At 66.9% G+C, this 57,049-nt stretch carries 46 protein-coding genes (2 of these 46 running past the window's edge); 24 read left to right on the plus strand and 22 right to left on the minus strand.

What is annotated here, in order from left to right:
* On the minus strand, positions 1-616 hold the 5' portion of the coding sequence (locus AC07VS_RS10430; protein WP_494750909.1) for an aminoglycoside phosphotransferase family protein. 500 nt of this gene lie to the left of the window's left edge; only the first 616 of its 1,116 coding nucleotides appear in the window; the start codon lies at positions 614-616; its stop codon lies off the left edge, out of view.
* Positions 617-721: 105 nt separating this feature from the next.
* On the opposite strand from AC07VS_RS10430, the gene AC07VS_RS10435 reads away from it, so the two are divergent.
* Genes AC07VS_RS10435 through rsmA form a run of 3 tightly spaced genes read left to right on the plus strand, consistent with a single transcriptional unit; the run spans position 722 to position 5,255 of the window.
* Positions 722-3,091 carry an LPS-assembly protein LptD gene (locus AC07VS_RS10435; protein ID WP_494750910.1) on the plus strand — a complete coding sequence of 790 codons (2,370 nt, stop codon included), beginning with the start codon at positions 722-724 and terminating at the stop codon, positions 3,089-3,091.
* 25 nt (positions 3,092-3,116) lie between these two features.
* Positions 3,117-4,493 carry a peptidylprolyl isomerase gene (locus AC07VS_RS10440; RefSeq protein WP_494750911.1) on the plus strand — a complete coding sequence of 459 codons (1,377 nt, stop codon included), beginning with the start codon at positions 3,117-3,119 and terminating at the stop codon, positions 4,491-4,493.
* A 3-nt stretch (positions 4,494-4,496) separates the two neighbouring features.
* Positions 4,497-5,255 carry a 16S rRNA (adenine(1518)-N(6)/adenine(1519)-N(6))-dimethyltransferase RsmA gene (gene rsmA / locus AC07VS_RS10445; RefSeq protein WP_494750912.1) on the plus strand — a complete coding sequence of 253 codons (759 nt, stop codon included), beginning with the start codon at positions 4,497-4,499 and terminating at the stop codon, positions 5,253-5,255.
* A gap of 78 nt (positions 5,256-5,333) precedes the next feature.
* Here rsmA and AC07VS_RS10450 read toward each other — a convergent pair whose 3' ends face one another.
* The 5 genes from AC07VS_RS10450 to AC07VS_RS10470 all read right to left on the minus strand — a co-directional run bounded on the left by AC07VS_RS10450 (position 5,334) and on the right by AC07VS_RS10470 (position 12,386).
* Positions 5,334-7,127 carry a methyl-accepting chemotaxis protein gene (locus AC07VS_RS10450; RefSeq protein ID WP_494750913.1) on the minus strand — a complete coding sequence of 598 codons (1,794 nt, stop codon included), beginning with the start codon at positions 7,125-7,127 and terminating at the stop codon, positions 5,334-5,336.
* A gap of 428 nt (positions 7,128-7,555) precedes the next feature.
* Complete coding sequence (locus AC07VS_RS10455; RefSeq protein ID WP_492348640.1) at positions 7,556-8,002, minus strand: barstar family protein; 447 nt, start codon at positions 8,000-8,002, stop codon at positions 7,556-7,558.
* A 56-nt stretch (positions 8,003-8,058) separates the two neighbouring features.
* Positions 8,059-8,466, minus strand: a complete 408-nt coding sequence (locus tag AC07VS_RS10460; RefSeq protein ID WP_492348525.1) for a guanyl-specific ribonuclease — start codon at positions 8,464-8,466, stop codon at positions 8,059-8,061.
* 157 nt (positions 8,467-8,623) lie between these two features.
* Positions 8,624-10,936 carry an NADP-dependent malic enzyme gene (locus AC07VS_RS10465; RefSeq protein ID WP_492348524.1) on the minus strand — a complete coding sequence of 771 codons (2,313 nt, stop codon included), beginning with the start codon at positions 10,934-10,936 and terminating at the stop codon, positions 8,624-8,626.
* 220 nt (positions 10,937-11,156) lie between these two features.
* Positions 11,157-12,386, minus strand: coding sequence for a helix-turn-helix domain-containing protein (locus AC07VS_RS10470; protein WP_494750914.1), 1,230 nt, complete (start codon positions 12,384-12,386; stop codon positions 11,157-11,159).
* A gap of 373 nt (positions 12,387-12,759) precedes the next feature.
* Here AC07VS_RS10470 and AC07VS_RS10475 point away from each other — a divergent pair, with 373 nt between their 5' ends.
* The 8 genes from AC07VS_RS10475 to AC07VS_RS10510 all read left to right on the plus strand — a co-directional run bounded on the left by AC07VS_RS10475 (position 12,760) and on the right by AC07VS_RS10510 (position 22,119).
* Positions 12,760-14,886 (plus strand): PQQ-dependent dehydrogenase, methanol/ethanol family, encoded by a 2,127-nt coding sequence (locus tag AC07VS_RS10475; protein WP_494750915.1) that lies wholly within the window; start codon positions 12,760-12,762, stop codon positions 14,884-14,886.
* A 94-nt stretch (positions 14,887-14,980) separates the two neighbouring features.
* Complete coding sequence (locus AC07VS_RS10480; protein WP_494750916.1) at positions 14,981-15,280, plus strand: flagellar basal body protein; 300 nt, start codon at positions 14,981-14,983, stop codon at positions 15,278-15,280.
* 78 nt (positions 15,281-15,358) lie between these two features.
* Positions 15,359-16,396, plus strand: a complete 1,038-nt coding sequence (locus tag AC07VS_RS10485) for an SPFH domain-containing protein (protein ID WP_492348520.1) — start codon at positions 15,359-15,361, stop codon at positions 16,394-16,396.
* A gap of 16 nt (positions 16,397-16,412) precedes the next feature.
* A complete protein-coding gene (locus AC07VS_RS10490) occupies positions 16,413-17,903 on the plus strand; it encodes a DUF4178 domain-containing protein (protein ID WP_494655793.1) in 1,491 nt (496 codons plus the stop codon).
* Positions 17,904-17,952: 49 nt separating this feature from the next.
* Positions 17,953-18,174 (plus strand): DUF350 domain-containing protein, encoded by a 222-nt coding sequence (locus AC07VS_RS10495; protein ID WP_019573848.1) that lies wholly within the window; start codon positions 17,953-17,955, stop codon positions 18,172-18,174.
* 137 nt (positions 18,175-18,311) lie between these two features.
* Positions 18,312-19,874, plus strand: coding sequence for a polyamine aminopropyltransferase (locus tag AC07VS_RS10500; RefSeq protein ID WP_494655962.1), 1,563 nt, complete (start codon positions 18,312-18,314; stop codon positions 19,872-19,874).
* 11 nt (positions 19,875-19,885) lie between these two features.
* On the plus strand, positions 19,886-21,610 hold the full coding sequence (locus AC07VS_RS10505; protein ID WP_494655792.1) for an NAD(P)-binding protein: 1,725 nt from the start codon (positions 19,886-19,888) through the stop codon (positions 21,608-21,610).
* The gene (locus AC07VS_RS10510) at positions 21,607-22,119 is read left to right on the plus strand and encodes a GNAT family N-acetyltransferase (RefSeq protein WP_492348516.1); all 513 of its coding nucleotides are present in this window, start codon (positions 21,607-21,609) and stop codon (positions 22,117-22,119) included. Before AC07VS_RS10505 ends, AC07VS_RS10510 begins: the two co-directional genes overlap by 4 nt.
* Positions 22,120-22,135: 16 nt before the next feature.
* Here AC07VS_RS10510 and AC07VS_RS10515 read toward each other — a convergent pair whose 3' ends face one another.
* The gene (locus AC07VS_RS10515; RefSeq protein ID WP_494750917.1) at positions 22,136-24,937 is read right to left on the minus strand and encodes a putative bifunctional diguanylate cyclase/phosphodiesterase; all 2,802 of its coding nucleotides are present in this window, start codon (positions 24,935-24,937) and stop codon (positions 22,136-22,138) included.
* A gap of 130 nt (positions 24,938-25,067) precedes the next feature.
* Between AC07VS_RS10515 and AC07VS_RS10520 the strand changes: the two genes are divergently transcribed.
* From AC07VS_RS10520 to AC07VS_RS10530, 3 genes are all read left to right on the plus strand, one after another.
* Entirely contained in the window at positions 25,068-26,447 is a 1,380-nt protein-coding gene (locus AC07VS_RS10520) for an esterase-like activity of phytase family protein (protein ID WP_494750918.1), read from the plus strand.
* Between the two features lie 168 nt (positions 26,448-26,615).
* Positions 26,616-27,272: a glutathione S-transferase N-terminal domain-containing protein gene (locus AC07VS_RS10525; protein ID WP_494750919.1), complete on the plus strand. Its 657-nt coding sequence runs from the start codon at positions 26,616-26,618 to the stop codon at positions 27,270-27,272.
* Between the two features lie 260 nt (positions 27,273-27,532).
* Positions 27,533-29,461: a DUF8451 domain-containing protein gene (locus AC07VS_RS10530; protein ID WP_494750920.1), complete on the plus strand. Its 1,929-nt coding sequence runs from the start codon at positions 27,533-27,535 to the stop codon at positions 29,459-29,461.
* 42 nt (positions 29,462-29,503) lie between these two features.
* On the opposite strand, the gene AC07VS_RS10535 is transcribed toward AC07VS_RS10530, so the two are convergent.
* The 5 genes from AC07VS_RS10535 to AC07VS_RS10555 are packed head-to-tail and all read right to left on the minus strand — an operon-like array spanning position 29,504 to position 36,020.
* Positions 29,504-30,079: an MOSC domain-containing protein gene (locus tag AC07VS_RS10535; RefSeq protein WP_494750921.1), complete on the minus strand. Its 576-nt coding sequence runs from the start codon at positions 30,077-30,079 to the stop codon at positions 29,504-29,506.
* Between the two features lies 1 nt (position 30,080).
* Positions 30,081-33,347, minus strand: a complete 3,267-nt coding sequence (locus tag AC07VS_RS10540) for a bifunctional diguanylate cyclase/phosphodiesterase (protein ID WP_494750922.1) — start codon at positions 33,345-33,347, stop codon at positions 30,081-30,083.
* Positions 33,348-33,370: 23 nt separating this feature from the next.
* The gene (locus tag AC07VS_RS10545; RefSeq protein ID WP_494750923.1) at positions 33,371-34,780 is read right to left on the minus strand and encodes an aminopeptidase P N-terminal domain-containing protein; all 1,410 of its coding nucleotides are present in this window, start codon (positions 34,778-34,780) and stop codon (positions 33,371-33,373) included.
* Between the two features lie 40 nt (positions 34,781-34,820).
* The gene (locus tag AC07VS_RS10550) at positions 34,821-35,615 is read right to left on the minus strand and encodes a nucleotidyltransferase family protein (protein WP_492348509.1); all 795 of its coding nucleotides are present in this window, start codon (positions 35,613-35,615) and stop codon (positions 34,821-34,823) included.
* Between the two features lie 3 nt (positions 35,616-35,618).
* Positions 35,619-36,020 carry an S-adenosylmethionine decarboxylase family protein gene (locus AC07VS_RS10555; protein WP_494750924.1) on the minus strand — a complete coding sequence of 134 codons (402 nt, stop codon included), beginning with the start codon at positions 36,018-36,020 and terminating at the stop codon, positions 35,619-35,621.
* A gap of 138 nt (positions 36,021-36,158) precedes the next feature.
* On the opposite strand from AC07VS_RS10555, the gene tkt reads away from it, so the two are divergent.
* From tkt to AC07VS_RS10580, 5 genes are all read left to right on the plus strand, one after another.
* On the plus strand, positions 36,159-38,222 hold the full coding sequence (gene tkt, locus AC07VS_RS10560) for a transketolase (RefSeq protein ID WP_494655784.1): 2,064 nt from the start codon (positions 36,159-36,161) through the stop codon (positions 38,220-38,222).
* A gap of 82 nt (positions 38,223-38,304) precedes the next feature.
* Positions 38,305-39,303, plus strand: a complete 999-nt coding sequence (gap, locus tag AC07VS_RS10565) for a type I glyceraldehyde-3-phosphate dehydrogenase (RefSeq protein ID WP_492348506.1) — start codon at positions 38,305-38,307, stop codon at positions 39,301-39,303.
* Between the two features lie 172 nt (positions 39,304-39,475).
* On the plus strand, positions 39,476-40,621 hold the full coding sequence (locus tag AC07VS_RS10570; protein ID WP_494655783.1) for a branched-chain amino acid ABC transporter substrate-binding protein: 1,146 nt from the start codon (positions 39,476-39,478) through the stop codon (positions 40,619-40,621).
* Positions 40,622-40,623: 2 nt separating this feature from the next.
* Positions 40,624-41,049, plus strand: a complete 426-nt coding sequence (locus AC07VS_RS10575; RefSeq protein ID WP_494750925.1) for a hypothetical protein — start codon at positions 40,624-40,626, stop codon at positions 41,047-41,049.
* Between the two features lie 134 nt (positions 41,050-41,183).
* Positions 41,184-42,353 (plus strand): GGDEF domain-containing protein, encoded by a 1,170-nt coding sequence (locus AC07VS_RS10580; protein ID WP_494750926.1) that lies wholly within the window; start codon positions 41,184-41,186, stop codon positions 42,351-42,353.
* Between the two features lie 25 nt (positions 42,354-42,378).
* Here AC07VS_RS10580 and AC07VS_RS10585 read toward each other — a convergent pair whose 3' ends face one another.
* The 4 genes from AC07VS_RS10585 to AC07VS_RS10600 all read right to left on the minus strand — a co-directional run bounded on the left by AC07VS_RS10585 (position 42,379) and on the right by AC07VS_RS10600 (position 44,734).
* On the minus strand, positions 42,379-42,603 hold the full coding sequence (locus tag AC07VS_RS10585; RefSeq protein ID WP_494655780.1) for a DUF3820 family protein: 225 nt from the start codon (positions 42,601-42,603) through the stop codon (positions 42,379-42,381).
* Positions 42,604-42,608: 5 nt separating this feature from the next.
* The gene (locus AC07VS_RS10590) at positions 42,609-43,010 is read right to left on the minus strand and encodes an SUI1 family translation initiation factor (RefSeq protein ID WP_492348501.1); all 402 of its coding nucleotides are present in this window, start codon (positions 43,008-43,010) and stop codon (positions 42,609-42,611) included.
* A gap of 13 nt (positions 43,011-43,023) precedes the next feature.
* Positions 43,024-43,500: an FKBP-type peptidyl-prolyl cis-trans isomerase gene (locus AC07VS_RS10595; RefSeq protein ID WP_492348500.1), complete on the minus strand. Its 477-nt coding sequence runs from the start codon at positions 43,498-43,500 to the stop codon at positions 43,024-43,026.
* A 91-nt stretch (positions 43,501-43,591) separates the two neighbouring features.
* Positions 43,592-44,734, minus strand: coding sequence for an MBL fold metallo-hydrolase (locus tag AC07VS_RS10600; RefSeq protein WP_494750927.1), 1,143 nt, complete (start codon positions 44,732-44,734; stop codon positions 43,592-43,594).
* A 105-nt stretch (positions 44,735-44,839) separates the two neighbouring features.
* On the opposite strand from AC07VS_RS10600, the gene AC07VS_RS10605 reads away from it, so the two are divergent.
* Entirely contained in the window at positions 44,840-45,541 is a 702-nt protein-coding gene (locus tag AC07VS_RS10605; RefSeq protein WP_492348638.1) for a class I SAM-dependent methyltransferase, read from the plus strand.
* A gap of 389 nt (positions 45,542-45,930) precedes the next feature.
* Here the strand turns inward: AC07VS_RS10605 and AC07VS_RS10610 are convergent, their stop codons facing one another.
* Together AC07VS_RS10610 and AC07VS_RS10615 are read right to left on the minus strand one after the other, a co-directional pair.
* Positions 45,931-46,875: a tripartite tricarboxylate transporter substrate binding protein gene (locus AC07VS_RS10610; RefSeq protein ID WP_494750961.1), complete on the minus strand. Its 945-nt coding sequence runs from the start codon at positions 46,873-46,875 to the stop codon at positions 45,931-45,933.
* 190 nt (positions 46,876-47,065) lie between these two features.
* Positions 47,066-48,703: an acyl-CoA dehydrogenase family protein gene (locus AC07VS_RS10615; RefSeq protein WP_492348498.1), complete on the minus strand. Its 1,638-nt coding sequence runs from the start codon at positions 48,701-48,703 to the stop codon at positions 47,066-47,068.
* Between the two features lie 111 nt (positions 48,704-48,814).
* On the opposite strand from AC07VS_RS10615, the gene AC07VS_RS10620 reads away from it, so the two are divergent.
* A complete protein-coding gene (locus AC07VS_RS10620; protein ID WP_494750928.1) occupies positions 48,815-49,465 on the plus strand; it encodes a TetR/AcrR family transcriptional regulator in 651 nt (216 codons plus the stop codon).
* 54 nt (positions 49,466-49,519) lie between these two features.
* Here AC07VS_RS10620 and AC07VS_RS10625 read toward each other — a convergent pair whose 3' ends face one another.
* Positions 49,520-52,444, minus strand: coding sequence for a DNA topoisomerase III (locus tag AC07VS_RS10625; RefSeq protein ID WP_494750929.1), 2,925 nt, complete (start codon positions 52,442-52,444; stop codon positions 49,520-49,522).
* A 143-nt stretch (positions 52,445-52,587) separates the two neighbouring features.
* Between AC07VS_RS10625 and AC07VS_RS10630 the strand changes: the two genes are divergently transcribed.
* Genes AC07VS_RS10630 through AC07VS_RS10640 form a run of 3 tightly spaced genes read left to right on the plus strand, consistent with a single transcriptional unit; the run spans position 52,588 to position 54,714 of the window.
* Positions 52,588-53,169, plus strand: coding sequence for an SET domain-containing protein (locus AC07VS_RS10630; RefSeq protein ID WP_494750930.1), 582 nt, complete (start codon positions 52,588-52,590; stop codon positions 53,167-53,169).
* Positions 53,170-53,179: 10 nt separating this feature from the next.
* Positions 53,180-54,019, plus strand: a complete 840-nt coding sequence (locus tag AC07VS_RS10635; protein WP_492348492.1) for a biotin--[acetyl-CoA-carboxylase] ligase — start codon at positions 53,180-53,182, stop codon at positions 54,017-54,019.
* 41 nt (positions 54,020-54,060) lie between these two features.
* A complete protein-coding gene (locus AC07VS_RS10640; RefSeq protein ID WP_494750931.1) occupies positions 54,061-54,714 on the plus strand; it encodes an SPOR domain-containing protein in 654 nt (217 codons plus the stop codon).
* Positions 54,715-54,732: 18 nt separating this feature from the next.
* Here the strand turns inward: AC07VS_RS10640 and AC07VS_RS10645 are convergent, their stop codons facing one another.
* The 3 genes from AC07VS_RS10645 to AC07VS_RS10655 form a co-directional block, all read right to left on the minus strand.
* On the minus strand, positions 54,733-56,187 hold the full coding sequence (locus AC07VS_RS10645) for a sensor histidine kinase (RefSeq protein ID WP_492348490.1): 1,455 nt from the start codon (positions 56,185-56,187) through the stop codon (positions 54,733-54,735).
* A 9-nt stretch (positions 56,188-56,196) separates the two neighbouring features.
* Positions 56,197-56,871: a response regulator gene (locus AC07VS_RS10650; protein WP_494750932.1), complete on the minus strand. Its 675-nt coding sequence runs from the start codon at positions 56,869-56,871 to the stop codon at positions 56,197-56,199.
* Between the two features lie 99 nt (positions 56,872-56,970).
* Positions 56,971-57,049, minus strand: the 3' portion of a protein-coding gene (locus AC07VS_RS10655; RefSeq protein ID WP_494750933.1) for a MarR family winged helix-turn-helix transcriptional regulator. It continues 401 nt past the right edge of the window; 79 of the gene's 480 nt are visible here — the last part of the coding sequence; its start codon lies beyond the right edge, outside the window; it ends in the stop codon at positions 56,971-56,973.

Consider the following 57,049-nt stretch of genomic DNA (forward strand, 5'->3'; position numbering starts at 1 on the left):
GGGCGGCCAGGTTGTGCCGCACGATGGTGTCGAAGGTCTTGCTCAGCATGGCGCGTTGGGTGTCGTCCAGGCCAAACTGACGGTGCTGAGCCAGGTACCAGTCGGGGAACAGCGACAACTCGCGCTGCAGCAGGGCTTCGTCGTAGGCGGGCAGCACATCGGGGCGCGAGGCCTGCTGCCAGCGCACCAGCAGGCTGGTGGCCTGGTCGTACAGCGGCGCGGCGGCCTGGGGCTGGGCGGCGTCCAGCACGCTCATCATGGTGTGCTGGCCCAGGTCGCTGAGCAGCATGAAGCCGTTGGACGGGTCCCATTCGAGCACCTGGGGCACGTTCAGGCCGGCTTCGGCCATCAGTGCGGCCACCTGCACGAAGGGTGCGCAGTTCTCCTTGTCGGGGGGCGCGTCCATCACGATGCGCGGGCCGGCGCTGCCCTGCACCCGCAGGTAGCGGCGGAAGCTGGCGTCGGCCGAGGCCAGGCTCAGGCTGGCCGGCATCAGGCCGTGGCGCGGGGCCACGGCACTCAGCCATGGGTGAAAGGCGGCTTCGCGGGCCGGGTCAGACCAGATCACCGGGGCAGGGGTGTTGGCGGCGGGGGAGTTGGGCACAGGCTGGGTCATGGATAATCGAATTCTACAAACCCGGCCCGGTCTGATTCGGGCTGACCCTGCCTGCCTCTCCCCCCGAGCCCGACCCCTGAATGCCTGCGATGGATGCACCGACCGATGCTTGAACCGAGAAACCACGCCCGGCGGCCCTTCCTTCTCAGCCCGGTGGCCCTGCTGGTGGCCCTGATGTGCCAGGGCGCCTGGGCGCAGTCGGCCGAGCCCGACGACACCCCCGGGCCCAGGCTGCGGACGTCGCCGCTGCTGCAGGAAAAGATTTCGCCCCTGGTGCGCCCCCAGATGCCGACCTTCATCACGGGCGACCAGATCTCCGGCCAGAGCGAGTTGCAGACGGTGGTGGAAGGCCATGGCGAGTTGCGCCGGGCTGACACCGTGATCCGCGGTGACCGACTGGAGTATTTCCAGCCCGACGATCAGGCCCGGGCACGCGGCAATGTGTTCATCAACCGGGCCGGCAACACCTACCAGGGCACCGAACTCGAGCTCAAGGTCGATGCCTTCGAGGGCTTCTTCACCCAGCCGCACTACGAATTTCTGGCCACCCAGGCCTATGGCGACGCGGCCCGCATCGACTTTGTGGGCGAGAACCACATGGTGGTGCGCAACGGCACGTACAGCACCTGCCGCCCCACCCCCGGGCCCGACTGGATGCCGGCCTGGCTGCTGCGCGCCGATGCCGTCAAACTGGACCAGGAGGACAGCATCGGCACGGCCCAGAACGGGGTGCTTGAGTTCTATGGCAAGCCGGTGCTGCACGCCAAGGAACTGAGCTTTCCGCTCAGCGATGCCCGCAAATCGGGCTGGTTGCCGCCCTCGGTGGGGGTGTCCTCGCGCGACGGCATCGAATACACCCAGCCCTATTACTGGAACATCGCGCCCAACCGCGACGCCACCTTCTACCCCACGCTGATGTCCAAGCGCGGGCTGGATCTGGCGGGTGACTTCCGCTACCTCGAAAACGGCTACCGGGGCCAGTTGTGGGGTGACTACATGCCCAGCGACAAGCTGCGCGACAGCTCGCGCTGGGGCTATGCGATCAACCACACCGGCCAGGTGGACACCGGCATCCCCGGCCTGGGTGGGGTGGGTCTGGGCGTGAACCTGAACCGGGTGAGCGACGACAACTACTGGCGCGATTTCAACCGCAGCATCCCCTCGCTGACCCAGCGCCTGCTGCCCAACGATGTCACCGTGACCTGGGCGCGCGAAGAGTACTTTGCGCAGTTTCGTCGCCTCAAGTGGCAGACGCTGCAGGACGTGACCTCGCCGATCACGCCGCCGTACGACCGGGCACCGCAGTTTCTGGGGCGCTACACCAAGAACAACCTGGCGGGTTTCGACCTGATGGTCGAGGGCGACCACACCCAGTTCCAGGCCGATCCGACGCTGACCAGCCAGCCCAACGCCCAGCGCAGCTATGCCCTGACCCAGATCAGCCGGCCCTGGCTGGCGCCGGGCTGGTTCTTCACGCCCAAGCTGCAGCTGTACACCAGCAACTACAGTTTCAGTGCGCCGCTGAGCGATGGCCGCACCTCGGCCGCCCTGTCGGCCCCGACCTTCAGCCTGGATGGGGGCATGTATTTCGAGCGTGACGCCAGCTACTTCGGGCGGGCCTACCGCCAGACGCTGGAGCCGCGGGCCATGTACGTGTACACGCCCTACCGCAACCAGAGCACGCTGCCGGTGTACGACACCGCGCTCAATGACTTCAACTTTGCCACCATCTACACCGAGAACGCCTTCGGTGGCCACGACCGCATCTCTGACAGCAACAAGCTCACCTTGGGTGTGACCAGCCGCCTGCTGGCGCCCGACAGCGGGGCCGAGATCGCCCGCTTCGGCATCGCGCAGCGCCTGTTGTTCCGTGATCAGCTGGTCACCATGCCGGGCGGCACGGCGGTGACCAACCGCGCCAGCGATCTGCTGCTGGGGGCCGCAGTCAATTGGACCCCGCAGTGGATGTTTGACACCACGGTGTCGGTCAACCCCGAGACCAAGGTCACCAACACATCGTCCGTGAGTGCCCGTTACAGCCCCAGCAACTACCGCGTGGTGAATGCCGCCTACCGCTTCCAGCGGGGCAGCAGCGAGCAGGTCGACATCGGCTGGCAATGGCCGCTGAACGACCTGTGGGGCGACAAAGGGGTGGACAAGGGGCCGGGCCGTGGCCTGGGCCCGGGCCGCTGGTACGGTGTGGGGCGCCTGAACTACGACATGATGAACGCCCGCATGGTCGACGCCATCGTGGGCTTTGAGTACGATGCCGACTGCTGGATCGGCCGCGTGGTGCTGGACCGCCTCAACACCACCCTGGTGACGGCCAACACCCGCATCCTGTTCCAGATCGAATTCGTGGGCTTCTCCCGCATCGGGGCCAGCCCCCTGCAGACCTTGCGGCAAAGCATCCCGCGCTACCAGTACCTGCGCGAGCAGGTCACGGCGCCAAGCCGTTTCAGCAACTATGACTAAGGCCCAGGCCAGAGCTTTTCCTTCCATGATGATCCAACGCCTCACCGTTCTGACGCTGGCCTGCCTGACTGCCTTGTCAGCCCAGGCCCAGGGCATCCGCATGCCTGGCAGCGCCTCGTCGTCTGCGTTTGCCCCGGCACCTGCCGTGCGCACCGCCGCCCCCAGCGGCCCGCAGCAGGCCGACTACATCGTGGCCGTGGTCAATTCAGAGCCCATCACCAACAACGAGGTGCGAGCCCGCGTGGCCCGCACGCTGCAGCAACTGGCGCAGCAGGGCACCACCCCGCCCGCCGCCGCTGAACTTGATCGCCTGGTGCTGGAGCGCATGATCGGCGAGAAGGCCCAGGCACAGCTGGCCACCGAGCAGGGCCTGAAGGTCGAGGAAGGCGCGATCGACCTGGCCGAGCAGAACATTGCCCGCCAGAACCAGCTCACCGTGGCCGAACTGCGCAAGCGCCTGAGCCAGGACGGCCTGGCCATCAAGCAGTTGCGCGACGACCTGCGCACCCAGCTGCTGCTGGCCCGCCTGCGTGAGCGCGAGGTGGAGCCCCGTGCCAAGGTCACCGACCTGGAAGTTGACCAGTTCCTGCAAGAGCAACTGGCCCGCCAGTCGCTGGCCCAGCAGGAGATCAACCTGGCCCAGGTGCTGGTGGCGGTGCCTGAAGGCGCCTCGGCCGAGGCGGTGGCCAACCTCAAGGCCCGTGCCGACCGCGTGGCCGCCCAGGCCCGTGCCGGGGTCGACTTTGCCACCCTGGCGCGCGACTATTCCGATGGCACCGACCGCACCCGTGGCGGCGAAATGGGCCTGCGCGCGGCCGAACGCTACCCCGAGATCTTCATCAATGCCGTCAAGGACGCCCCGGTGCAGTCCATCGTCGGCCCGGTCCGCAGCGGCGCCGGCTTCCACATCCTCAAGGTGATCGATCGCAACGATCCCAAGCCGGCGGTGGTGACCGTGCCGCAGTCGCGTGCCCGCCACATCCTGCTGCGCACCGGCCCCAAGCTCAGCGAGAGCGCCGCCGTGGCCCTGATCAAGGGCTACCGCCAGCGCATCGTCGAGGGCGGTGCCAATTTTGCCGACCTGGCGCGCGAACACTCGCAGGACGGCAGCGCCAAGCAAGGCGGTGACCTGGGTTGGGTCAACCCGGGTCAGTTCGTGCCCGAGTTCGAAGAGGTGATGAACCGCCTGGAGCCCGGCGAGGTCAGCGAGCCGGTGGTGTCGCGCTTCGGTGTGCACCTGATCCAGTTGATGGAGCGACGCGACGCGCCGATGTCCCAGCGCGACCAGCGCGAAGTGGCGCGCAACATGCTGCGCGAAAAGAAGATGGAAGAGGCTTACGCGACCTGGGCCCAGGAGGTGCGTGACCGCGCCTATGTGGAACTGCGTGACCCGCCGCAATAAGCCATGAAACACATCCCCCGCAAGCGCTTCGGCCAGCACTTTCTGTCCGACCGCGCCATCATCGACGGCATCGTCGACGAGATCGCGCCGCAAGCCGGCCAACCCATGGTCGAGATCGGCCCCGGCCTCGCCGCGCTGACCCAGCCGCTGGTCGAACGCGTTGGCCGCCTCACCGTGATCGAGCTGGACCGCGACCTGGCGCGCCGCCTGCGCGAGCACCCCCAGCTCAACGTGGTCGAATCAGACGTCTTGAAGGTCGATTTCACCGCCCTGGCCCAAAGCCTGGGCGTGCCGCGCCTGCGCGTGGTGGGCAACCTGCCCTACAACATCTCCACGCCTATCCTGTTTCACCTGCTGGAGCATGTGGCGGTGGTCGAAGACCAGCACTTCATGCTGCAAAAAGAGGTCATCGATCGCATGGTGGCCGGGCCCAGCACCTCGGACTACGGCCGCCTGAGCGTGATGCTGCAGTGGCGCTATGCCATGCAGAACGTGTTGTTTGTTCCGCCCGAGAGCTTTGATCCGCCCCCCCGGGTGGACAGCGCCGTGGTGCGCATGGTGCCGCGCGCCGAGCCGGCCCCCTTGAACCCCAAGCTGCTTGAAGAACTGGTGCAGGTGGCTTTCAGCCAGCGCCGCAAGCTGCTGCGCCACACGCTGGGCCGCTGGCTGGAGGCACGTGGCTTCGGCGGCGAGTTCAACACCCAGCGCCGGGCCGAAGAAGTGCCGGTGGCCGAGTACGTGGCGCTGGCGCAGTCGCTTTGATTCAGCCGGATTGATTCAGGCGCTCTGATCCCGTCGCGGCAAGGCGCCCCTGCTCAGGGCGCCCCGGGGCAGGCCGGCTCAGAAGGTTTCCCAATCGTCTTCCTGGCCCGCGGCCGCCTTGGCCTGTGGCTTGGCGGCGCTCTGGTGCGCCAGGGCCGCGGGCTTGGCCGCAGCCGGGGGCGAGGCCTTGGCTCGGTCCGGGCCAGCCACCTGTGCCGGTGCGGCCTGATTGCGTGGCAGCGGGGCTGGCGTGGCGCGGCTGATCGGCGCCGGCATGGGTTTGGACGTGGCGCGGCGCAGGGCGGCGGGCTCGCCGGCGCCCAGGCGGAACTTGCGCACCAATTGCTCCAGTTGCTCGGCCTGCGTCTGCATGGATTGGGCCGCGGCGGCTGATTCTTCCACCAGGGCGGCGTTCTGCTGGGTCACCTGGTCGAGCTGGGCCACGGCCGAGTTGACCTCGCTGAGGCCGCCGCTTTGCTCGCCGGTGGCCTGGGTGATGTCGGCCACGATGTGGGCCACACGCTGAACCGAGACCACCACCTCGCTCATGGTGCTGCCAGCTTGCTGCACCAGCTCCGAGCCCGACTCGACCTTGGCCTCCGAGGCTCCGATCAGGGTCTTGATTTCACGCGCGGCCTGGGCTGCACGCTGGGCCAGGCTGCGCACCTCGCCGGCCACCACGGCAAAGCCCCGGCCTTGTTCGCCCGCCCTGGCGGCTTCAACGGCCGCATTGAGGGCCAGGATGTTCGTCTGAAAGGCAATGCCGTCGATCACGCCCGTGATGTCACCGATCTTGCGCGAGGCGGTGCGAATCTCCTCCATCGTGCTCACCACCCGAGACACCACCTGCCCGCCCTGCTCGGCCACCTGGGAGGCCGAGCCGGCCAGCGCGCTGGCCTGGCGTGAGGACTCGGCTGATTGCTGCACGTTGTGCGTCAGGGCCTCCATCGAGGACGAGGTCTTTTGCAGATTGGCCGCGGTCTGTTCGGTGCGGTGCGACAGGTCGTTGTTGCCGCTGGCGATCTCGCTGCTGGCGGTGGCAATGTTCTCGGTGGCCTGCATCACCTGCTTGACCAGATCGCGCAGGGATTCCTGCATCTGACCCATGGCGCTGACGAGCTGGCCGATCTCGTCGTCCGAGTCGCTGCGCACTTCGTTGGACAGGTCACCCTCCGCAATGCGTTCAGCCAGATCACGTGCTTTGGTGATGGAGCGGGCCAGTCCGCGAACGCTGAACACGGTCAGCGGGATCAGCACCACCAGGGCCACCACCAGCAGGGCCACGATCAGCGAGCCCAGGCGGTAGATGTCGCGCTGCATGTCGGCTTCGGCGTTGTGCATGGCTTCGCTGGCCTGGTGGCTCAGTTGCGACAGGCCCTGGTCGGCGGCTTCCATGTGCTTCTTTAGCCGATCGGCATAGGCACCGGCCGCGGCCCCGTCGATCTGGGCCCGTTCCACTTGTTCGAGGATGGGGGTCAGGCCGGTCTCGTATTCCTTCAGGGCGGCCACCACTTGCTTGAGCGCCTCCGTCTGGGCGCTGTCACCGGTGTTCTGGCTTTGCAGGGTGCCGGTGGCGCTCAACAGGCTGCCCAACTGCTTTTTCCAGGCTTCGCGCAGGTTGGCCACTTCCACGCTGTTGTTGAAGTTGATGATGATGTCCTTCTCGCTGCGGCGGATGTCGGCGGCCTTGAGCCGCAGTTCGTCGAGCGAGGTGAGGGTTTGGACTTTTTGCTCCAGCAAGGTCTTCAGGGTGCCTTGGGTGCTGTGCAGGGCCCAGAAACCGGTCAGGCCGATGACGGTCAGCAGCAGCAGAGAGAAGCCGGTACCGAAGTAAAGGCGGGCCCGGATGGATAGTCGGTTCAGTAAGTTCATAGGCACCTTTTGGGTCGTGTTGTTATGGCTTGGGCGAGCGCGACACCAAGTGGGTATTTGGAGGGCTGCCCTGCGTCAGGAGCGCGAATGGTGCCTGCACGAGTCGTGCCATGCAAGCAGGGCTTGCCCGCAAACACCAGGGTTTTTTGAAGGCCTGATCGACAAGGCGAACCGAGGTGGCAAAAAAAAACCCGCAGTGCGCAACTGCGGGTTCTTTGACGAGGGGACTGGTGAGGCGTTTCAGGCCGCCGACAGCCAGTAGCCGGCATTGAAAGGGCTGCTCATGCGCAGCGCCTGGGGCGAGACGTCCACCAGTTTGTCGGTGGGCATGCGGTCGCCGTTGTCTGAGCTCAGAGCAATACCGGTCAGGGTCTTGCCGACTTCAGCCTCGTTGGCCCGTTCTGCTTGGCCAGCTTGTGCAGAACGGGCTACAGAAAAGAATAGAAACATCGGAAGGGAATCTTCCGGTCGCTCCAGTAGTCAGCGGCATCCCGGAAGATGTCCAGCAATTGCTCTCGGGCTTCCTTGTCGAACTTGGCGTGGGCCGGAATCTGTTCCAGCACCACGATGAAGCCTGGCTGCGGGCCCGATTTGTGCAAGGGATCGGTCATGCAGTCATACAAGGCGTCAAAGTTCTTGCCGAAGTGCGCCGGGAAGGTGAATTGCGCCGCAATCATGTCCAGCACGTCCTGTTTGGACTGTGCATTGGCCAGATTGGCGTATAGAAAGTGCTGGCCCAGGTCGCGCGCTGCTTCCTGAAGGTCTTGTACCCGAAAGGCCCGAATCGACTGAACGATGTTGGTTCGAACGGTACGAAGTGGCGTATCCATCTCCGCTTCTCTTTCTCTATGGTCAAAAAAAATGGGCCTGGCCATGCTGTCGGCCCCGGCACAGGCCTGAGGCGCCTTCACGGCGGCGGTGATCTCAAGGGTCATTCGACGATGCGGCGAAAGCTCGCATAGTGGTCTTGGCTGTAGTAGCAGGCTTCGGGCGCCCTGATCTGGCGGCCCCCGCAGACAATGCGCCGGGCACCCCGGTCACGCGAGCCTGGAGTCTGAACGGTGTATTCATGGTAGAAGCCGCGCGGCTGATGAGGCAGGATCCGCTCGCGGTTGCCAAAGACCACACCATCCTTCTCGAAGGGAAAAGGCCCCCCGGACAGGATCAATTGATAGGTCTGGCGCCCTTGCGCCGGCAATTCCGCCAGGGAGATCGTGGCCTGGCCACCGATCGCGGGCGCCTCTCGGGAATGCACCAGAGTGGTGCCCGAGAGCGCCGCTGCCAACATCAGACAAACCAGCAGGAATTGGCTTGTTCTTGCGGCAACTTTTCGCAGCATGAAATAACACCTTTCAGAAACTCCGGGTAAACCCCAAAATTTCAAGGTCGCAAGTTTGACGTATCTGGTCCTGAAAAGCAAGCGGCTGCCCAAAAAATGGGCAGCCGCGCTCGGGTTTACGTCGTCTAAAAGTTAGCGCTCGCTATGGAGCAGCCGCTTACCGGGATGCGTTGGCGTCGGCCACCGTCAGGGCTGTCATGTTCACGATCCGGCGCACCGTGGTGCTGGCCGTGAGGATGTGCACGGGCTGTGCCGCGCCCAGCAGCACCGGGCCGATGGCGATGTTGCCGCCGGCGGCGGTTTTCAGCAGGTTGTACGAGATGTTGGCCGCATCGATGTTGGGCAAGACCAGCAGGTTGGCGCTGCCCAAAAGGGTGCTGTGCGGCATCAGGGCCTCGCGGGCGGCACCATCAAGGGCCACGTCGCCGTGCATTTCGCCGTCCACTTCCAGCCACGGGGCCTGTTCGCGCAGCAGCTCCAGGGTGCGGCGCATCTTCACTGCGCTGGGCTGGCTGCTGCTGCCGAAGTTCGAGTGCGACAGCAGCGCGGCCTTGGGCTTGATGCCGAAGCGCATCATTTCCTCGGCGGCCATGATGGTGATTTCGGTCAATTGCTCGGCCGTCGGGTCGTAGTTGACGTGGGTGTCGACCAGGAACAACTGGCGGTCGGGCAGCAGCAGACCGTTCATGCAGGCGTAGGTGCTGACGCCCGGGCGCTTGCCGATCACCTGATCCAGGTAGTTCAGGTGCAGCGTGGTGTGGCCCCAGGTGCCGGCAATCAGGCCGTCGACCTCGCCCTTGTGCAGCAGCATGGCGCCGATCAGCGACAGGCGGCGACGCATCTCGATCTTGGCGATCGGTACCGTGATGCCCTTGCGCTCGGTCATGCGGTGGTAGGTCTGCCAGAAGTCGCGGTAGCGGTGGTCGTTCTCGACGTTGACCACGTCATAGTCGCGGCCTTCCTGCAGGCGCAGGCCGAACTTCTCGATGCGCTCGGCGATCACGGCCGGGCGGCCGATCAGGGTTGGGCGGGCCAGGCCCTCGTCAACCACGATCTGGGCGGCGCGCAGCACGCGCTCTTCTTCACCCTCGGCATACGCCACACGCTTCTTGGCGGCGGCCTTGGCGGCGGTGAAGATGGGCTTCATGGTGGTGCCCGAGGCGTAGACGAAGCTTTGCAGCTTGTCGCGGTAGGCATCCAGGTCCTTGACAGGGCGCAGGGCCACACCGCTGTCGGCGGCGGCCTGGGCCACGGCCGGCGCGATCTTCATCATCAGGCGCGGGTCGAAGGGCTTGGGAATCAGGTATTCAGGGCCAAACGCCAGGGGGTGGCCCACGTAGGCGGCGGCCACCACTTCGCTTTGCTCGGCCTGGGCCAGCTCGGCAATCGCGTGCACGGCCGCAATCTCCATCTCGACCGTGATGGTCGAGGCGCCCGCATCCAGGGCGCCACGGAAGATGTACGGGAAGCACAGGACGTTGTTGACCTGGTTGGGGTAATCGGTGCGGCCCGTGGCCATGATGGCGTCATCGCGCACCGACTTGACTTCTTCGGGCAGGATTTCGGGGGTGGGGTTGGCCAGCGCGAAGATCAGCGGGTTGGCAGCCATCTTGGCCACCATCTCGGGCTTGAGCACGCCACCGGCCGACAGACCCAGGAAGACGTCGGCGCCTTCGATGATCTGGCCCAGGGTGCGGGCATCGGTCTTCTGGGCGAACTGGATCTTGTCCTCGTCCATCAGTTCGGTGCGGCCTGCATAGACCACGCCGGCCAGATCGGTCACATAGATGTTTTCGCGCGGCAGACCCAGCTTGAGCAGCAGGCTCAGGCAGGCGAGCGCTGCGGCGCCAGCGCCCGAGGTGACGAGCTTGACCTGCTTGATGTCCTTGCCCACGACCTTCAGGCCGTTGAGCAGGGCCGCGCCCACCACGATGGCGGTGCCGTGCTGGTCGTCGTGGAAGACGGGGATCTTCATGCGTTCGCGCAGCTTGCGCTCGACGTAGAAGCAGTCGGGGGCCTTGATGTCTTCGAGGTTGATGCCGCCGAAGGTGGGCTCCAGCGAAGCAATGATGTCGACCAGCTTGTCCAGGTCTTTCTGCTCGTCGATCTCGATGTCGAACACATCGATGCCGGCAAACTTCTTGAACAGCACGCCCTTGCCTTCCATGACGGGCTTGGCGGCCAGCGGGCCGATGTTGCCCAGGCCCAGCACGGCGGTGCCGTTGGTGATCACGGCCACCAGGTTACCGCGGCTGGTGTACTTGAAGGCAGCGTTCGGATCCTTGACGATTTCCTCGCAGGGGGCTGCGACGCCGGGGGAGTAGGCCAGGGCCAGATCGTGCTGGTTGACCAGTTGCTTGGTGGCGGCAATGGCCACCTTGCCGGGGGTCGGCAGCTCGTGGTATTCCAGTGCGGCGCGCCGCAATTCAGCGCGCTGTTCTTCTTTGTTGGCCTGTGGGTTGATGGGCATCCAATGTCTCCTGCTGGCTTGCTGGGGCTGGGGTCGCGCACCGGTGGCGGCCTGTCCGGACTCGCAAGGGTTCGCGATTGTAGACCCACCTGGGGGGAAACCCTAGTCAGTAAATCTGCGTAAAAAGGTGAATGGGTTTTGACTATTTGGCAAAAGCCCGTGCCTTGAGCGGTGGGCTGTTGCTGGCCCCATTCTGAATGGGTTTTGGGTTGCTGCGAACTCAGACGGAGCCTGATGGCGGGATTCGGCTTTTCAAGCGCCGGTACAGCAGCCCTCTGGACACCCCCAGTGCCCGAGCGGCGCGCGTGATGTTGCCGCCGGCCTGGGCCAGCGCCGCTTCGATGTGCTGGCGGCTGTGTTCATGCAGCGGGGGCCGGGCCGCCACGGCCTGCGGGCTGTCGTCGGCGGGGGCGTCGGCAGGCGGCTCAGGGGGGCGGGCCGAGGCCGGTGCAGGTGGTCTGGCCAGCTCGCCGACCGCCTGCAGGCGGCGCAAGCCATCGGCGGCCTGCAGCCGCACACGCAGCCACACCGTCAGGCCGTTGCCCAGGCGCCTGGGCTGGGGCCGGGCGTGGTGGCTCAGGGCCAGCAGGTCGGCCAGATCCAGGCCCAGCATGGCGTCAAAGTCTTCGTGCGACGGCCGTTGGGCCAGGCCCAGCAGCCGGCGCCCCGCCGGGTTGACCCAGGCCAGCCGGCCTTGGTCGTCGATGCCGGCCAGGCCTTGTTGAACACTGTCGAGCAGATCCGGGTGGGCCTGGAACTGCAGCACCAGCTGTTCTCGGGCCTGGGTTTTGAGCAGGCGGTTTTCGATGGCGGTGGCGTAGGCGCCCACCAGGCTGGCGGCATCGAAGCCGAAAGGCCGGGTTTCGATGGACAGGTCCAGCACGCCGGCCAGGCGCCCGTGGATGTCCCGGATCGGGGCCGCTGCGCAGTGAAAACTCTGCAGGCAGTCGTAATAGTGTTCGGCACCCATCACGCTGCAGGCCTGGCCCGTGTGGGTGACCAGACCGGGGGCGGTGGTGCCCACGGCGGATTCCGACAGGTTCACCCCCAGGCGCGCGGCCACGCCCAGCAGGGGCTGATCGGCCAGCGGGTGGTGGGTGACGTGCACGATCACCCCGTCGCTGTCGGTCAGGATGACCCGGCAGTCGGTGCCGCTGAGGGCGTGTTCCAGGGATTGCAATTCTTCGCCCGAAGCGCTGAGCAGCGGGCGATTGCGGCTCAGGGCGCCGTGCAGGCGGCTGGGTGTGACCGGGTCGAAGCTCAGTGTGCGGCTGGTGCGGGGCTCCTGGCGCAGGCAGCGCAGCCACGATTGCAGCACCCCCTCGGGCACCAGGCCACTGGGGCGCTGCCCTTCTTCAAACAACTGCTGGCGTGCCAGGGTCACGCGCTGGCTGGGCGTGTTGAAGAACAAGGGGCGCGCCCAGGGGCGGCCAGGGTCTTGCCGGGGCATGGGGCCTCCATCAAGCGGTGGGTCGGTGTGCGGGTGAGCGCAGTATCGGCAGCACCGGGCCGGCCCGGTCTCAGGGTTAGCCCATGGAAACCGGGTGGACAAGTCGGAAATTCGCAAATTGAGACAGCCGCGCCCGCCGGTTGGGCTGAATTCCGAATGTTCCATCTTGGAACACTTTTGGCCTAGGGAAATCCCGGTGATGAAGGCGCCCGGGCAAAAGAAGATGCTCCGATCCGGGTGGCCCGCCAGCGCTCCGGCGTGCGCCAGCGAAGGTGCACACAGATTCCCGCCGTTCATGAGCCCCGAACGGGAAGCGAGAAGCGCCTGGTCCGAAGGCCACCCCCCCAAGCCTTTTCCGAGGAGACATCACTCTATGCAACAAGCCATTTCCACCACCCGCCCTGTTTCCGGGGCTCCGGCCTGGCGCCGCCTGGGCATCGGGCTCGCCTGGCTGGCCACGGCCGCCCTGGCCGCCCAGGCCCAGCCTGCCAGTCGTGTCGATCAGGTCGACGGGGCTTACATCCAGGCCAACGCGGCCAAGTCGACCGACTGGCCAAGCCATGGCCTGGATTACGCCGAAACCCGCTTCTCCCGCCTGCAGCAGATCAACACCGGCAACGTGGGCAAGCTGGGGCTGGTCTGGTCGTACAACCTGGAGTCCACCCGGGGCGTGGAGTCCACCCCATTGGTGGTCGATGGCGTGATGTATGTCACCGCCTCCTGGAGCGTGGTCCATGCAGTCGATGTGCGCACGGGCAAGCGGCTCTGGAGCTTTGACCCCCAAGTCGACAAGTCCAAGGGCTACAAGGGTTGCTGCGATGTGGTCAACCGCGGCGTGGCCCTTTACCAGGGCAAGGTTTTCGTGGCCGCCTACGATGGCCGCCTGATCGCCCTGAACGCCCGCACCGGCCAGAAGGTGTGGGAGCAGGACACCTTGATCGACCACACCCACAGCTACACCATCACCGGTGCGCCCCGCGTCATCAAAGGCAAGGTGGTGATCGGCAACGGTGGTGCCGAGTACGGCGTGCGCGGCTACGTCACGGCCTACGATGCGGGCACCGGCACCCAGGCCTGGCGCTGGTTCACCGTGCCGGGCGATCCGTCCAAGCCCTTCGAGAACGAGGCCATGGCCCGTGCGGCCAAGACCTGGGACGCCAGCGGCAAGTGGTGGGAGTCAGGCGGCGGCGGCACGGCCTGGGACACCATGACCTATGACCCCGAGCTGAACCTGATGTACATCGGCACCGGCAATGGCTCGCCCTGGGCGCGCAGCAAGCGCAGCCCGGGCGGTGGCGACAACCTGTACCTGGCCTCGATCGTGGCCCTCAACCCCGACACCGGCGAGTACGTCTGGCATTACCAGGAAACCCCGGGCGACAACTGGGACTACACGTCGACCCAGCCCATGATCCTGGCCGATCTGAAGATCGATGGCCGTGCGCGCAAGGTGATCCTGCATGCCCCCAAGAATGGCTTTTTCTTTGTCATCGACCGGACCAACGGGCGCTTCATCTCGGCCAAGAACTTTGTCGACGTGAACTGGGCCAAGGGCTACGACGCCAACGGCCGCCCCATCGAAAACCCCGAGGCACGCGCCACCGACAAGCCCTACGACGCCGTACCGGGGCCGTTCGGTGCGCACAACTGGCATTCGATGTCCTTCAACCCGCAGACCGGCCTGGTCTACCTGCCGGCGCAGAACGTGCCCATCAACCTGATGGACAACCAGAACTGGAAGTTCAACGGCAATCAGCCCGGTGAGCCCCATGGCGGCCTGGGTTGGAACCTGGCCATGTACGCCAACGTGCAGCCGCCCAAGAGCAAGCCCTTCGGTCGCCTGATCGCCTGGGACCCGGTGCAGCAGAAGGCCGCCTGGACACAGGAGCAGGTCTCGCCCTGGAACGGCGGCACCCTGAGCACCGCCGGTAACCTGGTGTTCCAGGGCACGGCCGATGGGCGCTTCATGGCCTACAACGCCAAGACTGGCGAGAAGCTCTGGGAGTCGCCCACCGGCACGGGCGTGGTCGCCGCGCCCATCACCTATGAGGTGGATGGGCGCCAGTACGTGTCGATCGCCGTGGGCTGGGGCGGGGTGTATGGCCTGGCCCAGCGCGCCACCGATCGCCAGGGCCCTGGCACCGTCTACACCTTTGCCGTGGGTGGCAAGGCGCCGTTGCCGGATTTCGTGGGCTACCGCCTGGGCGAGCTGGTGTCGGGCGTCAAATACGACCCGGCCCAGGTGCAGGCCGGCACCATGCTGTATGTCAGCAACTGCGTGTTCTGCCACGGCGTGCCGGGCGTGGACCGTGGCGGCAACATTCCCAACCTGGGCTACATGGATGCCGCGATGATCGAGCACCTGGACAAGTTCATCTTCAAGGGTCCGGCCATGGCGCGTGGCATGCCTGACTTCAGCGAGCGCCTCAGCCTCGATGATGTGCAGAAGATCAAGGCCTTCATCCAGGGCACGGCCGACGCGATCCGACCCAAGAAGTGAGCCCCCCTGCAGCCCGCCTTGTGGCGGGCTGCGGTTTGGCGAAATCACCGCTGCGGAAGATAATCGGGCCTTCTGTCTTCCTTGAGGCCCGCCCATGTCCAGCATCAGCTCGATCGCCCAGTCCGGCATGCAGGCCGCGCTGCAGCGTCAAAGTGCGGCGGCCAACAACATCGCCAACCAGAACACCGACGGTTATCGTCGCGAGCGGGTCGACCAGCAGGCTGACCCCAACGGCGGCACCACTGCCACCGTGTCGCGCATGCCCCAGCCCGGCAGTCAGCTGGAGCAAGACATGGTCGACCAGATTTCCTCCAGCTACAGCTTCCAGGCCAGCCTCAAGACCCTCAAGGTCAATGACCAGATGATGGGCTCGCTGCTGGACGTCAAGGCCTGAGAGGCTGCGCTGCCAGGCCCTTTTCGGCCTGGTACGCAGGTATCATCTGTGCCGTTCCCAACCGAGCAGGAGACGGCCATGGGCCTGATGGATTTCATCAAGAAGCAGTTCATCGACGTCCTTCAATGGACCGAAGAGGGCGACGGCACGCTGGCCTGGCGCTATCCCATGGCCGACATGGAAATCCAGAACGGCGCCACCCTGGTGGTGCGCGAGTCGCAGATGGCCCTGTTCGTCAACGAAGGGCGCATCGCCGACCTGTTCGGGCCCGGCACCTACCGCCTGGGCACCCAGACCCTGCCCCTGCTGACCAACCTGCAGAACTGGGACAAGTTGTTTGAGTCGCCCTTCAAGAGCGATGTCTATTTCTTCAGCACCCGCGAGCAGCTCGACCAGAAATGGGGCACGCCCCAGCCTGTCACCGTGCGTGACGCCGAGTTTGGTGCCGTGCGCCTGCGTGCCTTCGGCAATTACAGCTTCCGCATCGCGGACCCCAAGGTGTTCCATGCCGGCATTTCCGGCACCCGCGAGCGCTACGGCGTGGCCGACCTGGACGGTCAGTTGCGCGGCCTGGTGCTGCAGAACATCAGCCAGGCCATTGCGGCCAGCGGCATCCCCTTCCTGGACCTGGCGGCCAATCAGCAGCGCTTCGCCGAGGCCCTGACCCAGCAACTGGGCCCCGAGTTCGCCCGCCTGGGCCTGCAGTTGCAGACCTTCACGGTGCAGAACCTGTCCCTGCCCGAAGAGTTGCAGAAGGTGCTCGACCAGAAGATCGGCATGGGCATGGTGGGGCGCGACATGGGCCAGTTCATGCAGTACCAGACCGCCCAGGCCATTCCGCGCCTGGCCGAAGGGGCTGCGGGCGGCGGTGTGGCCGGTGACGCCATGGGGCTGGGGGCCGGCGTGGCCCTGGGCCAGGTGTTGGCGCAGAACCTGCAGGCCGGCCTGCAGGGGGGCGGCGCGGCGGCGGCTTCAGCCGCGGCCGTCGGCGCAGGCCTCAAGCCCGACGAGATCATGGCCACACTGGAGAAGTTGGCCGATCTCAAGACCAAAGGCATCCTGACCGCTGAAGAGTTCGACGCCAAGAAGGCCGAACTGCTCAAGAAGCTCGTCTGAACCGCACCGGCTGTTCGTGACAGAGCGTTTCTACCGCGCGCCCTGCCCGGGCTGCGGCGCCCCCGTTGAATTTCGCAGCGCCCAATCGACGCATGCGGTCTGCCCCTACTGCCAGAGCACGGTGCTGCGCCAGGGTGAGGTGCTGAGCCGCATCGGTCGCATGGCCGAGCTGTTTGACGACCACAGCCCGCTGCAGCTCATGGCCGGCGGCCGCTTCGACAACAAGCCCTTTGTACTGATCGGGCGGCTTCAGTACAAATCACCCGCCGGCGTGTGGACCGAGTGGATCGCGCTGTTCGAGGATGGCAGCCAGGCCAGCCTGAGCGAGGACAACGGTGCCTATGTCATGTCGCGCCCGCGCGAGCTGCAGCGCGAGATGCCTGCGGCCTCGGCCTTCCGCCCCGGGGCCAGCACGGCAGTCAACGGCCAGCCCTTCACCGTGGCCTTCAGCGACCAGGTGTGCCTGATCTCGGCCCAGGGCGAACTGCCGCGCCTGCCGCCGCTGGGCTTTGCCTTTGGCCTGGTCGAGCTGCGCAGCGACAGCGGCGAGGTGCTCAGCCTCGATTACAGCCGCACCCCGCCCGCCCTGTCGGCGGGCCGCTCGGTGCGGCTCGAAGACCTGGCCCTGAGCGGGCTCAAGGACGCGTCGGTCAAGAACGAAGTGGGGCGCCAGTTCAACTGCCCGCATTGCGGCGCGCCGGTCGAAATCACGCTGGCCAGCACCAAGACCCTCACCTGCCGCAGCTGCAACAGCCTGATCGATGTCTCGCAGGGCATCGGCGGCGAACTGCGCCACGCCCTGCAGGACGAGCCCGTGGCACCCTTGATCGCGCTGGGCAGCCTGGGCCGGCTCGAAGGGGTGGATTGGCAGGTGGTGGGCTTTCAGCACCGCATGGGGCGCGAGCCCGGCGACGACGAGCTGTTCGGCTGGGAGGAGTACCTGCTCTACAACCGCCAGCGTGGCTTCAGCTTCCTGGTCGACGCCACCGATGGCTGGAGCCTGGTGCGCCCGCTCACCGGCGCCCCCAAGCTCGATGCCTCGGGGCGGGCGGCCACCTACCTGGGCACCCGCTACGACTTGCAATACCGCTACGACGCCGAGACCAGCTATGCCTGCGGCGAGTTCTACTGGCCGGTGGCCCGGGGCCAGAAGACCAGCAACCGTGACTTCGCCAGCGCCAAGGGCCTGCTGTCCGAAGAAAGCACGCCCACCGAAATCACCTGGTCGGGCGGCAGCCGCCTGGACGCGGCCACGGTGGCCAAGGCCTTCAAGCTGGAAGCCCGCCAAGACCTGCTGCGACGGGCCGATGTGGCCCCCGCGGGCAGTTTCAGGGCCCTCGGCTGGGGCACCATCGTGGTCATCGCGGTACTGCTGATCGTGCTGGTGCTGTTGCTCAGCCGCTGCTCCCGCTGCGACCCGGCGGTGGAAAACTGCAGCAGCAGTGGCTACCGCAGCTCGGGGGGCTCCTATGGGGGCTATTCAGGCAGCGGTGGCAGCCACAAGTGATGATGAGGCACCGACTTGCTCAACCAACCACTCTTTGACGGAGGTTTCCATGGGACTTGAATGGCTGCGCCCCGGCGCCGTGCTCGGCTCCATCGTGTTCGCCCTGGTGGGCGTGCTGGTCTTCTGGCTGAGCTTTGTCGTCATCGACAAGCTCACGCCCTACGATCTGTGGCGCGAACTGGTGGAAAAGCAGAACGTGGCCCTTGGCCTGGTGGTGGCGGCCATGTCGCTGGGCATTTGCCTCATCGTGGCGGCCGCCATCCACGGCTGAGCCTGACGTGCACTATTTTTGGGGTTGCCGAGGGTTCGGCAACCTTGTTTTGAAGACTGTGGATTGTTTTGAGCCTTCGACCTGATTCCTCCGACCCCCTGTTGCCCGCGGCGGTCGTCTCCGATGTGCCCTGGCGACTGCCCGGGCGGCGTGGCGCGCGCTCGACTGAGCCGTCTGGCGGGGGCGGTGCCCCCCGGCCGGTCGAACTGGCCCTGCTGAGCAGCGTGTTCGTGGTGGCGGCCTGCGGCCTGCTGTACGAGCTGGCCGCCGGCACCCTGGCCTCGTACCTGCTGGGCGACTCGGTGTTGCAGTTCTCCACCGTGATCGGCGCCTATCTGTTCGCCATGGGCCTGGGCTCCTGGGCCTCACGGCATTTCGAGCGCCAGTTGCCAGCGCACTTCCTGCGCATCGAGCTCCTGGTGGCCCTGCTGGGCGGCGGCATGCCTGCCCTGTTGTTCTTGTGCAGCGCCTTTGTGCCCGGGGCCTTCCGGCTGGTGCTGTACACCCTGGTGGGGTCCGTCGGCGTGCTGGTCGGGCTGGAGATTCCGCTGGTGATGCGCATCCTCAAGCGCCACGTGCAGCTCAAGGAACTGGTCTCGCAGGTGCTCACCTTTGATTACCTGGGGGCGCTGGCGGTGTCGCTGGCCTTCCCCATCCTGCTGGTGCCGCACCTGGGCCTGGTGCGCACCGGACTGGTGTTCGGCCTGCTCAATGCCGCCGTGGCGGTGTGGGCGCTGTGGCTGTTCCGACATGAGCTGCGCCGCCTGCGCACCCATGTGCTGGCCTGTGCGGGCGTGCTGCTGACCCTGCTGGGCGCTCTGTTCGGCGCCGACGCCATCACCACCGTGGCCGAAGACCGCTTCTACCAGGACCGCGTGATCTTCACCGCCACCAGCCCTTACCAGCGCATTGTGGTCACCAGCGGGGCACAGGGGCACCGCTTGTTCCTCAATGGCAATCTGCAGTTTGCCGAGCGCGACGAGTACCGCTACCACGAGGCCCTGGTGCACCCGGTCATGGCGGCCCAGGGCAACCCGCGCCGGGTGGCCGTGCTGGGCGGGGGCGATGGCATGGCCGTGCGTGAAGTGCTCAAGTACCCCGGGGTGCAGCAGGTCACCCTGGTCGAACTCGACCCCGAGATGACGCGCCTGTTCAGCACCCAGCCCGCCCTCAAGCGGCTCAACGGCGGGGCTTTGTCCGATCCGAGGGTGCGCATCGTCAATGCCGATGCCTTCCAGTGGCTGCAGACCGAGGCCGACACCTTCGACGTCATCGTGGTCGACTTTCCCGACCCGACCAACTTTGCGCTGGGCAAGCTCTACAGCCAGTCGTTCTATGCCTTGCTGGACCAGCGCCTGTCGGCCAGCGGTTATGCCGTGGTGCAGACCACCTCGCCCCTGGTGGCGCGCCAGAGCTTCTGGACCGTGGTGCACACCATCGAGGCCGCCGGCCTGGGCGCCACGCCCTACCACGCCAACGTGCCCAGCTTTGGCGAGTGGGGCTTTGTGGTGGCCTCGCGCCGACCCTGGCGCCAGCCTGTGCGCCTGCCCGAGGGCCTGCGCTTTCTCAATCTGCAGACCTTGCCCCTGTTGTTCGATTTTCCGCAGGACATGGCAGCCGTGCCCACCGGGGTGAACCGTCTGTCCAACCAGATCCTGGTGCGCACCTATGAGCAGGAATGGGGCAAGGTGGCCCATTGACGCGGCCTGACATGCGTTTGAACGGTGCCTTCGTGTCGCCTTCAGCAGGCTTGCGCCGGCGCGAGTGGCTGGCCCTGGCCGGTGCCGGCCTGGGCCTGGCGGGTTGTGCGCCGGCTGCACCGGCCTTGCAAGGCGGGTTTGAGGGCGCTGCCTTTGAGCGGGGCCACCTGTTGCGCGAGAACCCGCGCCGCTGGCCGGCGCCGGCCGTGTCACGCCGGGTGGGGGTGGTGGTGGCGGGGGCGGGCATCGCAGGCCTGGCCGCGGCGCGCTCGCTGCGCCTGGGCGGGGTGGACGACCTGGCCATTCTGGAGCTCGACGAGCAAGCCGGCGGCAACAGCCGCGGCCGCCTGCTGGGCCAGCAACCCTGCCCCACCGGGGCGCATTACCTGCCCCTGCCCGGTGACGATGCGCCCGAGGTGCAGGCCTTGCTTGAGGAACTGGGCCTGCGCCAGCGCCAGGCGGGGCGTTGGGTCTACGACGAGCAGGCCCTGTGCCACAGCCCGCAAGAGCGCCTGTACCTGGACGGCGGCTGGCAGGAGGGCCTGTTGCCCGCACACGAGCTGAGCGCGGCCACCCGGACGCAATACCAGCGCTTTGCGGATCAGGTGGCGGCCCTGCAGCGCCAGGCCCGGTTTGCCATTCCGCTGGCCAGCCGGGGCCTGAGCCCGGTACAACTGGCGCTCGACAGCCAGACCTTTGCCCAGTGGCTGGCCCAGCAGGGCCTGGACGACGCCCGCCTGCGCTGGTACCTGGACTACTGCTGCCGCGACGATTACGGTGCCGGCCTGGCCGAGGTCTCGGCCTGGGCCGGCATCCACTACTTTGCCAGCCGCCACGGCTTTCATGCCCCGGGCAGCGATGAGGCCGCCGAAGCGGCCGACACCCCGGTGCTCACCTGGCCCGAGGGCAATGGCTGGCTGGTCGACCGGCTGGCCGCGCCCTGGCAGGGCGATGCCGGCCAGGGCCCGCTGTACACCGGCCGGGTGGTGCTGCGCATCGAAGACCAGCGCCAGGGCGTGGCCGTTGATGTGTGGGATGTGGCCCGGCAACGGGTCGAACGCTGGCTGGCCGCCCACTGCATCGTGGCCCTGCCGGTGCATGTGGCGGCCCGGGTGGTGGTCACCGCGCCCGATTGGCTGCAGTCCACGGCCTTGCGCTGGCAGCATGCGGCCTGGGTGGTGGGCAACCTGCTGCTCGACCAGCCGCTGGCAGACCGGCCTGGCGCCGCCCCGGCCTGGGACAACGTGATCTACGGCTCCAGCGGCCTGGGCTATGTCAACGCCGCCCACCAGCGCCTGGACCCGCGCCCCGGCCCCACGGTGCTCACCTTCTACCGCGCCCTGGGGGCCGCCAAACCGGCCCGCAAGACCTTGTTGGAGCAGCCGTGGACGCACTGGCGTGGCCAGCTGCTGGACGAATTCCTGGCCCCGCACCCCGATCTGCTGAGCCATGCCCGAGAGTTCTCGCTGAGCCGGCACGGCCATGCCATGGCCGTGCCCGTGCCCGGGGTACTGGCCCACCTGGCGCGCCTGCCGCTGGCCGCGGCCGCCCAGGCCGTGCCCAGCCTGCGCCAGCGCCGCACCGGCAGCGGTGTTCCGGCGGCACTGGCCCAAGGGCGGGTCAGCTACGCCCACAGCGACTGGTCGGGCTACTCGGTGTTCGAAGAGGCTTTCACGCGCGGGCACGATGCCGGGCTGCTGGCCGTGCAGCAACTGCGGGGGCGCACCCCCTCATGAGCCCGGGCCCGCACCACTTGCGCGGCCTGCAGAGGGCCGACCTGCCCGCCTTGATGGCGCTGCAGGCCCTGGCCTATGGTGCTGCCTTGGTTGAGCCCGCCCCTGCCATGGCCCAGCGCCTGGCCATCACGCCGCCAACGGTGTGGGGCTTGTTCGAGGCCTCTGGCGAGATGCGCGCCTACCTGCTGGCCTACCGCAGCGTGCCGGGGGCGGTGGCGCCGCTGCATCAACCTTTTGACCCGGCGCCCCAGCCCACGGCCCTGTACCTGCATGACCTGGCCGTGCACCCGGTGGCCAAGGGCCTGGGCCTGGGGCCACGCCTGGTGGCGGCGGCACTGGCCCTGGCACGGACCGAAAGCCTGGGCGGGCTGGGCCTGGTGGCGGTGCAGGGCTCGCAGCCTTTCTGGCGCCGTCAGGGCTTTCAGGACAGTCGGCCTGATGCGGCCTCTCAGGCCACCTTGGCCGGGTACGGCGAAGGGGCCGCCTACCTGTGGCGCGCGCTGCCCTGAGCGGCGGCCGGCGGCCCTAGCGGTGTTGCCCGGCGGCCTGGTGGCGTGCCGCCAGCAGCTTGCTCTGATGCGCGTGCCGCCAGTGCTCGAAGGCCGGCGCCATCAAGGGCTTGGCAAACAGATAGCCCTGGCCGACATCGCAATCCAGCGCCATCAGGGCCGCGGCGGTGGCGTCATCCTCCACCCCTTCGGCCACGGTGCGCAGGCCCAGCTTGCGGCCCAGGGCGATGGTCGACTCGGCCACGTGGCGGTCGCGCGGACTGCGCAGCAGCGCGCTCACAAAGCTGCGGTCGATCTTGATGCTGGTGAAGGGAAACTGGCTCACATACGAGAGGCTGGAGAAGCCGGTGCCGAAGTCGTCCAGCGCCAGCGCCATGCCGGCGGCCCGCAGCTCCTGCAGGCGGCGCAGCACCAGGTCGGGGTTGACGGCCAGGGCCGACTCGGTGACCTCCAGCTCCAGCCACTGGGCGGCCACCTTTTTCTGCACCAGCAGGGTTTTGATGTGGTCGGTGAAGTCGGGGTCCTGCAGGTTGTTGGCGCTGATGTTGACGGCGACCTTCAACGCCTGATCCCGGGCCTGCCAGCGGGCCATCTGGTCGAGTGCCGCGCTGATCACCCAGCGGGTCAGCGGGTAGATCAGTTCAGTGGATTCGGCCAGCGGAATGAACTCGGACGGCGGGATCCAGCCCAGGCGCGGGTGGTGCCAGCGCAGCAGGGCCTCCACCCCTTCCAGCTCTCGACTTTCCAGCCACAGCTTGGGTTGCCAGGCCAGTTGCAACTGGCCGCCGCGGATGGCGGCCGACAGTTCTGAGCGCATCTTCAGGTCGTGCCCGGGGGCGTGTTCGAAGCTGCGGCTGTAGCGCACCTGCGATCCCACCACGGTGCGCGCCCGGGCGGCCGCCACATCCGCGCAGCGAAGCAACTGCCCGGCATCAGGCGCGTCGGCAGGGTAGGCGGCGCTGCCCAGCTTCAGATGCAGCTCGACGGCGGTGTCGCCCAGCGTGATCGGTTCGCGGCTGACCCGCACCATCAGTTCGCACACGGCCTCGGTCGGCAGGACGGGCGTCGGGTCAGGCTTCGATTTCATCGCCGGGTCGAAAGCCGCGTTAAACGCAGCGTCATGGGCCGTGTCCTGGGACGTGTCGCGGGCCGTGTCATTTGCCGCGTCATGGGGCGCCGGAGGCACGGCCACGAAGTCGGTGCCGCCGGCCCGCGCCAGGCTCCAGCCATGGGCGAGCAGCTGGCGCTCCAGGCGCCGGGAGGTGATTTCCAGCACCATGTCGGCAGCCCGGTGGCCAAAGGCTTCGTTGATCTCCTTGAAGCGCGCCAGGTTCACGAACACCAGCTCGAAGCGATGGCCGGGCTGGCGCTCGATGCGCTCGTCCAGCTGGCGCAACAGGCTGTGCCGGTTGGGCAGGCCGGTCAGTGGGTCGTGGTTGGCCAGGTAGTCCTGCTGGCGGTTGAAGCGGCGCTCTTCGCTCAGGTCGCGCACCAGGCACAACAACTGGGGCGCGCCATCCAGCGTGAAGGCCGACAGGCGCATCTCGCAGTCCACACGCTGCTGCGTCTGCGGGGCGTCAAAACTGTATTCGAAGCGCAGGTGCTCTCCGGCCAGTGCGCGTTGCATGCGCTGGCGTGGCAGGGCGCTGGGCTGGCCGGTGGCCGGGTCAATGGGGTGGGGAAAGAACTCTGCCAGGGCGTGTCCCACCACCTCTTCGCCCTGCTGGCGCCCGGTCAGGCGCAATGCCGCCGGGTTCAGCGCCAGCACACGGCCTGCAGGGTCCAGCACCAGCACGCCATCGGCCACGTCCTCGAACAGGCGCCGATACACCGTCTCGCTGGTGGCCAGCACCTGCAGCATGCGCTGCAGTGCGCGGGTGCCCAGTCCGAGCGCCAGCAGCGCCAGGGCCAGCATCACCCCCTTGGTGGCGCTGCGTTGCCGCCAGGGGGCCAGCACCTGGGTCTCGGCTTGCAGGCTGGCCACCAACAGCGGATAGCGCCCGGAGCGCCTGAAGGTGCCCGACAGGTCCAGCCCCTGGCCGATCGAGGTCATGAACTCGCCGGCCGGTTGCTCGTGGGCCAGCCGGGCCAGCAGGGCCGATTCGGGGGCCCTGCGCCCGGCGCCCGGCATGAACCCACCGGTGCGCATCAGCACCTGGCCATCGGGCAGGTACACCGCCTGCTCAAGCAGGTTGAGCGGGGCCTGTGCATCGCTGTCCTGCGGCGGTGCGGGCGGGCGCAAGGCCGCCAGCGGAATCAGGGCGCCCAGCAGCCACTCGGGGCCCGATGCGCCACTGCTCAGGCGCATCAGCACCGGCAGCAACTCGTCTTGATCGCCCAGGCGGATCGGCGCCAGCAGCTGCAAGGGGCCCGCCACCTCGGGGGCCGGCAACTGGCGCAGCGGCTGCAACGCCTCGGGGGGCAGGTGCTGGTTCCGGTCGGCGGCCACCAGCTCGCCGCCGCGGCGCACAAACAGCAGCTGGGACACGCTGTCGAAGCGGATGGCGCCCTCCAGCAGGGCCTGCAAGGCGCGGGCATCGGGCGGGGTGTGCGGGCCGCGGGTGGGCATCAATTCCTGACCCAGACTGCTCAGGCTGAGTGAGGCCTGCTCCAGTGTCTGCTCGCTCAGGTGGCGCAGGCTTTCGGTCAGTTGCTGGCTGTTGTCATGGGCCAGGCGGCGGGTGCTGCGGTAATCCAGCGCGATCGACCACAGGCCCAGGCCGATCAAGCCCAGCCCCGCCGCCCACCCAGCCCAGTGCAACAGGCGCCGAAAACGGCGACCCAGCAGATAGCTTTCGGAGGCGGAGAGGAGCTGCACCAAACCATCCTAACCAACAAAGCAAAGTTGTAACCAATTGCCACCATCCTTCGCGGGAAATCCCTGTCATCAGCGCGTCATGGCGGGGCTCGACAGTGGCGGCTTGTTTTCTGTTGTGATGATTTTTCAGATGTCCCGCGCTCTCAATTCTGTTGCCGCTTCCATCCTGGCCGTGACGGCCTGCCTCTGGGCCTTGCCCGTGGCCGCCCAGTCCAACACTGCTGCACCCCAGGCTTTCGAGGCCCGTCTGGCAGGCCATGCCGTGTTGCCGGCGCAGAGCTTTGTGCCGGCGCCCAAGAACGCGCCGCAAGACCTGCAGACCAGCGGCAAGTACACCACCGGCGTGCGGGTCGAGAAGCTGGGCTCGGTGCCCGGCCTGTCGTTCGGCCGTCCGACCGGCGTATCGCTGCCCTTCAAGGGCCAGCCGCTGCAGGGCCATTCGGGCATCAAGCACATGGCCGACGGCACCTTCTGGATCATCACCGACAACGGCGCGGGTGCCAAAGCCAATTCGCCCGACTTCATGCTGTACCTGAACCACTACGCGGTGGATTTCAAGAGCGGCCACTTCAAGCGCCTGGGCACGGTCTTTCTGCATGATCCCGACAAGAAGGTCCCCTTCCGCATCGTTCACGAAGGCACGCCTGAGCGCTACCTGACTGGATCCGACTTCGATACCGAAAGCTTTCAGTTGGCCGGTGGTTCGATCTGGATCGGCGACGAACTGGGCCCCTTCCTGATCAAGGCCGACATGAAGGGCAAGGTGTTGGCGGTGTTCGACACCCTGGTGGATGGCAAGGCCGTGCGCTCGCCCGACCACCCGGCCTTGACCACGCCTGCCGCTCCGGGCGGCACGGTGGACTTCCAGGTGCGCCGCTCCAAGGGCTTCGAGGGCATGGCCTCGTCCAAGGACGGCAGCAAGCTTTACGCCCTGCTCGAAGGCGCCCTGTGGAACCCCGAGGCCAAGGCCTACGAATCGCTGGAGGGCAAGCCCTACCTGCGCGTGCTCGAATTCGACGTGAAGACCGAGCGGTGGACCGGGCGTCATTGGAAGTACGTGCTGGAAGCCGGCCACCATGCGATTGGCGACTTCAACATGATCGATGACAGCACCGGCATGATCATCGAGCGCGACAACGGTGAAGGCACGGCCGACAAGGCCTGTCCCGAAGGCCAGCAGCGCCCCGACTGCTTCCATGACCTGGCCAAGTTCAAGCGCGTCTACAAGATCGAGTTGAACGAGGCCAACGTGGGGGCTGCGGTGCGCAAGATCGGCTACATCGATCTGCTCAACATCGCCGACCCGGCCCACCTGGCACGCAAGCCGCTGAACCAGGGCGTGCTCACCTTCCCCTTCTTCACCATCGAGAACGTCGACGTGGTGGATGCCACCCACATCGTGGTGGGCAATGACAACAACCTGCCCTTCTCCAGCAGCCGCGAGCCCAACCAGGCCGATGACAACGAACTGGTGCTGCTCGACGTGGCCGAGTTCCTGAAGGCGCGCTGAGCCCACTGCGCAGTCTGCGCACCCGCGCATTTTTCAAAGTCGTCACTTTTTTCTTGCCGTCAGTCCTTGGTCGGCCCGGTGCGTTCATGCGCATCGGGCCGCTTTTTTGGGGACGGAGATGTGACACGGCAGAATCGGGCCTCTTGAATCCGCTTGTCGACTCGCGCCATGACTTCTTTGCCCGTGCTGTATTCGTTCCGGCGCTGCCCCTATGCCATGCGGGCCAGGCTGGCCTTGAAGGCCGCGGGCGTGCCGGTGGCCCTGCGCGAGGTGGTGCTGCGCGACAAGCCGGCCGAACTGCTCGCGGCCAGCCCCAAGGGCACGGTGCCGGTGCTGGTGCTGCCCACGGGTGAGGTGATCGATCAGAGCCTGGACATCATGCGTTGGGCGTTGGTGCTGCACGATCCCCAGGGCTGGCTGCCCCCCGACGGCAGCCGCGAAGCGGCGCTGACCCAGCATTGGCTGGCCAGCAACGATGGGATGTTCAAGGCCCTGCTGGACCGCTACAAGTACCCCGAACGCCACCCGGAACACCCGGCCAGCCACTGGTGTGAGCAGGCACTGGCCCAACATCTTCAGCCCCTGGAGGCCCTGTGGCAGGCGCAGGGCGGACCGCACTTGCTGGGCCCCCGGCCCGGCCTGCTCGATGCAGCCCTGATGCCCTTTGTGCGCCAGTTCGCCCAGGTGGATGCCGCCTGGTGGGCCCAGGCGCCCTTGCCTGGGCTTCAGCAGTGGCTGGCGCAATGGTTGGCCAGCCCTTTGCTCGACAGCGTGATGCTGCGCTGGCCGGTCTGGCGCACTGGCGACGCAGAGCCGCGCTTCTGACGGGGGCCGGACTCAGTTCCGGGGCTTGGTGCCGCGATAACGTCCCTGCTGCGCCAGCCGGCGCGCCATTCGTCCAATCCGCTGGACCTGCCGACGATCCCTGGGCGGAACCATGGGGCGCCGCCTCCTGTGTCCGGGCACGATTTGAATTCTCTGTTGACGCCCAGGATTCGCTGGGGGCAGCTCCCACCATTTCGTAGCCAAGGTGTTCGCATGCCTGATCAAGACAAGACGCTCATGGACCCCACTGGAGACGAGCCATGGTTTGGCTGAACAAGAGTCCCTTCATTCGCAGTGCTGCAGACCTGCTGGCTGAGCTCAATGCGGTGGATGAATCCACCCGCATTGAGGCCAAGCGAGCCAGTGAACTCGGTAAGTCGATCATGCAAACGGTGATTGCCTTCGCCAATGAGCCCGGACTCAACGGGGGATACCTGTTGTTGGGAGCAGACTGGTCCACCAACGACAAAGGCGACACGGTTTACCAGGCTGCAGGCTTGCCCGATCCGGACAAGGTCCAGAGCGATCTGGCGTCGCAATGCGCAAGCATGCTCAGCATCACGCTGCGGCCCGAGATGCAGTTGGAGATCCTGGACGGTAAGAGTGTGCTGGTGGTCTATGTGCCTGAGGCCGACGTCACCCACAAGCCGGTTTATTTCAAGGCAACAGGTTTGCCTCGTGGGGCTTATCGCCGTATCGGGAGCACCGACCAACACTGCGTTGACGAAGACCTCTGGGTGCTGCGCGGTGAAAGCCAGCCCAGCCATGGCCCCGATGCCAGCATCCTGTCGGATGCCCGACTGGATGACTACGATCCTGCAGCCATAGCGGCCTACCGGCGTGACCGCGCACGCATCAACCCACAGGCTGAAGAATTGGCCTACGGCGACGAAGACATGCTTGAGGCGTTGGGGGCTCTGCGCCGAACGGACGAAGGCTGTCAGCCTACTTTGGCTGGCATGGTGTTGTTCGGCAAGCCGTTGGCGTTGAGGCGCCTCTTGCCCATGGTCCGCATCGACTACATCCGGGTGCCGGGCACGGATTGGGTGGAGGATCCGGAGAACCGCTTTCAGTCCATTGATATTCGCAAGCCCCTGCTGTTGGCCCTGCCACAGGCCGAGGCGACCATCATCGATGAAATGCCCAAAGGCTTTCGATTGCCCGAGGGGCAACTGCAAAGCGTGCAAGAGCCCATATTGCCGCGCAAGGTCATCCGCGAGGCACTGGCCAATGCGGCCATGCACCGCAGTTACACCGTGCACAGTCCAACGCAGATCATTCGCTTTGGCAATCGCATTGAGGTGCGCAACGTGGGTCACTCGCTCAAGACCCCTGAGCAACTGGGGGCTCCAGGCTCACGCTTGCGCAACCCGGTCATTGCCGCGGTGTTGCACGATCTCCATCTGGCCGAAGCGAAGGGGACCGGGATTCGCGCCATGCGCCGCTTGGCCGAGGAGGCCGGGCTGACGGCACCGGAATTTCACTCCGACCGGCAGGCCAACGAGTTCAAACTCACCCTTTTCCTGCACAACCTGCTGACCGAGGACGACCATGCCTGGTTGCGCAACTTGGCTGGCGGTGCGGTCAGTGGCGATGAAGCCAAAGTGCTGATTTATGCCCGTGAAACAGGCGCGGTGGACAACAGCGCCTGTCGTGACTTTTGCGGCCTGGACACCTTGTCGGCCAGCCAGGTCCTGCGCCGTTTGCGAGACCGTGGCGTGCTGGAGAAGGAGGGCTCGGGCAGTCGCACGTATTACATACTGGCCCAGCAAGGCATCACCCCTGGCTTGGCACCGCCCCAACAGGCACAAGACACGCTGACAGAAACTCCCTATGAGTTATCGCAAGCATATGGAGATTCGTCGAATCCCCCTATGGTTGTGTCTCAATCCCCACCTGCTCTGCGCAACGATATCCCGCCTGTGTTGCAACAGCGCATCCTGGCCGCAGGAAAGAAACCACGTCAGGCCACGGTTCGCGAGTTGATCCTGGCCTTGTGCAGTTTGCGGCCTTGCGCTGCGGCTGACCTGGCCCGACTGCTGGGCAACCGTGACCCTGGCGAACTCAGACGACTGCACCTGAGGCCTATGCGTGAAGCTGGGCAGTTGACCTTGAAATACCCAGAAACCGAAAAACACCCCCATCAGGCCTATATTGCCGTTGGTGTCCAAGGTCAGAACCATCCATGAACAGGCTCTCTTGCTCCGGCAGACCGATTGGGATGGAGGCGCTCAGTTCCGATGCTTGGCCCACTTGGCGGCCAGGGCTTGCACAATGCCCAGGCCGCGTTGGCCGGGACGCAGCTCGAAGCGCTGGCCGGCGGTGAGCGTGCCTTCCTGCACCACCGAGAGGTAAAAGCCGCAACGGGCACTTTGGGCCATCAGGCGTGCGGCCTGGGCAAAGCCCATCACGGCGTTGAACTTGAAGCAAGGCTCGCGTGGGGCGGCCACGCGCAGCACGCAGTCGGGAAAGTGCAGCTCGTCCCCGACCCAGACCTGGGCTTCCAGCAGCCCTGTCAACGTCAGGTTCTCGCCCGCGAAACCCGGTGGCAAAGGCTCGTCGAACAGGCTGACACCCGCCTGCTGCCGTTGCTGCTGCCACCAGGGGTAATGCTCGGCGGGCCAGGCATAGACCGCCTTGGACAGGCCGCCATGCACGCTGGGATCCGCCTGTTCGTCACCGGCCAGGCCCAGCCGGGCCACGCCCACCGGCCCGTCGACCGGGGTCTTGCCAATGGCTGTCATGATGCGTCGCCCCTGGATCTGCAGGGGGCGCACGCGGCCGGTGTTCACGCTGAGCAGTTGCATCTCAAACCTTCCCGTTCAGGGGCAGTTCGGCGGCGCTGGCGGGGCGCCCGTACAGGTAGCCCTGGTAGGCATCGCAGCCATAGCTGGCCAGGCGGTCGCGTTGTTCGGTGGTTTCCACCCCTTCGGCGATCACTGCCAGGCCCAGGTTCTTGCCCAGGGCCACGATGGTGCGCGCGATGGTGGCGTCGTTGGCGTCCTCCAGCAGATCGCGCACAAAGGATTGGTCGATCTTCAGCTGGTCCAGCGGCAGTCGCTTGAGGTAGCTCAGGCTGGAGTAGCCGGTCCCGAAGTCATCCAGCGAGAAGCCCACGCCATGCGTCTGCAAGGCGCCCATCTTGGTGATGATGTCTTCCACGTCGTGCAGCAGCAGGCTTTCCGTCAGCTCCAGCTTGAGCCGCTGGGCTGGGGCACCGGTGGCGGACAGGGTGTCCAGCACCTGCTGCACGAAGTCGGCCTGCCGGTACTGGCGGGCGCTCACGTTGATGGCCAGGGTCAGGTGGGCATGGGGCGGGCTTTGGGCCCACTCGGCGAGTTGGCGGCAGCCCTCGGTCAACACCCACAGGCCCAGGGGCAGGATCAGCCCGGTTTCTTCAGCCATCGGGATGAAGTCGGCCGGTGACACCAGGCCCCGCTGCGGATGTTGCCAGCGCACCAGGGCCTCGGCCCCCAGAACCTGGCCGGCGGCGCTCACCTGGGCCTGGTAGGCCAGCAGCAACTGACCGTCGCGGATGCCCACGCGCAGGTCCGATTCCAGGGCGGCGCGTTCGGCCACCAGGGCCTGCATGGCGGGGTCGAAGAAGCGCAGTGTGTTGCGCCCGGCCGCCTTGGCCTGGTACATGGCCAGGTCGGCGCGCTGCAGCATGTCGTCCACCTGCGAATGCTGGTCGAACAGCGCCACACCCATGCTGGGCGAGCAGTGGTATTCGTTGCCGGCCAGGTCGTAAGGCTGGTTCAGGGCCAGTCGGATGTTCTCGCCCACCGTCTCGGCCTGGCGGGCAGCATCCACCGGGTTGCCGTCCAGTCCGTCGAGCATGACCACGAACTCGTCGCCGCCCAGGCGCGACACGGTGTCGGTTTCGCGCACGCTGTGCAGCAGGCGACGTGCCACCTGCTGCAGCAGCAGGTCGCCCTTGTCGTGCCCCAGGGTGTCGTTGAGGGTCTTGAAGTTGTCCAGGTCGATGAAGATCAGCGCGCCATTGCGTTGGCGCCGCACGCTGGCGGCCAGGGCCTGGCGCAGGCGATCCAGCAGCAGGCGGCGGTTGGGCAGGCTGGTCAGCGGGTCGAAGAAGGCCAGGTGCCGGATCTCGTTCTCGGCCGCCTTGCGTTGGGTGATGTCGGTCAGCGTGCTCACGTAGTGCGTCACCTCGCCACCTTCGCTCTTGACCGCAGTGATGGTCAGCCACTCGGGGAAGATGTCGCCGTTTTTGCGCCGGTTCCAGATCTCGCCTCGCCACTGGCCGGTTTCGAGCACCGATTTCCACAGGTTTTCGTAGAAGGTGCGGTCATGCCGGCCCGACTTGAGGATCTGGGGCGTCTGACCCACCACGTCCTGCGAGCTGTAGCCGGTGATCTCGGTGAAGGCCTGGTTGATCTTGAGGATCACGCCCTGGCTGTCGGCCACCATCATGCCCTCTTGCGTTTCGAAGGCGGTGGCTGCAATGCGCTGCTCGGCCTCGATGCGGCGCCGCTCGGTCACGTCCTCCAGGATGACCAGGTACTGCGTGATGTGGCCCTGGTCGTTGAGCACCGGCGACACCTGCACCTTGTGCCACAGCATGGCGCCGTTCTGGCATTGGATCGGCAGCTCGCCCTGCCAGGGCTGGCCTTTGCTCGCCACCTCCCAGATCTCTTCGTAACGGGCCTTGTCCTCGCCGGGGGCACGCAGGAGCTGCGGCAACTGGCCCAGCACCTCGGCCTGGGCGTAGCCGCTCATGCGTTCGAACTCGGGGTTCACATAGGTGATGCAGGCGCCGGTGTCGGTGATCATGATGGACACCGGGCTTTGCGCCATGGCGCGTGACAGGGTCTTGAGCTCGGCCGCCTGCTGGCGCAAGGCCTCCAGGTGGCGGGCGTTTTCACGGTGGTAGGCCAGGAACAGGCGGCGTGACCAGCGCGAGAACAGCAGCGAGGCGCCCAGCGCCACCCCCAGGGCGGCGAGCACGGCCAGGCCCAGGGTCAGCCAGCGCTGTGGGCTGCCGTCCTCATACAACTGGCGCTCGCGGGTGATCGACGACTCCAGTTCGTTGTCGAACACGGCCGCGGCAATCACCCAGCCCCAGGGCTCGATGACCTTGACCAGCGCGGTCTTGGGGCTCATCTGGCCGGTGTTGGGGTGGGGCCACTCATAGTGGATGAAGCCGCCGCCGTTCTGCCCGGCGTGGAAGATCTTTTCCACCGCGGCTGCTTCGGCCGGCGGCAGGCCGGAATAGTGCAACCCTTCCAGCGAGGCGTTGGAGGGGGACAGCAGTGAGCGGCCTTCGCGGTCGACCAGGCCGAAGTAGCCGCTGACGCCGAAGCGCAGCGAGCGCAGGTGGGCCAGCGCTTCCTGCTGCTGAAGCTCATCCCATTTCGAGGTGTAGTCGCCGGTGCCGATCAACCAGTCGTAGGGCGCAAAGTAGCGCACATAGGCCAGCTTGTCCGCCATTTTTTTGGGTTGATCCGGCAAGTACCAGCGGTACTGCGAGAAGCCTTGACCGCGGGGCTTGCGGGCGGCCTCGATCAGACCTTTCATGATGGGATGCCCGGTGTCGTCGCGGTTGTCCGGCGACAACTTGCCTTCGAGTTGGGGCGCGGTGGGCAACAGGATGAAGCGGCCCTCCATGTCATCGATGAAGTAGTAGCCCCGTCCGTCGTAGAAGCGCACCTGGCGCAGGGCTTCGACGATCAGTTGGCGAACTTCGGCCGGCGGCCGCCGCGTGGCTTCACGCTGGTAGATGGCGTCGGCCACCTGCATGGCGTTGTCGACCTGATTGACCAGGCTGCGGCGCAGCACATCGTGGGTGCGAGAGCGCACAAACTCGACGTAGCTCAGGGCCGAGTCCATCTCGGCGGACAGGCGTTGCTGCTGCTGCTGTTGCAACACCGCCTCCACCCGTTGCAGCGAGGCGCGTTGCTCGGCCAGGTTCTGCCACGAGAAAAACCCCACCAGGGCCAGCGTCAGGCTCAGCACCACCACCAGCGTGCCGACCAGGTGCAGGCGCGGCACGGTCTTTTCGTTGGCGATCAGGCGCAGGGCACGGCGCTCGGGGCGGGGTTCGGGCTGATTCATCAGGTCGTCTGCAACTCAGCGCCTCAGCGCATCAGCGCTTCGATCTCGTCGGCCTTCACCGGCACGTCGCGGGTGATCAGCTCGCAGCCCTGAGCCGTGACCACGGCATCGTCCTCGATGCGGATCCCGATGTGGTGGAAAGCCTCGGGCACGCCCGGGGCCGGCCGCACATACAGGCCGGGTTCGAGGGTCAACACCATGCCCGGGTGCAGGATTCGGCTGGGCCGGTTGGTGATGGTCTCGCCCGACAGCGGGTCACGCCGCTGGCTGCTGTGGCCCAGCTCGGTGGGCTCCACATAGCTGCCGCAATCGTGCACATCCATGCCCAGCCAGTGGCTGGTGCGGTGCATGTAGAACGGGAAGTAGCTGCGGTTTTCGATCACGTCCTGCACGCTGCCCACGGTGTTGCGGTCGAGCAGGCCCAGGTCGAGCAGGCCTTGCGCCAGCACCGCCACGGTGGCGTCGTGCGGGTCGTTGAAGCGCGCGCCGGCGTGGGTGGCGGCCACGGCCGCGTCCTGCGAGGCCAGCACCAGGTCGTACAGGGCCCGCTGTGGTCCGCTGAAGCGGCCGTTGGCCGGGAAGGTGCGGGTGATGTCGCTGGCGTAGCTGTCGAGCTCGCAGCCGGCATCGATCAGCACCAGCTCGCCGTCGCGCACCGGGGCGGCATCGGCCCGGTAATGCAGCACACAGGCATTGGCCCCGGCGGCCACGATGGAGCTGTAGGCCGGGTACTGTGATCCATGGCGCCGGAACTCGTGCAGCAGTTCGGCGTCCAGGTGGTACTCGCGCACGTCCTGGCCGGCGCGCAGGCGGCTGGCGCTGAGCTGCATGGCGCGCACATGGGCGCGGGCGCTGATCTGCGAGGCCCGGCGCATGATGGCCAGTTCATGCTCGTCCTTGATCAGGCGCATCTCGTCAAGAACCCCGCACAGGTCGCGTTGCATGGCCGGGCACAGGGCGCCGAAGCGCACCCGGGCGCGCACCTGGCTCAGCCAGCCGTCGACGCGGGATTCCAGGCCTTTGTGGGTGGCGAAAGGAAAGTGCACCACGTCGCGGTTTTCCAGCAGCTTGGGCAGGCGGGTGTCCAGTTCGGTCACCGGCCAGGCGGTGTCCACGCCGAGGGCGGCAGGGGCCGCATCGGGGCCCAGGCGGTAGCCATCCCAGATCTCGCGTTCCAGGTCCTTGGGGTTGCACCACAAGGTGCTGTGGCCGTCGCCGGTGATGACCAGCCAGGCGTTGGGTTCGGTGAAGCCGGTCAGGTAGTAGAAGTAGCTGTCGTGCCGGTACAGGAAATCGCTGTCCCGGTTGCGCTGGCGCTCGGGTGCGGTGGGCACGATGGCGATGCCGTTGGGCCCGATGGCCTGGGCCACGCGGGCGCGGCGTTCGGCATAGACGCTCAAAGGGGTGGGGGCAAGGACAGGGAGGTCGGACATGGCGGGCTTTCGGCGGCGGGGTGGGCTGTGGTGGGGCGGATCAGGCCGCGTTCAGGGGCTCGTTTTGGGGCTCGTTCAGGGGCTCGTTCAATTGGGCAAGGCGTTCGGGCGTGCCCACGTCGGTCCAGCGGCCGGTGTACAGGCTGGCGCTCACGCGGCCCGCGTCCATGGCGCGGCGCAGCAGCGGGGCCAGCGGCGCGGCCTGGCCTTGCGGGTTGCCGGGCGCGATGTCACACCAGGGGTGCTTGAAAAGGTCGGCACGGTACAGGCCGATGGTGCTGTAGGTGTGGCGGGGCCCAGGGTGGTCGGGCGGCAGGTTCAGGGCCAGGCCCTCGGGGCTCAGGCCGAAGTCGCCGCGTGGGTTGTGCGCCGGGTTGGGCACCAGCCACAGGTGAGCCAGGGCGTCGCTGGCGCGAAACCGGGCCAGGGCCTGTGGGTCGAACACGAAGTCGGGGGCAAAGACATCGCCGGCGGCCAGCCAGAACACCTCGCCCAGTTGGGGCAGCGCGCGGGCAATGCCGCCCGCGGTCTCCAGCGCACCCCCAAAGGCAGCGGCCTCGTCGGAGTAGCTCAGCGCCAGCGGGCCGTGCGCGGTCTGGCAGGTCGACCCGAAAAAATCCTGGATCTGCTGACCCAGCCAGGCGGTGTTGATCAGCACGCGGTGGCAGCCGTCCCGCGCCAGGGCCTCCAGCTGCCACTGCAGCAGCGGACGGCCCTGTACCGCGAGCAGCGGCTTGGGCTGCCGGTCGGTGAGCGGGCGCATGCGCTCACCGCGGCCCGCGGCCAGCAGCATGGCCGGGGTGTCTTGAAGAAGGGCGTCTAGCGTGGGGTTCATGGATCAGACCGGGGTGGGGTGGGCCGCGTCGACCAGGCTGCCACGCTGCAATTCCTGCAGCCGCTGGCGGCCGGGCTGGAACAGGCTCAGCAGCCGGGCCAGCAGGGCGCGGGCCTGGGGGCCGTGGTCGGCGCCCACATTGCACACATAGACATCAAGGCTCACCGCGCCCAGCTCGGGCCAGGTGTGCACGCACAGATGCGATTCCGCCAGCAGCACGGTGGCGGTCACGCCGCCGGGGCCCTTGGGGCCGGCCGGGAAGGGGTGCAACAGCTGGCTCACCGCCTGCAGGCCGGTGGCCGCCACGGCCTCCAGGCAGGCCTGGCCCAGGGCTGGCGCGTCCTGCAGCCAATGGGGCTCGCAGCGGCAGTCGTGCAAATCAGCGGTCAGATGAAGGCCAAGCATAAGAGGCTCCACTTTAGTGCAAGTCAGGGGTTGAATGAGGCGGAAGGTGGCCTTGAAAGCGGGCTTCGCGACCTGGGTCGGGCGGGCCCGGTAAAATGCGGGGTTTCCCCCAGACCCTCCAATCCGGAGCTTCTCCCGATGGCCAACACCCAGCAACAACAAGACATGGCAAACGCGATCCGCGCGCTGGCCATGGACGCCGTTCAACTCGCCAACTCCGGTCACCCCGGTGCCCCCATGGGCATGGCCGACATGGCCGTGGCCCTGTGGGGTCAGCACCTCAAGCACAACCCGAGTCAGCCGCAATGGCTGGACCGTGACCGCTTCGTGCTGTCCAACGGTCACGGCTCGATGCTGATCTACGCGCTGCTGCACCTCACCGGCTACCCGCTGCCGATCGAAGAGCTGAAGAACTTCCGCAAGCTGCACAGCAAGACCGCAGGCCACCCCGAAGTGGGCATCACCCCCGGCGTGGAAACCACCACCGGCCCTCTGGGCCAGGGCATCACCAATGCCGTGGGTTTTGCGCTGGCTGAGAAGCTGCTGGCCAAGGAGTTCAACCGCGACGGCCATGCCGTGGTCGACCACCACACCTATGTCTTCATGGGCGACGGCTGCCTGATGGAAGGCATCAGCCACGAAGCGGCCGCCCTGGCCGGCGCCTGGAAACTGGGCAAGCTGATCGCCCTGTACGACGACAACGGCATTTCCATCGACGGTCAGGTCGCCCCCTGGTTCATCGACAACACCGCGCAGCGCTTCCAGGCCTATGGCTGGAACGTGATCGGCCCGGTGGACGGCCATGACGTGGACGCCGTGTCGCAGGCCATCGCCCAAGCCAAGGGCCAGAACGCGGCCCCCACCCTGATCATCTGCAAGACCGCCATCGGCAAGGGCTCGCCCAACCGGGCCAACACCGCCAAGGCCCACGGCGAACCCCTGGGTGCCGAGGAAATCGCCCTGACCCGCGAAGCGCTGGGCTGGCCGCACGCCCCCTTCGAGATCCCGGCCGACGTCTACGCCGCCTGGGACGGCAAGGCCCGTGGCACCGCCGCTGAAGCCGAGTGGAACACCCGCTTTGCCGCCTACCAGGCCGCCCACCCCGAGCTGGCCGCCGAGCTGCTGCGCCGCATGGCCGGCGAGTTGCCGAAGAACTTCGCCCAGGTGGCGGTTGATGCCGCCATCGCCGCCCACACCAAGGCCGAGACCGTGGCCAGCCGCAAGGCCAGCCAGCTGGCCCTGGAAGCCTTCACCGCCGCGTTGCCCGAGCTGCTGGGTGGCTCGGCCGACCTGACCGGCTCCAACCTCACCAACACCAAGAGCACCCCCAACCTGCGCTTTGACGCCGCCGGTGAGGTGGTGCAGACCGCTGCGGCCGATGGCCAACTGGTCGGTGGTCGCCACATCAACTACGGTGTGCGCGAGTTCGGCATGGCCGCCGTCATGAACGGCGTGGCCCTGCACGGCGGTTTCATCCCCTACGGTGGCACTTTCCTGACCTTCAGCGACTACAGCCGCAATGCCATCCGCATGGCGGCGCTGATGAAGCAGCGCGTGATCCATGTGTTCACCCACGACTCCATCGGCCTGGGCGAAGACGGCCCGACCCACCAGTCGATCGAACACGCCGCCAGCCTGCGCCTGATCCCCAACCTCGATGTGTGGCGCCCGGCCGACACGGCTGAAACCACCATCGCCTGGGCCGTGGCCCTGGAAAACAAGAACCGCCCGACCGCCCTGCTGCTGTCGCGCCAGAACCTGCCCTACTCGCCCAAGAAAGACCTGGGCGAGATCAGCCGCGGTGCCTACATCCTGAGCGAGCCGGCCGACATCGGCATCAAGCGCAAGCCCCAGGGCGTGATCATCGCCACCGGCTCCGAAGTGCAGCTGGCGCTGGCCGCCCAGAAGCTGCTGGCCGAGAAGAAGGTTTATGTGCGCGTGGTCTCCATGCCCAGCACCACCACCTTCGATCGCCAGACCCTGGCCTACAAGAAGTCGGTGTTGCCGGCTGGCCTGCCGCGCGTGGCGGTCGAGATGGGCAGCACCGATGGCTGGTGGAAGTACGGCGTCGCCGCGGTGGTGGGCATCGACACCTATGGTGAGTCGGCCCCGGCCCCGGTGCTGTTCAAGCATTTCGGCTTCACCGCCGAAAACGTCACCGACACCGTGTTGGTGGCCTTGGGCAAAGCCAAGAAGAAGTAACCCACACGAAGCAAATCCAACGAGCCGGCGCCCGACGCCGGCCGCCCCTTGTTCATTTTTTAACTCCAGGAAAGAGACTGACATGGCTATCAAGGTTGGCATCAACGGCTTCGGCCGCATCGGCCGCATGGTGTTTCGCGCTGCGGTGCAGAACTTCTCCGACATCGAGATCGTCGGCATCAACGACCTGCTCGAGCCCGACTACCTGGCCTACATGCTGAAGTACGACAGCGTGCACGGCCGCTTCAAGGGTGAGATCGCCGTCGAAGGCAACACCCTGGTGGTGAACGGCAAGAAGATCCGCCTGACGGCAGAGCGCGATCCGGCCAACCTGAAGTGGAACGAAGTGGGCGCCGACGTGGTGATCGAATCCACCGGCCTGTTCCTGACCAAGGAAACCGCTGAGAAGCACCTGGCCGCTGGTGCCAAGAAGGTGATCCTGTCGGCCCCGTCCAAGGACGACACCCCGATGTTCGTCTACGGCGTGAACCACCAGACCTACGCTGGCCAGGCCATCGTCTCCAACGCTTCGTGCACCACCAACTGCCTGGCCCCCGTGGCCAAGGTGCTGAACGACAAGTGGGGCATCAAGCGCGGCCTGATGACCACCGTGCACGCGGCCACCGCCACGCAAAAGACCGTGGACGGCCCGAGCAACAAGGACTGGCGCGGCGGCCGCGGCATCCTGGAAAACATCATCCCCAGCAGCACCGGTGCTGCCAAGGCCGTGGGCGTGGTGATTCCTGAGCTCAACAAGAAGCTGACCGGCATGTCTTTCCGCGTGCCCACCTCCGATGTGTCGGTGGTCGACCTGACGGTGGAACTCAACAGCGCTGCCTCTTACGCCGAAATCTGCGCCGAAATGAAGGCCCAGTCGCAAGGCGCTCTGAAGGGCGTGCTGGGCTACACCGAAGACAAGGTGGTGGCCACCGACTTCCGCGGTGAATCGTGCACCTCGGTGTTCGACGCTGAAGCCGGCATCGCCCTGGACAGCACCTTCGTGAAGGTGGTGAGCTGGTACGACAACGAATGGGGCTACTCGAACAAGTGCCTCGAAATGGTGCGTGTCGTCGCCAAGTAAGTCTCGTTGACTCTGCAAAACGCGCCTTTGGGCGCGTTTTGTTTTTGGAATCTGCCCTGGTGTGTCGCCTTGCATGGACTCTGTGCAGCGCCACGCCCGTGGGTGGCCGGGATCGGAGGTGGCTGTTCCGATCCAGGGCCTGATTTCTGCAGCCGCACAAGGGAAACTCTCCATGAAAACACAAGCTCGATTCCTCCGCTCCACCCTGGCTGCCGCTGCGGTGCTCGCCCTGACCGCCGCGGTGTCGGCCCAGGAGGTGCAGGTGGTGAAGATCGGCCACGCGGGCCCCGTCTCGGGCGGCATTGCCCACATCGGCAAGGACACCGAAAACGGCGTGCGCCTGGCCATCGAAGAAGCCAATGCCCAGAACCCCGTGATCGGCGGCAAGAAGATCCGCTTTGAGCTGGCCGCCGAAGACGATGCGGGCGATCCGCGCCAGGCCACCGCCGTGGCCCAGAAGATGTGCGATGCCAAGGTGGCTGGCGTGGTGGGCCACCTGCAGTCGGGCACCTCGATCCCGGCGGCGACGATCTACGCCAAGTGCGACCTGCCCAACATCACCGCCTCGGCCTCCAACCCCGATCTGACCAAGCCCGGCTACAAGACCACGTTCCGTCTGATTGCCAACGACAACGCCCTGGGCGCCGCACTGGCCTACTACGCCGCCGATGCGCTCAAGGTCAAGCGCGTGGCCATCATCGACGACCGCACCGCCTATGGCCAGGGCGTGGCCGGCGTGTTCAAGGCCACGGCCCTGCAAAAAGGCCTGACCGTGGTGGGCGAAGAGTTCACCAACGACAAGGCGACCGATTTCATGGCCATCCTCACGGCCATCAAATCCAAGAAGCCCGATGCCATCTTCTACGGCGGGCTGGATGCCCAGGCCGGCCCCATGCTGCGCCAGATGGAGCAACTGGGTCTGGGGGACGTGAAGCTGTTCGGCGGCGACGCGCTGTGCACCGAAAAGCTGGCTGAGCTGTCGGCCAAGGCCGCGCCGCTGGCGGGTGTGACCTGTGCCACCGGCGGCGCGTCGGTGGCCAAGATGCAGGGGGGCCCCGAGTGGAAAAAGCGCTATGACACCCGCTTCCCGGGCCAGTTCCAGATCTACAGCCCCTACGCCTACGATGCCACCCTGGTGCTGATCGACGCCATGAAGGCCGCCGGCTCCACCGACCCCAAGGTGTACCTGCCGGCCCTGGCCAAGACCAACCGCCATGGTGTGACCGGCCAGATCGCCTTCACGGCCAAGGGTGAGCTGACTCAGCCGGCCGTCACCCTGTACGGCTACCGCGACGGCGTGCGCACCCCCTTGAACTGAGCATGGGCCAGCCCTCTTCGGCGCTGAGCCTGCATTTCGCCGACTCCGAGCTGGCCGGTGTGCAGGCCTGGCCGGCTGCCCACGGGGGGGCCGGCCTGCAGCTGCGCTGGGCCGCAGCGGCGGTGGTCGCCTCGGCCCAGCAGCCGGGTGATCGCCCTCGACAAGGCCATTTGCGCGGGCTGCTGCTCGACCTGTGGCCCGCCCCTGCGCCTGGGGTCGACACGGCGGAACTGCCTCTGGGCGCTTTGCTGGACGGCGAGTTGCAGTGGCAAGGCCGGCGCCTGCGGCAACTGCCTTTGCCGGCACGCCTGGAGGGCCCGCTGAGCCTGCGCCTGTGGGGCCGCCGGGGCGAGCTCTGGACCTGGCAGGGCCAGGGCCTGTGCTGTGACCCGGCGGGGCTGACCTTCTTCGAATCCCTGGCCTGCTGAGCGCCCTGCGGCCTGCCGCGGGGCCTTGATCAAAATCAAGCCACGACGGTTGGGGCGGTCGACAATGGTCATGGACCCGGGTTGTGTGACCCGGGCTGGTGGGGCAAAAAGCACCCCGGAAAGCGCAATCTCAGATGCGATGGATGTTGGACCGCGAGACCTTGTCCGTGGTCGTTTCGATGGTGGCCCAGGTGACCTTGTTGGTCATGTACACAGTCTGGCGCATCAACCGCGAGGTGGCCGGCCTGCGCTGGTGGATGGCTGCCTCGGCCACGATGTCGGTGGGTTTTCTGGCCATCCCGGTGGCGTTGGGGGCGGGCTGGTCGTTTTCGCAGGCACTGATCGTCAACCATGCGGCTGGCCTGAGCACCTTGATGCTGCTGTTGCAGGGCTGTCTGCGTTTCAGGGGGCATCCCGCGGGCGACTACTGGCCTCGCGCCCTGTGGGTGCTGGTGCCGGCCGCCTTGCTGTCGTCCGTGCTCAACCACGCGCATGCGGTGCTGCGCTATCAGATCCACGACGCCTTCAGTGTGCTCTTGCTGCTCCTGTCAGCCTGGGTGATGTGCCGTCACAGCCGGCCCGAAGAACGCCTGGTGCACCGGGTGGCCGGCTTTTTCCTGCTGTTGATGGCGGCGGCCATGGCCACACGCTGGGTGCTGGCCTGCCTCGCCCCCGATGACCAGAGCATTCAGGGCCATCCCTTTCAGGGCGTGCTGTACCTGATGCTGGTGCTGTTCATCGTGGGCTGGACCTACAGCATCAGCCTGGCCTGCTACCAGCAGGCGCAAAGCCGGGTGCTGGCGCTGGCCCGCGAGGATGCGCTGACCGATCTGCCCAACCGGCGCTACTTTGATGAAACCCTGGACCGCGAGGTGGCGCGCTGCGAGCGCAGCCACCAGTCCTTCGGCCTGGTGATGGCCGACCTCAATGGCTTCAAGCAGGTCAATGATCGCCTGGGCCATGACGCCGGTGACGCGGTGCTGATCGAGGTGGCTCGGCGCCTGCGCGAGTTTGCCCGGGGCGGCGACTTTGTGGCCCGCCTCGGGGGGGATGAATTTGTGATCCTGATCCACGATCTGTCCTCCCTCAGCACCGGAGAACAGGCGGTGCACCGCCTGCGCAAGACCGTCAACGGCCCCATGAGCCTGGCCAGCGGGAGCCCGGTGGACATCGAAGTCAGCCTGGGCCTGGCGCGCTGGCCTGAAGACGCCAGCCAGCCCGGTGATCTGGTCAAGGTGGCCGACTTGCGCATGTACGCGGAAAAAGCCCTGCTCAAGGCCCAGCGTGGGGTCGCGAGAGCGTGAGCGCCTGAACAGAACCCTTGCGTTGTCAGCGCTGCCGTGCCGCAGCACGCAGCGGCTGCAGCAACTCGGACAGGCCGTTGTGATCGATCTCATGCATCAGCGCCAGCAGTCTGCCGATGTCACCTTGGGGAAACCCTTCGCGGGCAAACCAGTTCAGGTAGGGGCCCGGCAGGTCGGCCAGCAGGGTGCCCTTATGCTTGCCAAAGGGCATCTCGGTGCTCACCAGGCGTTGCAAGTCTTCGGGTTTCATGAGGCTCAGCCCCCGGCACGCTTGGCCGCATAACCCTGCTTGAGCAAGGTGGCCAGCACGGTGTCGCGGTGGTCACCCTGGATTTCGATGTCGCCGTCCTTGGCCGTGCCGCCCGAACCACAGGCGGCCTTGAGTTGTTTGGCCAGGGCGTCCAGTGCGCTGGCCTCCAGCGGCAGACCCTTCACCACGGTCACCCCCTTGCCGCGCCGGCCCTTGGTCTCCAGCCACACCCGCACGGCCGCCCCTTTCAGCGCTGCCTTCTGGGTACGTTCCTGGGCCATTGCCTCGCAGCGGCATTGGTCCAGCGGCTGGGCACAGCCAGGGCAACTGCGTTCGGCGGCCGGCGTGGTCACCAGGCCGCCCAGGCTGGCCAATTGGGCCAGGTCGGCCAGTCCGTTCTTTTTCATGGCGGCGCAGGCCTCAGTGGTGGTGGCCGTGCTCGCCGTGCACGTGGCGGTGGGCAATCTCTTCTTCGCTGGCAGCTCGCACATCCGTCACGTGCAGGGTGAACTGCAGGGCCTGGCCGGCCAGGGGGTGGTTGCCATCCAGGTGCACTTGCGGGCCCTTGATCTTGACCACGTGGTAAATCTGCGGCTGCCCCTGGTCGTTGCGGCCTTCGAGTTGGCCGCCCACCTTCACGCCGGGCGGGAACTCGGCCTTGGGGATCACGCGCACCAGGCTTTCGTCGCGCAGACCGAAGGCGTCTTCGGGCTGCAGCTTCAGCAGCACCTTGTAGCCAGCCTCCTGGCCTTGCAGCGCCTCTTCGATCTTGGGCAGGGTGTTGTCGTAGCCGCCGTGCAGGTAGACCATGGGGGTCTTGCTCTGCTCGATCAGTTGCCCCTGGGCATTGGCCACCTTGAATTGCAGGGTGACGACGGTGTCTTTATCGATCTTCATGCGCGGCCTTTGTGGGCTGAGAAAACAAGGCCCGCATTGTCGCGCACTGCGGCCTCGCCCGTCCGAATGACCGCACTGAGGCCTGCGAGGCTCAGGGGGCGCTGGGCGCGCGTCGGGGCAGGCGCCGGGTTTCGCCCAGGGCCATCACGCTGAAATCGGCCTCGCCCAGACCACGGGCCTGGCGTGCCAGGGCCAGGTCCCGCGGGGGCTGGTCCAGCGCCTCGTTGCTGAGCAAGAAGGTGCCCCAGTGAACGCCGACGCTGCGCTTGGCACCCAGGTCCAGGTGCACCTGGACCGCCTCGTCGGGGTTCACGTGCTGTTCCTTCATGAACCAGCGCGGCGCGTAGGCGCCGATGGCGATCAGGGCCAGGTCAAAGCCACCCCCCTGGCTGGGCCCCTGGCGTGCCGCCAGCCGCTCGCGGGTGGTCACGAAATCGGTGCTGTAGCCGGTGTCGCCGCTGAAGTACCAGTGAAAATCCGGCCCCATCACGGCCCAGCCGCCCCACAGCGAATGGTTGTGATCGTTCAGGCTGCGCGCCGACCAGTGCTGCACCGGGGTGAGCGCAAAGTCCACCCCGGCAACACGCCGCTCCTGCCACCAGTCCAGTTCTTCCACGCGGGCAATGCCTTGGTCCTGCATCCAGGCCTTCAGGCCCAGCGGCACCAGGAACAGGGGCGAGCCACCGGCCTGGGCCGCCAGCGCCTGTACGCTGGCGCGGTCCAGGTGGTCGTAGTGGTTGTGCGAAATCAGCACCACGTCGATGTGGGGCAGTTGGGCCAGTGTCAGACCCGGGGGCTGTTGGCGCTGCGGCCCGATCCACTGCACCATGAAGGCGCGCTGCGAGAACATCGGGTCGGTCAGCACGTTCAGGCCGCTGGCCTGCACCAGGGTGCTGGCGTGGCCGATCCAGGTGAGCGTGGGTTGCATCTGGTTGCCCGCACCCGCGTTGCTGTGCAAAAAGGCCAGGTCTGGCGCCTGCTGGGGCGTGGGCTGGCCCGCCGCCGTGGGCAGGCCGTCGCGCCATTTCTCCCATTGCCAGCGCAGCAGGTCGCCCAGGGGCTTTTCGACCTGCACGCCGCTGGGGTTGTGAAAGCCTTTGGCGTCGTGGTGCGGGCTGCTGACGTTGTCGCCGGGCGGCGGGCTGCTGCAGCCCGACAACAGCGCGGCCAGGACCAGGCTGAGGCAGGGGCAGGCGAGGCGCAGTCGGCGCCCGACGTGGGGGAACAGAGGCATGGGCCGCATTGTGGCGCCTCCCCCGGCCTGAAAAGGGAGGGGAGCATAATGGCCCTCTTCTTTCTGCCCCCAGCCCAGGTCATTCAAGCCGACCGGGCCCCGACGATGCCCGGCTACGACACCAAGCAAGAGAGCATCGCCGTTGCGGGCGTTGACGACCTCATCATCCGATCCCTGCTGGATCACCAGCAGTTCTCTGACCCCGACGGCGAAGCCGAAACCCTGGGCATCTCCTCGGCCACCTGGCCCTTGTTCGGCCTGCTGTGGCCCTCGGGCGCTGAACTGGCCGCCCGCATGGGCAGCCGCGTGCTGTGCCCCGGCGAGCGCATTCTGGAGATCGGCTGTGGCCTGGCCCTGGCCAGCCTGGTGGCCCACCGCCGCGGCTCTGATGTGACCGCCAGCGACTGCCACCCACTGACGGGCGGCTTTCTGCTCGAGAACCTGCGCCTCAACGCCCTGCTGCCCCTGAAATACCGCCATGGCCACTGGGGCGCTCCCGAGGCCGTGCCCGGCGCGCCTGCGCGAAAGCCGCGCGAGTCAGTCGAGGGCTTGTTCGATCTCATCGTGGGCAGCGACCTGCTGTACGAGCGCGACACCCACGCCGACCTGGCGCATTTCATCGGCGAGCATGCCAGCGCTTCGGCCCAGGTCTGGATCGTCGACCCCGACCGTGGCAACCGCCCGGCGTTCAACAAGCAGATGAGCGAACAAGGCTTCTCCAGAACTGAAGAACGCCTGGACCACCCCGCCCGCCTCAGCCAAGCCGCCTACAAAGGCCGCCTGCTCACCTACCAGCGCCACACCTGAACAGGTAAAGGGTCGAGCTCACGTCAACCCTAGAGGGTGCTTCCAGCCCTCTTCGTCATTCAGCAGGCCTGCAACGAAGTGAACAGCCCGCCGCCGGGCCGCCCCAAGGCGGGCTGGGCCCCCTCGGGGGGGCAGCGACCACACGAAGTGAGGGAGCGTGGGGGCTCACAGTCCAGCCCGCCGTCGGGCCGCCCCAAGGCGGGCTGGGCCCCCTCGGGGGGGGCAGGGCGTGACACGAAGTGAGCGAGCGCAGGGGCCTTCAGGCCCCTGTCTTCATCCAGCAGTCCTGCAACGAAGTGAACAGGCCGGCGCCGGGCCGCCCCAAGGCGGCCTGCGGCCCCCTCGGGGGGCAGGGAGCGACACGCAGTGCGCGACCGTGGGGGCCACATTCATTCAGCGCTGGCACCCGAGGTCTTGACCACGGCGCCCCACTTCACGATTTCACTGGCAATGAAACGGTCGAACTCGGCGCCGGTGCTCGGGCTGGGCTCCGAGCCCCGCTCGCGGATGAAGGCCGCCAGCTTCTCTGATTTCAGCAGCGCCACCACCTCGGTGTTCAGGCGCTGCAGCACCTCGGGCGGGGTGCCGCGTGGCGCCATCAAGCCCAGCCAGCCCACGGCCTCGAAGTTCTTCAGGGCCGGCAGGCCGCTTTCACGCACCGTGGGCACCTCGGGCAGTTGAGACGAGCGCGTGGCCGAGGTCACGGCCAGTGGCACGGCTTTGTGGGTCTGGATGTGGGGCAGTGCCGCCGTCACCGAGTCGACCATCAGCGGCACCTGGGCGCCCAGAAAGTCGGCCTGGGCCGGACCGCTGCCGCGGTAGGGGATGTGGGTGATGAACACGGCGGCCTGCGCCTTGAGCATCTCGCCCGACAGGTGCTGCGTGCCGCCGATGCCGGCGCTGGCATAGCTCAACTGGCCCGGGGCGGCCTTGGCCTGCTGCACCAGCTGGCGCAGGCTGGTGATGCCCGAGGCCGGCGTCGCCAGAAAGATCAGGGGCACCTTGGCGATGAGCGAGATGCCCACCAAGTCTTTGGTGGGGTCGAAGTTGACCTTCTTGTACAAGGTCTGGTTCACGGCCATGGCGCTGCCTGCCACCAGCAGGGTGTAGCCGTCAGGGGCAGATCGGGCCACGAACTCGCTGCCGATGTTGCTGCCGGCACCGGCCTTGTTCTCGACCACCACGCTCTGCCCCAGGCGCTGCGACAGGGGCTCTGCCAGCGCACGGGCAAAGAGGTCGGTGGCCTGGCCGGGGGGGAACGGCACCACCAGTTTGATCGGGCGCTCAGCGGGCCAGCCAGCGGCCAGAGCCTGGTGGCCACCCAGGCTCAGCATCAGGCCGCCCACCAGGGCCAGGCCCAGCAGTCGCCGGGGTGGGTGGCGGTGTTCAGTCGAGGGGAAGGCAGGCATGGGAACAGTCTCCAAAAGAGCCTGCCGGTTCGGATAGGACATGAAATGGCTTGGGATAGGCCGGCAGTGCTGCGCCCATTGTGCCGTCAAGGCAATGTCTACCGCCTTCTGTCGATCAGGCGGCGGTGGCCGCCTTGATCAATTCGGTGGCCTGGGCGGTACCGGCCGTGATGCCGCTCACCGGGCCCCAATCGGGGTCGAAGCGGCTGGCGATGAAGGCCCCCGAGGCCAGCGGGCTGGCCTGCTGCAACATCAGGCAGGCCTGGGCCGTCAAGGCCAGGCGCTGGGTGAAGCGCCGTGCCTGGGCCTCCAGGGCCTCGGGGGGCAGCATCAGGGCCGTGCGCAGCAGGTGCACCTGGCGCAGCAGCTCGGGCTCTTGCGAGGCGATGTCCTGCAGCAGGTCGAGCACGCCGTGGGCGTCATCGGGCGCGTGGGCAATGGCACGCAGCACGTCCAGGCACATCACGTTGCCCGAGCCCTCCCAGATCGAATTGACCGGGGCTTCGCGGAACAGGCGGCCGATGGCGCCGTCCTCCACATAGCCGTTGCCGCCGAACACTTCCATGGCTTCGCCGCAAAAGCCCACCGCCCGCTTGCAGTTCCAGAACTTGGCGGCCGGGGTCATCAGGCGCCGCCAGGCCACGTCCTGGGGGGCGTTGGAGCCGAAGTGGGCTGCCAGGTCCATGGCCAGCACGGTGGCGGCTTCGGCCTCCAAGGCCATGTCGGCCAGCAGCGTGGTCATGGCCGGCTGGTCGACCAGGTAGCGCCCGAATACGAAGCGGTTGCGGGTGTAGTGCAGGGCCTGTGCCAGGCCCTGGCGGAGGTAGCCGGCACTGGACAAGGCGCAGTCCAGCCGGGTGTAGTTGGCCATCTCGATGATGGTGCGGATGCCCCGCCCCTCGGCCCCTACCAGCACGCCCCAGGCCTCTTTGAACTCGACCTCGCTGCTGGAGTTGGAGCGGTTGCCGACCTTGGACTTGAGTCGCTGGATGTGGATCGGGTTCTTGCTGCCGTCGGGCCGCCAGCGGGGCACGAAAAAGCACGACGACCCGTGCTCATCGGTTTTGGCCAGCACCAGGTGGCCGTCGCACATCGGCGCCGAGAAGAACCACTTGTGGCCGGTCAGCAGGAACTCCTCTCCCCAGGGGCCGGCCCCGTGGGGCACCGCGCGGGTGGTGTTCGTGCGCACATCGCTGCCACCCTGCTTTTCGGTCATGCCCATGCCGACCGTGATCGAGGTCTTCTGGGCCAGCGGAATGTCGCGCGGGTCATGCTCCAGCGACATCAGCTTGGGCGCCAACTCGGCGTACAGCGGCGCGTTCAGCGCGATCACCGGGATGCAGGCCTTGGTCATGGTGGTGGGGCAGCCCGAGCCCGACTCGATCTGACTGTGCATGAACATCGAGGCGCCATAGGCCGTCCAGGCCGAGGCGCGGGCATCGGTGTAGGGCAGGTTGGCATTGCCGTTGCGCCGTGCGATGGCCATCACGGTGTGCCAGGCGGGGTGGAACTTCACGAAGTCGATGCGTTGGCCGGTGGCCGAGTGGGTGCGCAACTCGGGCGGGTACAGGTTGGCGTCTTCGGCGGCCCGCAACACGGGCTCGCTGCCGTATTCGGCGCCCTGGCGCAGCAGTTCGGGCTCGCGCCAGGCGGCGCCGCCGCGCTGCACCGAGCGTCGCAGCACCGGGTCGCTGGCGTACAGGTTGTAGTCCTTGAGTTCCGGGACCTGGTTGTCCGGGTGGTGGCCGATCATGGGTGTCTCCTGTGGGTTCGCCGGGCAGTCAGTGGGCGGTCAAAATGGCACGCCCAAGCTCCTCGAAAATTCTATGAAGCCCTGGCCCGAAGGGTGTCCGGATTTGCCTGCATGACCTCGCCCCGCCCCTCGACCCCCGCCAAGCCCCAGCGACGACGCCCGAGCCAGTCGCGTGCCCGCCTCACGGCCCAGGCCCTGCAACAGGCCTTTGTTCAGCTTTTGGTAGAGAGCGATTACCCGCGCATCAGCATCCGCGCGATCACCGGCCTGGCCGGTACCAGCCTGGGCAGCTTCTACGAGTACTTTGCCAGCAAGGAAGACCTGGCGCGGGTCTGCCTGCACCTTCGCTCCAAGGAGCTGTTGACGGCCCTGCAGCAGGCGGTGGAGGCCCGGCGCGGCCGCCCCCTGGCCGAGCTGGTGCAGGCCGTGCTGGCCTCTCAGTTGGCGGCCCACCGGGCCCACCCTGCCGAGTGGAGTGCCCATTACCTGCTGGAGCGCCACCTCTCAGGGGTGGAGGCCTACCGCAAGATGTACCAGCGCTTCATCGAGGGCTGGGTGCAGGTGATCGAGGCCGCAGGCGATCTGCCCGAGCCGGCGCGGGCCCAGGCGCCGCAAGCCGCCCGGGTCTGCCAGACCATCCTCTACGGCCTGGTCGCCCATGCCCACCTGGCCAGCCCGACCCCGCCCGACCTGGACGCGCTCGAACAACAGGCCACCCAGGCCCTGCTCGGCTACCTGACACAAGCCCTGCCCGGGGGGTGATCATCAAGGGCTTTGCCCCGGCCGCATGGTGGCGCCGAAGGCGGCTCAGGGGGGTCAAGCCGCGGAGAGATGCTTCCCGACAATGCCCGCCAGCTCGAACATCGTGATCTGCGGCTTGCCGAACACCGGCAGCAGCTTGGCATCGGCGTTGATGGCGCGCTTGTTGGCGGCATCCTGCAGGCCGTTGGCCTTCACGTAGTCCCACACCTTCTTGATGACTTCGGTGCGCGCCACGGCCTCGCTCCCGATCACGGCCGCCAGTGCAGCGCTGGGGGTGAGCCCGCTCCCCGGCGTGGCCTTGCGCGGGGTCTTGGTGGCAGCCTTCTTGGCGGCCGGGGCCTTGGCTGCGGCCTTCTTGGCCGGGGCGGCCTTGGCGGCTGCGCCGGCGGTCTTGCGCGGCGGGAACTTGCTTTCGCGCGGTTCGAACTCGAAGTTCACCTTGCTGGCCGCGGCGTCCCAGGCCAGGAAGGCCTTGAAGCTGCGGCGCGTGCGCATGCTGACGAACTTGTCGAGCAGGTCGGTCTTGCCGGTGCTCAGCAGCTTGTGCATCTGATCGCGCTCCACCGGCTGCTGCAGGATGATCTTGCCGCTCTTGAAGTCGCAGCTCGGGGTGGGCTGCTCGGCGGTGGGCACCGATTTGCTGCACACATAGTTGGCGCCATGCTCGACCACCGGGGCGCCGCATTTGGGGCAGGGGCCCAGGGATTCCTGGCCCGACAGATCCTGCAGTTCGCCGGTCTCTTCGCCGTCCTTGTCGTCGCCAAAGTCGAACTCGAGCTTCCAGTTCTTGTCGTCTTCGCTGAACTTGAGCGCCATCTCGGCCACAAAGGGCCAACCCGCCTTGGAGCGGAAGCCCTCCAGCGGGCCGATGTGCTTGTCACGCAGAAAGGCTTCGGCCTCGTCGGGCTCGAAGGTGCGGCCCGCCGGCGACTTGGTGAACGAGAAGCCGCAGCCGTCGCTGTGGCCGTCGGCACCTGTGCAGCTGTAGCGGCGGTAGTTTTCTTTCACCACGCCGCCGCAATTCGGGCAGGGCGCGCCCAGGGTGGCGTAATCGCCGGGCACGGTGTCGCGGTCGTATTCTTTGGCCTTCTTGACGATGTGCTCGGTCATGGCAGCGATCTGCTGCATGAACTCTTCGCGGCTGAGCAGGCCTTTTTCCATCTGCGAGAGCTTGTACTCCCACTCGCCGGTGAGTTCGGGGCGCGACAGCTCTTCGACACCCAGACCGCGCAGCAGTGTCATGAGCTGGAAGGCCTTGGCGGTGGGGATCAGCTCGCGGCCTTCGCGCAGCATGTATTTCTCGAGGATCAGGCCTTCGATGATGGCGGCCCGGGTGGCTGGGGTGCCCAGGCCCTTTTCCTGCATGGCTTCACGCAGTTCATCGTCTTCGACCATCTTGCCGGCGCCTTCCATGGCGCCCAGCAGCGTGGCTTCGGAGTAGCGCGCCGGTGGGCGGGTCTTCAGGCCCTTGGCCTCGGCACTTTCGGCCAGCGGCTTCTCGCCGGGGGCCACGGGCACCAGGTTCTGGCCCTTGTCGCCTTCCTTGGCATCGGCCACTTCGGCGGCGGCTTCTTTGCCGTAGATGGCCAGCCAGCCTGGCTTGACCAGCACCTTGCCTTCGGTCTTGAAGTGGTGCTCCAGCACCTGGCTCACGCGGGTGGTGACTTGGTATTCGGCACTCGGGAAGAACACTGCCATGAAGCGGCGCACCACCAGGTCGTACAGCTTCTGTTCGGCTTCGCTCAGGCCGCTGGGGGCTTGCAGCGTGGGGATGATGGCAAAGTGATCACTGACCTTGCTGTTGTCGAAGATGCGCTTGCTGGGCTTGATGTAGCCGTTGTTGAGCGCGGTCAGGGCGTGCGGGGCCAGGTGACGCATACCGCTGTCGGCCAGCATCTCGAAGGTCTGGCGGGCCACCGGCAGGTAGTCCTCGGGCAGGGCGCGCGAGTCGGTACGCGGGTAGGTCAGGGCCTTGTGGCGCTCATACAGGCTTTGCGCCAGGGCCAGCGTGGTCTTGGCGCTGAAGCCGAACTTGCCGTTGGCCTCGCGCTGCAGCGAGGTGAGGTCGAACAGCTGGGGCGAGGCCTGCGTGGTGGGCTTGCTTTCTTCGGTGACCGTGGCCGGCTTGCCGCGCACGGCATTGGCAATCGTCAGGGCTTCCTGGGCGCTCCAGACGCGATCGGCACGCTTTTCGGCGTCTTCAGGGTCTTTCTTCCAGGTGGGGTTGAACCACTTGCCCGGGTATTCGCCTGCGGCGGCACCGAAACTGGCGTGGATTTCCCAGTAGTCGCGGCTGATGAATTTCCGGATCTGTTCCTCGCGCTCGACCACCACGGCCAGCGTGGGGGTCTGGACTCGGCCCACGGTGGTCAGGAAGAAGCCGCCATCGCGCGAGTTGAAGGCCGTCATGGCCCGGGTGCCGTTGATGCCCACCAGCCAGTCGGCCTCGGAGCGGCTGCGGGCGGCGCTGGCCAGGCCGGCCATCTGGCTTTCGCTGCGCAGTTTGTCAAAGCCGTCTCGGATGGCCTGGGGCGTCATCGACTGCAGCCACAGGCGCTTGACCGGTTTGCCCAGCGGCTGGTATTGGCCGCCCTTCTGCCCGCCCGCGTATTGCTCGATCAGGCGGAAGATCAGCTCGCCCTCGCGGCCCGCGTCACAGGCGTTGATGAGGGCGCTGACGTCTTTGCGCTTGGCTTGCTTGACCACGGCGTTCAAGCGGCTCTTGGTCTTGTCGACCGGCTTCAGGTCGAAGAAGGGCGGAATCACCGGCAGGTTGGCGAAGCTCCACTTGCCGCGCTTGACGTCGAATTGCTCGGGAGCCTGGATTTCGACCAGGTGGCCCACGGCGCTGGTCACCACGAAATTGTCGTTTTCGAAGTGATCGTCGAACTTCTCGAACTTGCCTGTGCTGGGGGTGAGCGCCCGCACGATGTCTTGTGCCACCGACGGTTTTTCAGCAATCACCAGAGTCTTTGTCATTTCAGCGTCTTCCCTTTTCAAGGTCCGGCCCGAAGCTGGTCTGCCAGCCTCCTACAATCCGGGTTTCGCGCGCATGCACGCACACACGCACCTGTGTGTGCGCACGCGCAGGTGCTCTTTCCAAGTTAACAGAGTTTTTGGTCATGTCCGCAAAAGCCCCCTCGATTTCCGGCCGCCGCCTCCAGACCCGCCGCTCGGGGGTTCATGGCCGAGGCGTGTTTGCCCTGCAAGACATCGCTGAGGGGGAGACCCTGATCGAGTACGTGGGTGAGGTGATCACCTGGGATGAGGCGCAAGACCGCCACCCGCACGATCCGAGCGACCCGAACCACACCTTTTATTTTCACGTCGATGCCGACCGCGTGATCGATGCGCTGCACGGGGGCAACTCTTCGCGCTGGATCAACCACAGCTGCGATCCCAACTGCATCGCCGATGAGGAAGACGGCCGCATCTTCATCCGTGCCCTGCGCAACATCCGCGCTGGCGAAGAGTTGAACTACGACTACGGCCTGATCATCGACGAGCGTTACACGCCCAAGCTCAAGGCCGAGTACCCCTGCTGGTGCGGCGCTGCGCAGTGCCGTGGCACCTTGTTGGCGCCCAAGCGCCGCCCGGCCACGCCCAAGACGCCCAGCCAGCTCAAGACAGCCAAGACAGCCAAGACAGCCAAGACAGCCAAGACAGCCAAGGCGCCGTCCAAGGCGGGTCGGCGGGCTGCCTGAGGGGCGCGGCATGACCATGAACCCTGTCGTGCGTTGGCCTGCCGAGGCCATCTGGGAGGCGGTGGAACCCGTGCTGCCCGGCTTCTCGGTGGAGGTGCTGCCCGAGATCGACTCCACCAACACCGAACTCATGCGCCGGGCCCGGGCGGGCCGCCATGAGCCGGTGCTGCTGGTCGCCGAGCGCCAGACGGCCGGCCGTGGCCGCATGGGCCGGGTCTGGCAGGGCGGTGGTGCGCCTGAGGCGGGCGAGCCGCCCTCGCTGATGTTTTCGCTGGGTCTGCCTTTGGCGCCTGCTGACTGGTCGGGTCTGTCGCTGGCGGTGGGGCTGAGCTTGGCCGAGTCGCTCGACCCCGATGCACGGGCCGGCCTGGGGCTCAAATGGCCCAATGACCTGTGGCGGCACGATTGCAAGCTGGGCGGCATTCTGATCGAGACCGCCGGCGGCGGCGCTGCCCCGCCTGGTCAGCCCCCCGCGCCGCGGTATGTGGTGATCGGCGTCGGCCTCAACATCTTGCCGCGCGCCGTCGAGGGCACGTCGACCCCGCTGGCCACACTGCGTGACTGGCAGGCCCAGGCCAGCGCGCCGCAGACGCTGCTGCAAGTCATTCCCCCACTGGTGGCCAGGGTGCTGGGTTTTGCCGACAGCGGTTTTGCCCCCTTGCTGCCCCGTTTCCTGACCCGTGATGTGCTGCTCGGCCGGCCTGTGCGCACCAGCGACGGTCTGGAGGGGGTGGCCGCTGGCGTGGATGCCGGGGGGGCGCTGCTCGTGCATACTGCACAGGGCACCCAGGCCATCCACAGTTCCGAGGTGAGTGTGCGGCCGGTGCCTGCGTCGCCACCGGCCTGCTGAGGCCCTGGTTTCAACCCACTGCCCTTGTCTCACACCTGCCCATGCTTCGTCTGCTCGTCGTCTTGCTGCTGCTGGTCAATGGTGCGTATTTTCTGTGGACGCAGGGTCACCTGGCTGCGCTGGGGCTGGCCCCGGTGAACCCGTCCGAGCCACAGCACGTGGCCCAGCAGATCAAGCCTGAGGCGCTGACCCTGATGACGGCCGACGAAAGCAAGCGCCTGGCCGCCGAGGCCGCGGCCGCCAGCATCACCGAATGCCTGACCGCCGGTCCCCTGGACGACAAGCTGGCGGCTGTGGTGCGCGAGGCCGCCACGCAGTCGCTTGCAACGGGGCAATGGAGTCTGGACACCATCACCGTGCCAGGGCGCTGGATCATCTACATGGGCCGCTACGGCGACCCCGACATGCTGAGCCGCAAGAAGGCCGAACTGCGGGCCCGCCGCATCAGCTTCGAACCTTTGACCAATCCGGCCCTGGAGCCCGGTCTGTCACTGGGCAGCTTTGCTTCTCAGGGCGCCGCCAATGAAGAGTTGGCCGCCCTGTCGCAACGCGGCGTGCGCACGGCCAAGGTGGTGCAGGAGCGACCTGACAGCAAGGCCTATGCCCTCAAGCTGCCGGCCGTGGGTGAGGCGCTGCGCGGCAAGCTGGAGCCGCTGCGCGACAGCCTGGGCGGCAAAAGCCTGCGGCCGTGCTGACCACCGGGCCATTCAGGCTCAGGTGGGCAGGCCTTCAGGGCAGTTCGATACAAACCGCACCGTGAAGCTGGCCCCAGGCGGTTGTTCGCCTGGCCGCGCGTCGTTGAGCGTGATGCTGGCCTCGTGCTGGCGCGCGATCTCCAGCACGATGGGCAAGCCCAGGCCCGAGCCGTCGGCATCGGTGCCCAGGGCGCGGTAGAAGGGCTGGAACACCAGCTCGCGTTCGGCCTCTGGAATGCCGGGGCCTGAGTCTTCCACCTGCAGCAGCAGGGCTCGGCTGAAGGGGTCGGCCAGCACGCGAGCCGTCACCACGCCGGGGCGGGTGTCGGTGCTGGGGGTGTAGTTGATGGCGTTGTCCACCAGGTTGCGCACCAGCTCCTTGAGCAAGGTGGGGTTGCCCATCAGTTGCACGCCGGCCGCACCAGGGCTGGCACCGTCGTAGCCCAGGTCGATGCGCTTTTCCATGGCGCGCGGCACCGAGTCGCGCACCACCTCCATGGTCAGCCGGGCCAGGTCGCAGGGCTGTCGCGTCAGGGCGGCACCACTGTTCTCGGCCCGGGCCAGTGACAGCAGCTGATTGACGGTGTGGGTGGCGCGGATGCTGGAGCGCCCGATTTGCTTGAGTGACTGCTTGAGCTCTTCGGTGCTGGTGCCTTCGCGCTGGGCCAGGTCGGCCTGCATGCGCAGGCCCGCCAGCGGGGTTTTGAGCTGGTGGGCGGCATCCGCCAGAAAGCGCTTTTGCGTGGCGATCGAGTCGTTCAGGCGTGTCAGCAGGTCGTTCACCGAAGACACCAGGGGGGCCACTTCGACTGGGACGGCCTTGTCATCGAGCGGGCTGAGGTCGTCGGGGTCGCGGGCGCGGATGCGCTCCTCAAGTTGCGACAAGGGCTTGATGCCGCGCGCCAGGGCCAGCCATACCAGCAGCACGGCCAGCGGCAGGATGACGAACTGCGGCAGCATCACGCCTTTGATGATCTCGGTGGCCAGCACGGAGCGCTTCTCGCGGGTCTCGGCCACTTGCACCAGGGCGGGTTCGGCGTTCTCGATCGGCAGCCGCACCCAGATGTAGGCCACGCGCACTTCCAGGCCCTTGAGTTCGTCGTCGCGCAAGCGCACCACGCCGATGACCTGCTTGTCTTCTTCGGCGGGCAGTGGCAGCGCGGCTTCGCCGGACAGGAACTCGCCGCGCGTGCCCATGACCTGGTAATACACCATGTCAGAGTCGTCGGCGCGCAGCAGCTCGCTGGCGGGCAGGGGCAGGTTGAAGCTGGCGCGGTTGTTGTGCACCGTGATCAGCTGAGCCAGCGTCTGCACGTTGTAGTCCAGCGCCCGGTCGAAGGGCTTGTTGGCAATGCCCTGGGCCACCAGCCAGGTCAGGGCCAGGCTGACCGGCCACAGCAGCAGCAGGGGCGTGAGCATCCAGTCGAGGATCTCGCCAAACAGCGAACGCTGCTCACGCTGGAAGATTTTCAAGGGGTGGGCCTAGCCGGGGATTTTTTCGAGACAGTAGCCCAGGCCGCGCACCGTGGCGATGCGGATCGGGCCGCGTTCGATCTTCTTGCGCAGGCGGTGGATGTAGACCTCGATGGCGTTGTTGCTCACCTCTTCGCCCCATTCGCACAGGCGCTCCACCAACTGGTCTTTGCTGACCAGCCGGCCGGCGCGTTGCAGCAGCACCTCGAGCAGGCCCAGCTCGCGGGCCGACAGTTCAACCATCTTGCCGTCGATGGTGGCCACACGTCCGGCCTGGTCGTAGATCAGCGGGCCGTGTTTGATGGTGCTGCTGGCGCCGCCCATGCCGCGGCGTGTGAGGGCCCGCACTCGGGCCTCCAGCTCTTGCAGCGAAAAGGGCTTGGCCATGTAGTCGTCGGCGCCGTAGTCCAGGCCCTTGACGCGTTCTTCAACGCTGTCGGCCGCGGTCAGGATCAGGACCGGCAAGGCCGAGCCTCGGCTGCGCAGGCGCTTGAGCACCTCCAGCCCGTGCATGCGGGGCAGGCCCAGGTCGAGGATCAGCAGATCGAACTCGTTGTTGGTCATCAGCGCCGCATCGGCTTCGGCGCCGCTGGCCACGTGGTCCACCGCGGCACCCGAGGCGCGCAGGGTGCGCAACAGGCCATCGGCCAGCACCTGGTCGTCTTCGGCAATCAGAATTCTCATGGGGTCTCCTGGGGTGCGGGCGGCGTTCGGCTCGGCATGGCCGTTCACCCCAAATTCTAGGCCGTATGAGCCGTCGGATTGTCTTCAGACAAACCCACCTCAGCTGCCTGCGTAGGCCTCCAGCCCCAGCGCCACCACGGTGGCCACCTCGTCCCCCACGGCGGCGCGGAATTCGGCC

The sequence above is a fragment of the Curvibacter sp. GW821-FHT01G03 genome, assembly GCF_059422285.1.

Excerpts from the sequence above, each read along its gene's own strand:
- AC07VS_RS10440 (WP_494750911.1), top strand. The coding sequence starts at position 3,117 with ATGATGATCCAACGCCTCACCGTTCTGACGCTGGCCTGCCTGACTGCC.
- AC07VS_RS10530 (WP_494750920.1), top strand. The coding sequence starts at position 27,533 with ATGGTTTGGCTGAACAAGAGTCCCTTCATTCGCAGTGCTGCAGACCTG.
- rsmA (WP_494750912.1), top strand. The coding sequence starts at position 4,497 with ATGAAACACATCCCCCGCAAGCGCTTCGGCCAGCACTTTCTGTCCGAC.
- AC07VS_RS10450 (WP_494750913.1), bottom strand. The coding sequence starts at position 7,127 with ATGAACTTACTGAACCGACTATCCATCCGGGCCCGCCTTTACTTCGGT.
- AC07VS_RS10615 (WP_492348498.1), bottom strand. The coding sequence starts at position 48,703 with ATGATCGGCCACCACCCGGACAACCAGGTCCCGGAACTCAAGGACTAC.
- AC07VS_RS10650 (WP_494750932.1), bottom strand. The coding sequence starts at position 56,871 with ATGAGAATTCTGATTGCCGAAGACGACCAGGTGCTGGCCGATGGCCTG.
- AC07VS_RS10550 (WP_492348509.1), bottom strand. The coding sequence starts at position 35,615 with ATGAACCCCACGCTAGACGCCCTTCTTCAAGACACCCCGGCCATGCTG.
- AC07VS_RS10525 (WP_494750919.1), top strand. The coding sequence starts at position 26,616 with ATGACTTCTTTGCCCGTGCTGTATTCGTTCCGGCGCTGCCCCTATGCC.
- AC07VS_RS10630 (WP_494750930.1), top strand. The coding sequence starts at position 52,588 with ATGTCCGCAAAAGCCCCCTCGATTTCCGGCCGCCGCCTCCAGACCCGC.
- AC07VS_RS10635 (WP_492348492.1), top strand. The coding sequence starts at position 53,180 with ATGACCATGAACCCTGTCGTGCGTTGGCCTGCCGAGGCCATCTGGGAG.
- AC07VS_RS10585 (WP_494655780.1), bottom strand. The coding sequence starts at position 42,603 with ATGAAACCCGAAGACTTGCAACGCCTGGTGAGCACCGAGATGCCCTTT.
- gap (WP_492348506.1), top strand. The coding sequence starts at position 38,305 with ATGGCTATCAAGGTTGGCATCAACGGCTTCGGCCGCATCGGCCGCATG.
- AC07VS_RS10510 (WP_492348516.1), top strand. The coding sequence starts at position 21,607 with ATGAGCCCGGGCCCGCACCACTTGCGCGGCCTGCAGAGGGCCGACCTG.
- AC07VS_RS10640 (WP_494750931.1), top strand. The coding sequence starts at position 54,061 with ATGCTTCGTCTGCTCGTCGTCTTGCTGCTGCTGGTCAATGGTGCGTAT.
- AC07VS_RS10625 (WP_494750929.1), bottom strand. The coding sequence starts at position 52,444 with ATGACAAAGACTCTGGTGATTGCTGAAAAACCGTCGGTGGCACAAGAC.
- AC07VS_RS10590 (WP_492348501.1), bottom strand. The coding sequence starts at position 43,010 with ATGAAAAAGAACGGACTGGCCGACCTGGCCCAATTGGCCAGCCTGGGC.
- AC07VS_RS10570 (WP_494655783.1), top strand. The coding sequence starts at position 39,476 with ATGAAAACACAAGCTCGATTCCTCCGCTCCACCCTGGCTGCCGCTGCG.
- AC07VS_RS10545 (WP_494750923.1), bottom strand. The coding sequence starts at position 34,780 with ATGTCCGACCTCCCTGTCCTTGCCCCCACCCCTTTGAGCGTCTATGCC.
- AC07VS_RS10475 (WP_494750915.1), top strand. The coding sequence starts at position 12,760 with ATGCAACAAGCCATTTCCACCACCCGCCCTGTTTCCGGGGCTCCGGCC.
- AC07VS_RS10580 (WP_494750926.1), top strand. The coding sequence starts at position 41,184 with ATGCGATGGATGTTGGACCGCGAGACCTTGTCCGTGGTCGTTTCGATG.
- AC07VS_RS10535 (WP_494750921.1), bottom strand. The coding sequence starts at position 30,079 with ATGCAACTGCTCAGCGTGAACACCGGCCGCGTGCGCCCCCTGCAGATC.
- AC07VS_RS10575 (WP_494750925.1), top strand. The coding sequence starts at position 40,624 with ATGGGCCAGCCCTCTTCGGCGCTGAGCCTGCATTTCGCCGACTCCGAG.
- AC07VS_RS10540 (WP_494750922.1), bottom strand. The coding sequence starts at position 33,347 with ATGAATCAGCCCGAACCCCGCCCCGAGCGCCGTGCCCTGCGCCTGATC.
- AC07VS_RS10455 (WP_492348640.1), bottom strand. The coding sequence starts at position 8,002 with ATGGCCAGGCCCATTTTTTTTGACCATAGAGAAAGAGAAGCGGAGATG.
- AC07VS_RS10605 (WP_492348638.1), top strand. The coding sequence starts at position 44,840 with ATGCCCGGCTACGACACCAAGCAAGAGAGCATCGCCGTTGCGGGCGTT.
- AC07VS_RS10435 (WP_494750910.1), top strand. The coding sequence starts at position 722 with ATGCTTGAACCGAGAAACCACGCCCGGCGGCCCTTCCTTCTCAGCCCG.
- AC07VS_RS10520 (WP_494750918.1), top strand. The coding sequence starts at position 25,068 with ATGTCCCGCGCTCTCAATTCTGTTGCCGCTTCCATCCTGGCCGTGACG.
- AC07VS_RS10555 (WP_494750924.1), bottom strand. The coding sequence starts at position 36,020 with ATGCTTGGCCTTCATCTGACCGCTGATTTGCACGACTGCCGCTGCGAG.
- AC07VS_RS10470 (WP_494750914.1), bottom strand. The coding sequence starts at position 12,386 with ATGCCCCGGCAAGACCCTGGCCGCCCCTGGGCGCGCCCCTTGTTCTTC.
- AC07VS_RS10485 (WP_492348520.1), top strand. The coding sequence starts at position 15,359 with ATGGGCCTGATGGATTTCATCAAGAAGCAGTTCATCGACGTCCTTCAA.
- AC07VS_RS10595 (WP_492348500.1), bottom strand. The coding sequence starts at position 43,500 with ATGAAGATCGATAAAGACACCGTCGTCACCCTGCAATTCAAGGTGGCC.
- AC07VS_RS10620 (WP_494750928.1), top strand. The coding sequence starts at position 48,815 with ATGACCTCGCCCCGCCCCTCGACCCCCGCCAAGCCCCAGCGACGACGC.
- AC07VS_RS10600 (WP_494750927.1), bottom strand. The coding sequence starts at position 44,734 with ATGCCTCTGTTCCCCCACGTCGGGCGCCGACTGCGCCTCGCCTGCCCC.
- tkt (WP_494655784.1), top strand. The coding sequence starts at position 36,159 with ATGGCCAACACCCAGCAACAACAAGACATGGCAAACGCGATCCGCGCG.
- AC07VS_RS10480 (WP_494750916.1), top strand. The coding sequence starts at position 14,981 with ATGTCCAGCATCAGCTCGATCGCCCAGTCCGGCATGCAGGCCGCGCTG.
- AC07VS_RS10610 (WP_494750961.1), bottom strand. The coding sequence starts at position 46,875 with ATGCTGAGCCTGGGTGGCCACCAGGCTCTGGCCGCTGGCTGGCCCGCT.
- AC07VS_RS10505 (WP_494655792.1), top strand. The coding sequence starts at position 19,886 with ATGCGTTTGAACGGTGCCTTCGTGTCGCCTTCAGCAGGCTTGCGCCGG.
- AC07VS_RS10460 (WP_492348525.1), bottom strand. The coding sequence starts at position 8,466 with ATGCTGCGAAAAGTTGCCGCAAGAACAAGCCAATTCCTGCTGGTTTGT.
- AC07VS_RS10465 (WP_492348524.1), bottom strand. The coding sequence starts at position 10,936 with ATGCCCATCAACCCACAGGCCAACAAAGAAGAACAGCGCGCTGAATTG.
- AC07VS_RS10495 (WP_019573848.1), top strand. The coding sequence starts at position 17,953 with ATGGGACTTGAATGGCTGCGCCCCGGCGCCGTGCTCGGCTCCATCGTG.